The organism is Pedobacter sp. KBW06, assembly GCF_003852525.1.
Taxonomy (GTDB): domain Bacteria; phylum Bacteroidota; class Bacteroidia; order Sphingobacteriales; family Sphingobacteriaceae; genus Pedobacter.
Genome location: NZ_QAJL01000005.1, coordinates 156,524 through 214,194, shown reverse-complemented (window position 1 = coordinate 214,194; position 57,671 = coordinate 156,524). Strand labels below are relative to the sequence as shown.

Genomic DNA, 57,671 nt, shown 5'->3' with positions numbered 1-57,671 from the left:
GACAAAACGCCCCAGCGTTCCCTTTTCTTTGTATTCGCTGATCATTTTACTTTTCGTTATTTAGCCCGGAACCCAGGTATCCACTAATATATCAACTTTTTAATAAGGGATAACAGCTAGAGTGCTTTGTAAATCGTCTGTGCTACCACTTTCAACAACTCAGGATTAAGCCTTTGTTTAAAATCCGGGTTGATGTATTCATACTGAATCTTCCCCGTTTTGTCCAGGATGAATACCGAGGGAACAGGGAGCAACAAATCCTGATCCAGGCCTCCGGTAGTTTTCGATAACATCTCTGAATATCCCTTTGGTGCTTTGAAAGCGAGGCCAATTTTTTTGGAAACATTCAGATCAGCGTCAGATAGTAAAGTATAACCTAAATGTGCTTTGGTCAGAGACTTTGACAACTCATCAGGACTATCCGTACTGACGGCGATCAATTGATAACCCATCGTTTCCAGTTCCGGAAGTAATTCCTGAAGACCCGAGAGCTGTTTGGTACAATAAGGGCACCATCCGCCCCTGTAAAAAATAAGGATAGTTGGCTTGCTGCTGATCGCCTGGCTGAGATCAAAGCTTTTTCCATTCACATCTTTTAATGTGACCATTGGAATGGATTCGCCAATGAGCAAAGGGCTAATGTCTTCGGGATGCTGAGGGATACGATACTGCTGTTCCTCCATGTTTTTTTCCATTGACATTCCTGTGCTTGTTTTCATTTTATTGCCGTTGTTTTTCATTTCCTGGGCGCTTGCAAATCCCGGGATCAGCAATATTGCAATTCCCGCTATTGTCATAGCGTTACAGAAAGCCAGAGGAGAGATTATTTTATTGATTTTCATTGATCTGTTGATTAGTCGGTTGATATGCAGAAGGTTTTTTGTTTCTCAGTGTTTGAATAGAAGAGGAACGATCTCCGTCCCTCTTCTATAGTTGTTGCGGAACTGAATTATTGTAATGTTACTTTGATCATTTTATTGATATCCGGTAAGGTGGTGAATGTATTGGGATTCGGTACCAGCTGGATTGGTTTACTTTCTTCCAGGGGTGTTCCTGCAAGATTGAATTGCGTGATCCCTGCTCCCGGGAATTGATTTAGGGCAGTGCCGTTATCGTACAACGCGATAGAACCCGAAATATCTCCTTTCTGACTGGCATCTACACCGTTTTCCTTAGAGGCGAAAAACCAGTCGTTGGAGAAACCATACATGGTTGCAATGGCCAGGCGGTCGCCCTGAGTAACACTCAATTGTTGTGATACACTGCTTCCTGCCTGAGCACCGATTTTAGGAAGTAAAATTGTGGAATTTGCTGCAGGCAATACGTATACCGCTTTTACACCGCTAAGGTTTTTAAGATAGGCAGCCAGGCCAGTTGCATCACCTTTCTGGGCCAGTTCTTTTAACCCCTTACCACGATCGCTCTCTCCTATTTTATAAATGGGATTATCGATACCATTGTAAACTACAACAAGGATCGGAGATAGTGGTGTAAAGATACCAGTCTGGCCCTTGATGTACTCAGCCAGCGGGGTATTGTTGCCCATTTCTGCGATACTGGTAAGCCCGTTTGCAGATGGTTTGCCAGATTCAAATAAAGGATTTGGATTTAGAAGATTGCCGCCGGCGATGTAAGAAATCGCCCATACGCCCGGACTGAACGGCGTTGGATTGCTTGTTGCACCTGAGGTATTCTCGATGGTCAGCGAGAAGGTAGAATTGCCTTTGTATTGCAGGGTTGCTTTCATCAGAGATGAAGCTGCTGCGTAGCGGTTGCCCTGGAGATCGGTTCCCATAACCTGGCTAATGTTCCCCGGGCTGGTTTCGGCAGCACCCGGATGGCTTACTGCAGCTCCCGGAGCCTGGTTGATACGTGTTCCATTGTCCCAGAGTTTGATTTGTTCGGAAACATCTCCTGAAATGGGTGTTCCATCCGCTTTATATAAGGTAATACCCGGATTTTGAGGTGCAAAAAACAGGTCATTGGACCAGCCATACATCGTGGCAAAAGAAAGGGCCTGCCCTTTTGCTGCTGAGAATTCGAAGGAAATCGCTTCACCTGGCATGATCACGGGCGAAGCTCCGGTATTTTTAAATGTCCCGGATTCTACGAGTGGCCTGGAATCAAGCACGTTTTCAATGGTAATCGTTGAGGGCATGCCGGTCGGTGTGCCTTCACTTTTATCCTTTTTGCAGGCGGAAACCATTAATGGTAAAGCTGCAAGGGAAAGCCAAATTAATTTTCTGTGTATCATAGTCGATGTTTTTGTATTGTGATACGACAAAGGTAGATGGCTGCAATGCGGTTAGAGATACCTGTACTTCCTGATATACTGTCTATACTTCCCGATTGGTGTTTTTATACCGGCCTCATCAGGCCATTGTTATTGGTTAAGTTGAGGTCAACAAAATTGATTAGATTAGCTTCGTTCATGAACTATTTGAAGCATTTTACATTATGGTAGAGAAAGTAACCGGGGAAGAAAAAGAAACAGTTAAAAAACTATTCATCGATAACTGGAATACCGATTTTATGATTTCCAATGGGAAAATTCATAAAATAGACCATTTGGAATCCTACCTCTATAAAAATGAAAAAGGGATACTGGGAATTATTACTTATTGCATAGAAAACAATGAAATTGAAATTGTTTCATTGGATAGTTTTGCAGAGAATAAAGGAATCGGAACCGCTCTTGTCAATACTGTCGTCCAGAAATTTAAAGAGGGAGGCTTTTCCAGATTGTGGCTAATTACGACGAATGACAATCTGCATGCCCTGAAATTTTATCAAAGAAGAAATTTCACAATCAGCAAAATTCACCTAGACGCGGTAAAAAAAGCAAGAAATATAAAGCCTTCTATTCCTCTTTACGCTGAAAACAATATTTCAATAGAACATGAAATTGAGCTATCATATCGGTCTTAGTAGTAAGACCACCAGATATTTGATACCATTTGCCACGTTAATTATACATTCTTCCTTTAGTTTTGTTGCTTTGATTAAAAAAATGGGGTAAATCAAAGGAAGAAATGAAAATTCCTCCCGGATTTACCCCATAAATTTAATTTGTCAACTTTACCGCTTTAGCCGCAAGATATTTTTCGATATAAGATTTCACCTCAGCTTTTTTAAGGGGCTCATCAATAAAAGTATTCAGTGGAACCAGGCGATCCCTAAAAACACCAATAAACCGTGCATTTTCTTCTGTATTAGTCGAACGCCAGTCTGTAATATTCAACATCAGTCTGTTATTTATGGTTTCAGTTTTCAACTTGCTCACATCACCTCCAATAGAGCTATAATAGATCTGTGCCTTAGAATTTGCATTTAAGTTCTCTAAGTTCACATCATCCATGGCGCCGGTCATTAAGCCAAATGTTCTTTTTATCGCGTATCGTAGTCCTTCCATAACAACATACCCCCTGTTTCCGGCGGGGGCCTCAGCCTGATAAATAACATCAAATTTTGAACCCATTTTTATCCCGGCCAGAACGTGTGTCCCATATTTATGAATCAGCGCTTCGGCACTTAGTAAAGTAATGTCGTTCCTGAAACCAGTTGTCAGAAATTTATTTACAGTTTGCTCAGGATAAAACTCATATCTTTTCCATACCATGTAATTGGAATAGTATCCGTAAACATATTTTTTATCCGTGGCGACTGTTCCGGGAAATATCTTTTCGATGGTATTTCCAAAGAGCCTCAAATCTTTGGTTTCTTTATATGTCCAAGAAAATTGTTGTGAAAGGTGTGCTGCATTTTGAGCCTCAATAGTTCTCCATGCAATTTCAGTCCCTCTGGATATGCTCACTAAATCAGAACCACTGGCAGCATAAGCCAAAACGTCAACTACACTTGCCCTTACTGACGCTTCGTCGTCGAACTTATCTGTGACATCGTATCCAAACCCTAAAAAATTGTAGGTTTCAGGTCGTTTATACAGCGGTTTACTTTCTTCTGTTGCCCCTGTAACGACCAGCTTAATATCCGGCGATAATTGCTCTTTCCGATCCGGCGGGGTAATTCCTTCGTCGGATTTTTTCTTGCAGGAAGCAAGCATGGCAAAAACTGCCATGACTAGAATTGTTTTTTTCATGTGGTTTAAATTTGTGTGTATATTCTTCATAGCAATTTTAATACCACTATTACAACATTTTTTTTATCTATTCACAAATACACTTCACATTCTAAGAAACCAGGCATTTGTTTATTTATTATTGAAATAAAAAAAGACGCATTTTAGGTGCGTCTTTTATTTCTAGTGATCAGTGATGCTTCTTATGGTTTTACGGTTTCAATCTTTGTTCCCAGCAAATGTAAATCTTCTCCACGTCCGATTTCGGTAGATGCTTCTCCTAACCATCCGTTTTCCTGATCTACTCCGGTGTAAACCTTTACAAAGTCAATGCCTGGAAGTATTACTTTATTTCCATTTTTATCAATGGCCCATTCAATATCAATTCCGGAATTGTCGTGCACATTAGGATAGTTATCTACATATCCATAGCTAAACCCATACTGTACGTAATAACTGCCTTGTCCACTTTCTTCTATGCCATTCCTCGCCAGACGAATACCTTTGTAAGTGAGCTTATTGTCTTTCACCCATGCAGGGTAATAACTCTGAGCATGAAATGTATTTTTTACTTTATAGCCCTGTTGCCCCTGGTTGTCTGCCCAGCGGATATAGTTAGGGATGCTGATGTTATTTTGAGGTGTACCAACGGCACTTTCGGTTTCCGGACGGTCATAGGTCATTTCATAGCTGCGAAAGGTACGCACATCATTGCTCTTGCCAACAGCGATACTATACCATGGCTCCTTTTCGGCAGAGAAATTACCACTCCCCTTTATTTCATACCACTCATCTTCATCAGGTTTACCATTTTTATTTTTATCATACGCTACCATTACAATCCCTGGCTCGGAACTTCCACCAAAAGGTGCGTTCGGGCGGGGATTTGCTGCAGCGCCAAAGGCATTTCCATGAATCCGAAAATCACGCCTTCCCGCTACATTCACGATGGTATGATCAAAACCTAAAACTACATAACCGCCCCAGCTTCCCAGGGTGATGGTGGTGGCATTTTCGCCCACAAGCTCTTTTCCTGCTTTGCCGACCATCGTTTCATGGGTATCACCGGAAACGTATTTTGGCAGTTCGTTTACAAACTGTCCAGGTGCCGGCAGGTAATCAAATACTTTAGCGATATAAGCTGAAGCAAGGCGTTCAGGTTGCCGCACAGTGACCAGTAAGGTATCGGAGAGCTCACCGGAAGATACCTTTAGCTTATAAATTCCCCTATCCACCGTTGCAAACATCGCTGAGGTTGTATTTGTCGCAGCCAGTCGGTAGAGCTCAGATGACGGTGACAATACTTCCCATTTCAAATCATTCCTGCCTGCAAATTTCTTTGATGCCTCCAGTGAAAGGATCGTATTGGTTGTGGTCTGGAAGTTTAGGTAACGGCCGGTAGTAATTTTTACCACTTTTTGGAAAATATTACCGGAATTGTAAGCCATGACTACCAGGTTATAAGTACCCGGTTCTGCAGGTGCCTGAAAATTGAATTCTATCGCATTCGCGGCTCTTTTGCCGTTAATATACCAAACCAAAGAATCTGCCTTGTTTTCAATTGCAGGTTTAAGCAGTAAGCTCTCTTTGACCACGACGTAATATTCTGCATCAAGTCCGGAGATTCCGGGTGCAGGTGCTACTGTTTCCTTTTCTTTTTTACAACCAGCGATGAATAATATTGTCATGGTGCTCAGGTAGATTAGAAATTTGTAAGATTTATTCATTTTATCAATTTATGATTTGTGCTATCGTTAATTTATAGCTGTATTATAAAAAAGCCGGGCATTATTTAAAGGGTTACAAGGTTACCTTAACGTTGTCTATACATACATAGGCTGGTGTATTCAAGCCGTAACTGCCTGAATCGTTACCTTCAATATTGAACTCGATACGGGTAACGTTACCCAGGTCTGACAGGTCAAAATAAGTCCATGAAGTTAAAGGGCCTGCAACAGGCAAGTGGTTATTGTATCTTGCAAGATCAATTTCAACCGGGTCACCGTTATTTGTAGCACCATTGCTGTCAAATCCATAAGCCAGTAATTTCAAATATCCCGTTCCTCCGGCGATATCTTTTAGTGGTGTTGCCACTCCTGAACCGAATGTATTGCCATTTTGGATTACCCCATAGGTATACGAGGAAAGACATACATACATCCCCTCAACCACTCCGCTACCTGATGTAAAATCAATTTTAGGACGTGTTGCATAAGATGAATTGTAGGAATCCACGTAGCCAAACATAACGGCAAAATTACTGCTGCCACCGTAGCCACCATTTTTAGCGCCATCGGTACCAGAATAAACACTGCACTGATTAAGATAAGAATACCACCAGTCGCCTGTTTTTCCTGGCGTATTTGATTTATTATTCCAGTCGGACACCACAAAACCACCGTTCCAGTAATCAACCGGAGATCCGCTTCCGGCACCTTTGATTGCAAACTTTAAATTGCTTGGAGAATGTACATAAGGTGCAATTTGAGTCCCTGTCCAGGAAGAGTAAGCATTGTCTCCATAAGAGGTATTGTTAGCCATATAGCTGCTGCCGATACCTTCAAAAGTAATGGTATAGCTTGTTGCCAGGCTATTTTGCCGGGCACTCATGCTTTTAGACTGTGGAACTGCTTCAGGTATTAGGTCATTCTGCTTGGTACATGAAGCCAATACACCAATTGAGATGGTTGCTGCTAATAATGTTTTAGTAAAAAGGGATTTTTTCATACGTTTTAATTTTTGATTTGGGTTATGTATTGGTATTGCCCGGCTTTTTAATTTTTGAGGTGTTTGTCCAATATAGACCCTACCTGTAACATGCGCCCTTCTTCCATATTGTAATCTGTCATCACATTACCTGTACTCAGATCCTGTTGAAAAGGATAGACTACTTTCTGCACTTTTACAAAATCGATTCCCGGCAATTGAATGCGCTCTCCTTTTTTGTTCACCGCCAGATCGATATCAATATTCAGTTTCTGGAAGAACGGAGCAGCACCGGTAAGGTTTCTGGTGACACGTTTTCCCTTGCGGGAGAAAGAAGTTTTCCATCCATCCATGATGACTGCCTGTTTTGTAGTGTTATCGGCTACATTTAGTCCCGGAAAGAAACCCCTGCTCGAGAATGCTCCTGCAGCAGTCATGGAACTTGTGAAGGTTTTGTTGGTTACCACCTCTCCTTTGGCGAGGCTGGGTTGGTTATCTTTCCAATTGAAATAGCTATATATCCTTCTGGCATCCGTTTCCGTTTTATTGTAGGTAAAAATCATTTCATATTCAGGGATATCATCCTGCCCGTAATCATCGTTTTTCAGCTCATACCATTCGTCTTCGTCCGGCATTCCGTTTTTATTGCGGTCATAAGCTACGTAAACAGCTGGCTGGTCGCGGATGGAGCAAAAAGCATTCAGCTCCAGATCGGTTTTACCTGCAACATTGGCAACTGTATGGTCAAATTTAAAAGTGGCAGATCCACCCCAGCTACCCAAAAAAAGCGCAGCGTTGGCATTAACTTTCCTGATGCCGGTTGCCTTTGCCAGGAAGTCATTGTAAGCCAGCGGGTATTCGTCTCCATACTTCCAGTTATCTGCAGAACCTATAATTGACCAGTTGTGGTTTTTGCCCGGTGCAGGAGCGTATTCCAGTACCGTGTAAGCATTTTTCACATACTGTTCTGCCTTTACTGCGATCTTGCGTTTATAGGTTACTGTTTGTTTTCCGGCAGTTGCACGAAGGGTAAGCTCATAGGTTCCGGACTCAGGAGAAATAAAGCTCAGGTTTAATTTCTTACCGATAACCGAGTCTCCGATAGACCATTCGTATTCGTAATCTTTACGGTCCGGGCCGGTAACTGCAGGTGTAATCTCCAGTACGTTGCACATGGAAACATTCAGCTGATCGGCCAGTGAGATCACAATCGGCCTTTCTACAATTAATTTGAAAGATTGCTGCTCCGTACCGCCTTTGTTGCTGACTTTGAGCGTAATGTCAAAAGTTCCCGCCTCGGTGGCCTGAAAAGTATAATTTGGCTGACCGGAGGCTGTTTCCTTGCCATTTACCAACCAGACATAGCTGTTGCCCCTGGTGTTGGTGATATTGGGTGCCAGGGTTAATTTGTCGCCGATATTTAGAATGGTCGCATCTTCGCTGACTCCGGAAATGGTTGGTTTAACCTGTAATTCCTTCTTGCAGGAGGAAGCAAAGAGTAAAACGATGACCAGTAGCTTTAGAAAAATGATATCTTTCAAGTTTTTCATGTTTGGGTTTTGGGTTGTCTGAATTTTAATTTAAATCTTTATGATTGGGTCAATAAGGAATCTGGATTTTATCGATAGAAGCACGGCTGAAGGCCGCTGTTGCTGCCCCGTATAACGTGGGAGAATAAATGAGAAAAACGTGATCAGTAACGTTTTTAATGCGTTTGAGATGTACATCAATTTTTGCTTCAAATGGCTTGTCGGATGACAGGAGAAAACAAAAAGGCAGGACCACGAGGGGCCCGCGAAGTAAGATAACTTCGGTCCTGTTTGTATTCAAAACCTCATCCTCGAAGGCTTTAAAAATTATATGTATTTGGCAGGTCTCCTGACTTGTTCCCAATTTGACGGCCTTCCCATTTTCATTCAAAAAAACAGTGGCAACCAGATGTCAAATTGTTGTGATAGAACTTACAGTAGCGGGTCTGTTCAGGATTTTCACCTGATTCCCTATTAATCTTAACATTGTGAAATTTTATGTTAAGAACCAATTACGGCGCAATAGTACAAAAAGTTATTGATATGAAGAAGGCCTTATAGTAATAAGCACAGTTATTGCGAATAGAACTAAAGGCTTTTAAGCGTAAGAAAGCACTCCAGGACCGCAAAAGCCTCACATTTATGTAAGGCTTTTACTGTTTAACTTTGGACGCCTAAGCTGATGTTATTTAAGAAAATATAAATCCACAATTTAGCGATCACCAAACTTTGCGATGGCTTCGGGAGTAACAGGTGTAAAGAGATTCACAAGGTTGCCGTCCGGGTCTCTTAACAATAAAGAATTATTTCCCCATGGCATCAGTGTTGGTTCCTGCACGATCTGATCCTTAAATAAACCTTCTAATTCTTCGAATCGCTGCTGCAGGTCATCAACCAGAAATTCTATGATGACGCTACGGTTTTGGGCTGGCTGAGCTACACTATCGCCGCCAAAAAACTGCAAAGTCCGTGTGCTTCCAATAGCCAGGGTTGCTGTTTTGGTCTTTACCTCTGCAAAATCAGGGGTATACCTGATGGCCGTCCCTCCTATTGCCTGTTCATAAAAATTGACCATTTCCTCTATCCTGGAGGTAATGATCCGAATGGATATTAAATTCATTGCTTATTCATTTAATTGTGCAACGAAGGTATTGGCCCGTTATGACAACTGTTTGTCAGGGCTTATAAATTTTTTTTCTTTCTCTTGCAGGTAATCCTGAAGGTTAAGCTGATGCGCCGGAAACTTGAGATCGGTTGGATAAACCGTTTTGATCCGGTCTAACCGGAACATTCTGAAATCGTTTCTAAGCCTGCAAAAGGCAATCAGGGTCCAATGCTGTTCCATACTGTAATAAAAGGCAAAAGGCTCGATAAACCTTTCTATGCTTTCATTTTTACCTTCTGCCTGATAGGCAATGCGGAGTACGGCAAAACTAGTGAGTGCATTTTGGATGGAGGACAATGAGTTGCTGGTGGATTGTTTAAGGCTTGCAGGACTCACTGCAACACGTTTGGAAAGCAGTTCAATTTTATCCTTTGCAGTGTAGCTGAGCACAGCTTTCACTTTATCCAGGGCTTCTTTATAGAAACTGATCAATGAACTGTCTTTGTTCAGACTAACCAGCTGTCCGGCCATGATCAGGGCGTTGGCCTCTTGCTCGGTAAACATGATTGGGGGAATTTTATAGCCTTCAGCCAATGAATAGCCTTTTCCTTCAAGACTGGCTATCGGAATGCCAATCTGTTCCAATGCCCGTATGTCGCGGTAGATGGTACGGACACTCAGCCCAAATTTTTCTGCCAAATCGGTTGAATTTACGATCCTTTTGGTCTGCAGCTGCAGTAAAATGGCACTGAGGCGGGTAAGCCTTTTCATATCTGTATTATTGCTCATTGCTTAACTCTCCGGTTACAAATATATGCATCAAATGCACACAAAGCGCCTCTTTACGTATGGTAAAGAGGCGCTTTGTGCATTGGCCTGAGTTGGATCCTGTCCGGAAGCTGTATTTATTTCGAGGCCAGCTCAGAGATTCCTTTCAAGATGCCATTTCTCAATTTGGAGTTCTGATGATCCAGCAGTATGATCACACCCCAGTTTTTAGCTCTATTGTAACCGATCATTGAAGATTGTCCCATAGTATCTCCGGATTTGATATAATCTGTATTCTGATCATCTGTCATGATGTTTATCCCTAATCCCAATTCCCTATTTTCAAATTTATAGTAGATTTTCTCTGTAATTAAAGCAGCTTGACCTATTGTGAGGTCTTTGTTTAAGACCGCTTTTAAATACTTAACCATATCTGATGCACTGGATTTCACCAATCCGGCGGGAGCTGTCATGTGCCATTTCATGAATTCCTGAACATTGCCATTTGGAGTATGGCCAGTTGTCCTGTTTTTTACATTAAAATCTTTTGTCAGCGTATTTTTCATACGTAATGGCGTGATTATTTTGCCTCTGATAATTTCATCGTAGCTCTTGCCGTATACGTTTTCCAATATCTGTCCAAGCAAAACAATTCCAATCGTAGAATAACGATATTTTCCATAATCTTTTAGCTCAGTACAATTGTTGACCATCGCAGTCAGTGTTTCCTGATTTACGCTGCTCATAGGTTGTTCCGGATCCACTGCCAGCAACTTTGCAAAATCCAGATCAGGTAAACCAGATTGATGAGATCCCAGATCTGAAATCTTTATCTTGTTTTTAAGGTTTTCATGTAACACATACACTTTTGGAAGGAAGTTGTCGATGTAATCATCTGTTTTTATTTTATGATCAAGAACCGCCTGGGCAATTAAATTTGCTGTCAGAATTTTAGTGATCGATGCAATTTCGAATACGGAATTTTTATCGATAGCAGTTTGACTTTCTGCATTCAACTTACCATATGCGATATAGTGTTCTTCATTATTTTTGATAAACCCAACGCTGATCCCCACGTTAGGATTTTTTTGGTGATGATCCTTTATTATTGAATCAATCTTGTTGGTGATGTCCTGTCCAAAAGAAACGTTGCTGATTAATAATAGTGCTGCGAGAAATTTAAATGAAGTTTTCATGGTATCGAATTTTTATGTTGATAATTATTTCGATACAAATATGCGGAAGACATCAATGCTGTGCGACCGAGTAAAAATACTCGCACCCTTTTGTTTGAAAAAATGAGTACGAGTATTTAAAGCTACTAGTGCGAATAGTTACAATGTACTACTACACAGATCATTGCGATAGGAAGTTGGTGTTTTTCCAGTATGTTTTTTGAAAGCTGCATTGAAAGAAGATTTTGAATTAAAACCTACTTCATATAGGATTTCTAAAATTGTCACCTTACTTTTTGTAAGGTCTTTTAAGAGATCCATGGCATGTTCTATCCGATAGGTATTGATGAAATCATAAAAGTGCTGATCTAACTTGTGATTAATCAAAACAGATAAATCCCGAACGGGAATTTTAACACCATTGGAGATGTCCTGAATTGTTAAGGAAGGATTAAGGAAGGGCTTTTCTTCAATCATATACTTCTTTAATATCAAGAGCTCTTCATTGTATTCTTCCTCAGTTGCCGCTAAATCTTCAGAGATTTTTTCTTCGTAGATGATCTGCTTTACCAGCTTTAATTTAGAATCGACATTCCTAAATAAACCTGGATTATTTAATGCTTTATATAAATACCAGAAGGTGATGACCGGTGAAAATAACAACAGTAGAATTTTCAGCCAGCCGGAGATACCAGGGTATTCTGTAAATTTAAAGATGTTCTTTAGCAGCGCAACAGAAAAAAAGACGGAGAGTGCCATCGTAAACTGAAATAACCAATTCAGGGATTGAATGCTTGCTCCTGCATAATTTTCAAGATATATTTTCTTTGCTTTTCTTAAGATCATAAAAGCGGCAATGAGGTAAAATACAACTTGAATATTTATGAGTACATGATTGATCTGTATTTCCAGTCTGGTACTGCTTTTTTCAAGAAAACTGATTTTAGCGGCCAGGTTGACCATATAAAAGCGAGGCAATAAGATCAGGTTTGCTGTTAAGAAAGTAACCGTATGAACTAAGTGTATTGGTCTCAGCTTAAAATCTGTATAGCAGACGGATAAAACGTACAAATAAAAAGTTGGCAGTTGTAAGAAAAAAATTGAGCTGATAAAAACCCTTACATTCAAAGAGACTTCAGTGAAATGGCCCAGATTTACACTGATATCAATTACAGTTAAAATCAGAAAAAAGGCAAAAAGACGATTACTTAATTTATATTCTGTCTTTACGGTAAGCAAAAAGAATGAAAGGAATAATGAAATGAAAATTGTTACAACCGCAATTGCAGGTATTAAATTGATTTGATCCATTGGCGTGATTGCGGCGAATTTAGCTAATTTTTGCAATTATTACTTATCAGGTCAATTTAAACTGAAGATTTTTGAAAAGGTATTTTCACGTTAAAACATGCTCCTGATCCTGTCTGGTTGTAAATTTCCATAGTGCCGCCTAAACCTTGTACCAGGTGCTTCACCAACTCTAGTCCGAATCCATATCCTTTTTCTCCGGAGGTCCCGTTGGTACTTAAATTACTGCCCTCTTCCAGGTGTTTGAGTGCCTCCTGGCTGATCCCTGCGCCGCTGTCTGAAATCATCAAATCAAGCAGGTGTTGCTGCTCCTGCTCAATTAAACTCAGGTCAACTTTTACCGTCCCACTTTCGGGAGTAAACTTGATTGCATTGGAAATCAAATTGCCGGTGATCTGCAGTAACTTGTTTTTGGGGAAAGGCAATAAGTTATTGCCCTCTTTAAGTTGGATCTTCAGGGCGATGCCTTTATTTTTAGCCTGACCGCCATAAAGATCCTCCAATTTGTATTTAAACAGACTTAGATTTACTTCATTTTCTGCAAGTTTTTTGCTTTGCTGTTCTTCAGTGAGAATTTCATCGGCCAGCTCCAGCAATGATTTACTGCTTTTATGGATCAGCTGGATAAATTCCAGCACTTCACTGAGGTTGTTGCCATTTCCCTGTTGTACGATGATATTGGACAAACCAATGATTCCGGCAAGTGGTCCGCGGATGTCATGTGCCACTTTGCTTTTTGTTTCGTTGGCATTTTTCACCTGGCCTTCCAGTTCCCTTATGGCCTGGTAAGTATGAATGCGGTTGATGACCTGATCTGCTATAATTTTCAGCATTTCAATTTTCTCAGGGCTTAGGTTTTTAGGCGCCGTATCTACAACACACAGGGAGCCAATTTGATGACCTTCCGATCCTGTAATTGGTACGCCCAAATAATACCGGAGCGATAAAGGTGCCCTGGTAAAATCCTTATGTGCAAATCGCTGATCCAATAACAGGTCTGAAACTTCAAATTGTGGCTGGCCCATAATGGTATACTGACACATGGACTCTTCTCTTGGCGTCTGTTTTACTTCCAGTCCATGACCGGAAATGGTCCATGTAGTATAAGAATCAATGAGGTTGATCAGCGAAATATCCGTTCCGGCAACTTTGGCCGCCAGCATGGCCAGGTCTTTAAACTCATCAAACAGTTCAGAATAATCTAAGTCAAGCTCAGATAGGTTCAATAACCTTTGCATCTCATTTTTTGGTACCGGGAAAGCTTCTTTTAACATCATTTCTTTTACTTGCTACAATATTATGTATACTTCGCCATATTAAGCAAGTTTTAGAGCTGGAATTTTAAGAAAAAAAAGTAAAAAGCCAGGTGGTCATTGACCGGTTTCTGTAGACTCCGCATAAGCGTTGCGGCTCAGCATAAGTTTTACATTCCGGGTGAAAAAGACACCACGGAATAAGCCAGCAACCAAATGCGCCAAGCGCCTCTCTACTTTTTGTAAAGAGGCGCTTGGCGCATTCGGCTTGAGTTGGACCGGATTTGGGAGAGATTTATTTCGAGGCCAGCTCTAAGATTTCATTCAAGATGGTATTTCTCATTTTGGAGTTGTTATTGTCTATTAATATGATCAGACCCCAATTTTTAGCTCTATTGTAAGCGATCATCGAACATTGTCCCATAGTATCTCCTGATTTGATATAACTTGTCTTCTGATCATCTGTTATTATGTTGATTCCTAATCCCAATTCTCTATTTTCATATTTATAGTAGATCTTTTCCGTAATCATCGACGCTTTACCAATTGCAACATCTTTGTTTAGGACCGCTTTCAGATACATAACCATGTCGGCAGCACTAGATTTCACCAATCCGGCAGGGGCAGTAATATGCCAGTTCATGAATTCCAGAACATCGCCGTTTCGGCCATGGCTAGTTGTCCTGTTTTTTACATTGAAATCTTTTGTCAGCGTATTTTTCATACGTAATGGCGTTATTATTTTGGCTCTGATAATTTCATCGTAACTCTTGCCGTACACTTTTTCCAGTATCTGTCCAAGCAAAACAAATCCAATCGTAGAATAACGATATTTTCCATAATCCTTAAGCTCAGTGCAATTGTTGACCATCGCAGTCAGTGTTTCCTGAGTTACACTGCTCATAGGTTGTTTAGGATCCGCTGCAAGCAACTTTGCAAAATCCAGATCAGGCAAACCAGACTGATGAGAGGCGAGATCTGAAATCTTTATTTTGTTTTTAAGATTTTCATGTAATACATACGCTTTAGGAAGGAAGTTATCGATGTAATCATCTGTTTTTATTTTATGATCAAGAACAGCCTGGGCAATTAAATTTGAGGTCAGCACTTTGGTGATCGATGCAATTTCGAATACGGAATTTTTATCGATAGCAGTTTGACTTTCTGCATTCAACTTACCATATGCGATATAGTGTTCTTCATTATTTTTGATGAAACCAACGCTGATTCCTACGTTAGGATTTTTTTGACGCTGATCCTTTATTATTGAATCAATCTTGTTACTGATATCTTGTCCAAAAGAAACGTTGCTAATTAATAATAGTGCTGCGAGAAATTTAAATGAAGTTTTCATGATATCGAATTTTTATGTTGATAGTTATTTCGATACAAATATGTGGAAGACATCAATGCTGCGCGACCGAGTAAAAATACTCGAACCCTTTTGTTTAAAAAAATGAGTACGAGTATTTAAAGTCACTGGTACGAGTAGTTACAAAATATTGTAATTCAAACGTTTAAGATGCGACTCCGGTGTTTATCAATACAGGAAAAAGTTCTCTTATTTTTGCAGGCACCAGGTGGTCATTGACCGCAGATTCTGAACATTGGTAGTTTTGATTGGCTCATGCAGGCTCGCCCCCAGCTCGCTGGTCATGCTGAGCAACATTTCCTGATTGACCAGGAAACGTTCAGATCCGTCTGGCAGAAGATACCTTCCGTTTCCAATTGATCTTACCAGGTTCTCAATGCCAATATCCGACGCCAGACGACAGAACAGATAACCTCCAGGACGGATTACCCGCCACATAGAGTTGAGCATCTCCCCGAAATGCCCGGCATTATCGGCAAAATGGAGTACTGCACTACTGATCACGAGATCAAACTTTTCATCGTCAAATGGCAGATTTTCCACCAGAGCAACGCTGAAATTTTCCTGTGGGGAGCTGGAAGAAAAAGATGCTGCCAGCTGTTTGATTGCCGTGATGTTGTCTACAGACGAGTCAACACCATACACCTGGTATCCGGACTGCAAAAAGTAGGCAACATTCCTACCCTGTCCACATCCTGCATCCAATACAGACTGACAGTCATCATATGTTCCTTTTAACAACTGATCAAATAAATAGATATCTATATTGCCAAACTGCTGGCGGAGTGATTCATTCATAACGTATGTATGTTCAACTATGGGTGATGTAATAAGCCTGTAGCCTTCGCAACCCGGCAGGCTTCCATTGCGTTGCTGACATTCAGCTTCAGAAAAATATTCTGTCGGTGTCTGTTTACCGTATGAATACTTAAGGACAGTTTATCGGCGATTTCTTTACTTCTCTGTCCGAGGTTGATGAGCTGAAGGATTTGTCCTTCCCTTGCCGACAGGATCTCTTCGAACCGTCCCTGCTCGCTATCTATAATTTCCCCTGTGCTGGTGTTGATGATAACTCCATCGGGGACATCAAATCCAGGATGATCATATACCATATTGTACAGGCAAAGGGCCAGCCAGACATTTCCCTGTTCGGTACTGCTCAGGTACAGCAAACGATGTCTGACCAACTGGTATTTGTTTTCGTTGTTCCTTATCCTCAGTCTGGTAATCAGGCTGTAATTAAGGCGCTCATTCAACTCCACAGACTTGATCAATTTAAAGAAATTAAATTCGAGACGGTACTTCTTTTGAAGGTCTTCCGGATGCACCCGGCCCAGCAATTCATCTTCCCAGATGGAATTAATCTCCGTCTGACTGGGTGCAAAACCAAGCTGCAGGGCAAGTCCACCAGGATAGATATAGCTTTTTCGGGCCTCCATATCACTAAGTACACTGATGGTATTTTCAAGTTTTGCATAAAGCCTGGCAATCGACTTGCAATCCTCAAGCTGCAGCTCAGATTGGGAAAAATCAGAAAAAGGCTGAGAAAACAGTTTTATATCAAGCAATTCACGTATCTGCGGCGTATTTTGATGGTTATTTATAGCCATTTGGGTTGCATTATCATTCTGTAAATTTGGAAGGGACAAGGTAAGATTTCGAATCCGGAATATGCCAATTTACATTTATGGAATTAATTAAAAATAGCTTAATAAAACAAAAAATCTGCCTGTTCTTCCTGTTGTCTATTGGTGTAAAAAATGTCGATGCACAACGCAGACAAGGCAATTTAGACCAGTTCTTTTCCACCTTATCGCAGAACGGGCAATTTAGCGGGAATGTCCTGGTCGCAGAAAATGGAAATGTGGTTTACGAAAAATCTTTTGGTTACGCCGATGTCTCCAATAAGAAAAACAATACGGTTCAAACCTCCTTACCGATTGCTTCCATTACCAAAACCATTACTTCTACAGCGATCTTACAATTAAAACAACAAGGGAAGCTGCAGCTGGAAGACCGGGTTACAAAATACCTGCCTGAGTTCCCATATCCTGAAATAACCATCAGGCAGTTGTTATCGCATACTTCGGGCCTGCCGAACTATGATATGCTTTTTTTTCCACTGATCCCCAAAAATCCCGATACGGTATTTACCAATAAAGACCTCATTCCCGCATCCGTTTCCCAAAAAATACAGCTGGTATTTAAACCCGGTGAAGATTTTACCTACAACAATGTCAATTACAACATTCTTGCCCTGATCGTAGAAAAGATTTCAGGCGGTTCATTTGGCTCGTATCTCCAGGCAAATATTTTTGGTCCTGCCGGAATGACAAACACTTCCCTGTCCGACTTTTTCAAAAGAGAAGATAAAAACCTTTCCAAAAGATACAGCTTCAAATATGCCTATTCCGATAAAGTACAGCTGGTAGATACTGCATCTGAGTTCCAGATCGCGAACCGGTTTAATTTTCAGGGTCATGGTGATTTGATCAGTACTACCCATGATTTGTTGAAATATGATCAGGCACTATATAATGGCAGTTTACTTAATCCTGCTACACTAAAAGAGGCCTTTACACCTGTCAAGCTCAGTAACGGCACACATAATATCCAGCGTTATGCCTTAGGATGGATTACCAATGAAGATACTTCCCTGGGAGAAATTGTTAAACACGATGGCGGCCTTCCCGGGGGGCGTACCATGCTGCTTAGAAATCTGACCAAACATCAAACCATCATCATTTTTGACAACAATGCCAACAATGTAGTTCCACTCGCAGATATGGCTTTGAAAATCCTAAATGGAGAACAAGTTGAAAAGCCTAAGAAAAGTGGCGCTAAATTCTATGGAATCGCTCTGGCAGCGCATGGAAAGAAAGCCGCTGACCAGGCTGCGAAAAAGGTAAAAACCGACACTTTGAACTACTATCTGAATGAAGACGAAATGAACTCCATGGGCTATGCCTTTCTGATGAACAACAGAGCCGCGGAAGCAGAAATTGCATTTGGAGAAAATACCCGGCTTTTTCCAGGGAGCTGGAATGTGTACGACAGTTATGGAGAGGTACTCCTGAAATTCGGAAAGAAGCAGGATGCCATAAAAATGTATCAAAAATCTATGGCACTTAATCCAAAGAACGCAAATGGGAAAAAAGTGCTGGAAGAGCTATTAAAATAAACCACAAATGTTACCCCCCGCTGTCGCGTTTCCATGCCTGGGTCCATCAGATAATCAGGAAATCTTGATGAACCTGGCATGGAAGTCGTGACAGTTTTTGCAATAATCAACGATTATACGCCGCCAAATCGCTGATTTTGGATCCTGTCGTATTCTTTCACGTAATCAGGGTGTTCCGTCTTCATCAACCGATCCCATACCCGCAAATAGAGACCGTAATTGCCTTTGAATTTCAGGTGGTGAAAATTATGAAAGGTAGAGGTATTGATGATCTCGAACAGGAACGAGTTCCGGAATCTTTTCGGCATAATTTCGTATCCCAAATGCCCGTATACATTGATCACAAAAGAGGAGAGCGCAAACAATCCCAGCGTTAAAGGATGTAATGGCATGACAAGAACCAGCAGCACCATTACTCCTCCTTCTGCTATCGCTTCCAGAAAATGAAAGGAATAGGAAGTCCAGGGAGAAGGATTGGTACTCTGGTGATGCACGAGATGCGTGATCTTAAACAACTTTTTATGGTGCAGGATCCGGTGCATCCAGTAGAAATAAGCGTCATGCACGATTAAGGTTAACAACAGGCTCAGCGGAACCCAGAGTAGTGAATACTCATGAAGATCGGTATAAATTAGGGTGTAGGGCCTCAAGCCATCAGACAAGGCAAAGACTGCCATGATAGCCAACATGATACTTGAGATAGAGGAGTGCAGCATTTCCCGCAGAAAATCGGCCTTGCCGGCCAGCCTGCTTTGAATTTTATTTCGCAGCAGGCTTTTGGGAAAGAGCAGGTAAAAAACTAAAAAAAAGATACCTGCAATGATAAAATAACGGGCTATGGTGAGCAAAAATGCGGAGCTAAAGACTTCGAAGAATGGTTTCATATTTATTTACGTTTTCTACGGATTAAAATCATCAGACCTGCGAGGAACATGATTCCCGGAATAATGCCATAGTACAATACCTGGATCACTTTTACACTCGACTTGCTGAGCGTGGTACTGTTGTCTTTGGAAAAAGGGCGGATCGCCTCGACGGGAAATTCGCCATAGCTGAACCAGCTTAAGATCCTCATGGCGAAGTAGTGATTCAACGTACCCATGTTTGATCTCGCCAGCTCTGCATTACTAAAAAAATCTGCGTCACCCGAAACTATGATTCGCTGTTCTTTACTTTTTATTTGTCGGGTTAGCATTAATGCTGCAGGAAAAGAACCTGGCTGGTCCCCTGCTTTTTCATTAATTTTCAAAGCAGCAGAATCTACTGCAAATTTTCCCTGTTTGATCCAGCTGGTTTGCGGATCGCTTGTCAGTAAAGGATGAATGTCAAAAGCCCCTCCTTCCTCATAGCTTAAAGCGGCAACACCTGGCATAGATAAAATCAGTCTCTGCTGAAAAAAGGGCTGTAACCTATGGTCCATGGCAACAGATCCAGCGGCAAGTACAGGCGTCACGAGGTCATAAGCAAAATCCCTGCTGTGCTGAACAATCGTCCCATCCAACATTTTAACGCCAAGTGATTCCAGCAGGGGATTGACTACACTTTGCTTGCCCGGTTCTCCGGCAATCATCAGGTTCCCTCCTGCTTCAATATATTTTTGAAGTCTGGCTTTTGCGGCTGCACTATAGGCTACTTTCGGATCACCAATCACCAGAACTGCAATGTTCGCCGGAATTTCTGCATGTTCCAAAGCAATCGTATCTATATCAAAGCCCTGGTTGATCATCGAAGCCCTGGACAGTTTATCATTGACCAGTGTTTTATAATCCCTGTCGCCCAACTTATCGATACTTCGCTGATAGCCATCTGTAGCAAAAATGATTTTGGGTATGGGCTGAATCAGCCTTTTTAATGCTGCACCAGTTTCTTCTTCCTTAGGCCAGAATCCCTGGTCCGGTGGTGGAAATGTACGCAGAAAAGTGGTCTTGCCTTTATACTTTAACTGCATCACGGCACGTCCGTTTTCCCCGTTCAGGTCTATCTGTTTTCTGATTTGTTCCGGCCTCAGAAAATCACGGAGATTGAGTTTTTGCATTTTTGCCAGCTGGACATAAGCCTCGTTAAAGGTCTTATGATTCTCGGCAAGTGCAGCAGTCATCCCGGGAATGCTGTCATAATAGTAGACCCATTTCAGGTTAATATTGGGTTTAAAACGTAAATATGACTCCCAGCGGGAAATGTTTGAAATGCGCAGCGCAGGTGTCATGCTCCAGTAAGATCCTTCCATTGCATTGATGTAAGCGGTAATTTCAACCGGTTCATCTCCCATCTTTTTCAGGATCTCCTGACTGGTAGCGGTAATGGTGTTCTCTTTGGTATCAGTCGCATCGTAGTAGGCGATCATCGGCTGACGGGAACTGACATAAGTAACCGTCAGGCCAAGCACAAGGATCAGTGCGTATCTGGATACTTGCTGCAAAACAGATTTGGATACCCTTTCCAGCTCCAGCTTTGTGATGGTAAAAGCAAGGAAAATTCCTGAAATTGCCAGGTAATAGACCACATCCCGGGTATTCAGTAAACCCGCCATCATGCGTGCCGCACGACTCGGCATAGAAAGGCTATAAGTTAAATCCCGGATCACATCCAGGTCCTGTCCTACCTTTCCAATATAGTTCATAAAGGCCAGCAGCACGAAGGTACTGATCGCGGCAACAGCCTGGTAAGTGGTTAAACCGGATACAAAAATCCCGATAGCCGAATAGGCATTTAACAGCAAAAATATCGCAAACAAAGCGACCAGGATATGCGGGTAATCAAAGTGCGGTACAAACACTGCAGCGGCCAGCACAAACAAAGTCAGAATTCCTATAATGAACAGGTTATAAGCCAGCATTGCTACAAACTTTCCATAGACAACCTGACTAAGTCTTACAGGTGAAGAATAAAGGAGTTTAATACTGCCGCTACTGATTTCTCTGCTGATGATTCCCATGGTGATCAATGGGATGTACAGGTATAAACTATCCAGTATCTTGATCAGCAGACCCAGTGCATTCGGATTGGTAAACAAATCTCTTGTTAAAAAAGAGAAGTTGCCCCCTTTTGCCAATTCTGGTATTGCTTCGGTAAAACCGATACTCATCTGTACAAAGAGTGTCAACATCAGCAGCCAGGCAATCGGGGAATAAAATAGCAGGCTGAGCTCCAGCCTGGCTATTTGTAGGATTTTCTTCATATCTAAAATGATTATTTTTTTTCCGGCATCAGGACCATCCTGATGTAATTCTTATCCTGAATAAAAGCAGCTGCAGCTTGCTGAACAGATTTCAGGGTAATTTTATTCAATGCCGCATCGTAGTCAAAAAACTGAGTCAGGGCCGCTTTATTCATTTCCTGACCAATGAGGTAGTTCAACCAGAAATCATTGTTTGTTGATCCGGTTTGCAACCCAACCTTACGGGCTGCTTTAAATTTCTGCAGGTTTTCGGCAGAAGGGCCGTTCGCTCTCATTTTATTGACTTCATCCTGTGCCGAAGCAATGAGCTTTTCTACATTCTGCGGGGCGCAATCAAAAGAGATCGTCAAGCTAAACCTGCTTTTCAGGTACTTGGTTAAGCTCATCTGTACATTAGGTGTATAAGTGCCGCCTTCCTCATTGCGAAGCCGCTGGTTCATGCTGATGTTCAGGGCATCAGTAAAGGCATTCATGTTGATGGTATTTTCGAAATTGTAATTGAAATCACCTGAATAGACCAGCATTACACTTGCCTTTTTCGTAGCACCACTATAGACTGTTTTGGCCATACGACCCGGAGGAATATTAATACCCAAATCCCGGGCCTGTTCCTTCCTTCCCTTAGCCGGTAGAGCACCAAGGTATTTTTCCAGCAAAGGTTTGATGGTTTTTTCGTCTATATTTCCGACAAAAACAAAGGTAAAGCCTGAAGCATCCGCAAACCGTTCCTGGTAAATCTTCAAGGCTTTATCCAGGTTGATCGATGCAATTTTAGCGCTGCTTTGCGGTGTTCTTCTGATATGGTGATTTGACAACAGCAGTCCCACTGAATCTGCAAATACCTGAGCGGGGTCATTCGTTTTATTCGCGAAGGCTTCCCTCGTTCGGTCAATCAGCGTCTGATAAGCTTCATCGCTCTTACGTGGTTCCGTAAAATAGGCATAAACAAGTTCCAGTGCAGCAGGCAAGTCTTCACTGGTGGTACTGCCAGTAAAGCCCTGATAATTATCTATGATGAAGGGCGTGACTTCTGCCTGTTTACCGGCAAGCAATTTACCCAGCTGCAGCGCATCGTAATTTCCGGCACCGCCGGCAGCAACGATACTTGCCGCATTCACCGCACTCTGGTAATCTGCGTCGGAAGATAAAGATGCTCCGCCTTCCGCAAATGCTTTAAAAAGAACCTGGTTGTTTTGAAAATCTGTTTTCTTCAGGATTACCTTTACACCGTTACTGAGCGTCATTTTTTGTAAACCTCCAGGATTTATCGCCTCCACAGCGGTAATCTTTCCGGCTTTTGGTTCGTTTTTGAGCAAAGGCAGCGTCAGGACATCATCCACATAAGGAGGAAGCGTTTGGGCATAGACATTTTCAATCCAGCTCATTATCGTTGCTTCCGCAGGCAAAAAGGCTTTATTAGCTGCTGAGGATTTCACGACGATATCCCTGTCCGTTTTTTTCAGATAGGTTTTCATCTGTTCATTCATCTCCTTTAAACTGATATCCGGAAGCAGCTCATTGGTCAATTCATAGTCTTTGACGATACCCGGTACAGCCTGTCCGGTCAGGAAATGTTCTAAGTAAGGTTTGATCAGGATTTCTGAAGCGGTTTTATCCTTTTCCTTCAGGGATTCAGACAGCCTGAGTAAATGACTTTTCTTTACCCGCTCCAGCTCTGCTTCTGTAAAACCCTGTTCTTCTATTTTACGGAGTTCAAGCCATACACTTTTCAAAGCAGGCTCGGTTTCAGCTGGTTTTGTTGTGATGTTCACATAAAAGGAATTTAACCCACCTGTTATTGGCGCAATGCCCACAATGGGCAATTGCCTGAACCTGGCAGCCAACATTTGCCGGAAGAGATTTTTCAACAAACCTGCACGATAATCTGCCGCTGTAACCACTGTATCTGCTTTTTGCTTCATACTGATTTCTAAGGAAATGCCACCCAATTCAGGATCTATAAATTGCATGTACTGATTTTTGCCGGTTAATTCTGCGCGATAAACCGTACGTTCTTTTTCCTTCTCCGGGTTTTTCAGGTCAGAGAATCTGGTCTTGATGTCTTTCTCCATCTGGTCCACATCAACGTCGCCGACGACCAGAATGGCTTGCAGGTTTGGACGGTACCATTCCTTATAGAAGCTACGGATCTCTTCCGGCGTTACTTTCAGCAGTACTTCTTCTGTGCCGATCGGTAAACGGGAACCATAGCGCGACTGATTGGTATAAAGCGGAATACTTCGCTCCTGAAAACGTTGTGAGAGCCCCTGGCGAACACGTTTTTCTTCCAGGATCACCCTGCGCTCCCGCTCCACATCTTCCGCTTCAATATTGGCATCCTGCGCCCAGTCGCGCATCATCTGCAAACCATTGTTCAACAACTCCGGACGATCTGATGGCAAAGGCAGCTGGTATATGGTTTCATCAGGTAGTGTAGTGGCATTGATGTCTGCACCGAAACGTACACCGGATTTCTCCAGGTAATCAGACAGGGCCTTTTTTGGAAAGTGTTTTGTTCCGTTAAAGCTCATGTGCTCTATAAAATGAGCGATCCCTCTCTGCTGATCGGTTTCCAGAATCGAGCCTGCTTTGATGGCGAGGTACATCATTACCCGTTTTTCCGGCGTCTTATTTTTTCGGATGTAATAGGTAAAACCGTTCGGTAGTTTCCCCGTACGTACCTGCGGATCCAGGAGCAGTGGTTGTGTATCCAGCTGGGTTTTACAAGCTAGTGGAATGCTTAGTGCTGCAAGGAAAAGCAATCTTAAAGATTTATATTTAAGTACCATGTTAATTGTGAATGAGTTGAGGTGTTAATGGATCATTTGCTTTGATGATGTCGACGATCTTTTCATTTTCAATGATGATCATTCCCTGTCTGTCGCTGGTAATTCCACTTGTAAGGGTATATGGGTAAGTTGGCAGGCCATCTTTCATTATGGTAGGCAGGAAAGAGAACTGCAGGTTCCGGCATGCTTTACCTAAGGCTTCCCCTACTTCGATGATGTGGGTAGAAATGACAAAGAAACTGTTCCTGTTTTCGGCAAAGGCTTTTGTCACTGCGAGCGTCGCGTCGTAAGCATCTTTGACATTGGTTCCTTTAAACAGCTCATCAAACAATACGTATAGGTTAAGTGACTCGTTAACCGCCTGTGCTACCGTTTTAGTACGCAATACTTCTGCATAAAAATGGCTGTAGCCCATATCCAGGTTATCCGAAACGTTGATGGATGAAAATAAGCCATCCTTCACCGAAAACTCCATTCTTTTTGCGGCGATCGGAAAACCCATATGTGCCAGGTAAACGGCAATGCCCATGGATTTCATAAAGGTGGATTTACCAGCCATATTGGCTCCCGTTAAAAACAACACGTTACGGTCCCTGGTTAAATGCAGGTTATTGCTCACCCCTCTTTTTAAACCCGGGTGACGGAATCCTTCCATATCCAGTATCATCTGTTCTGCAGGTAACGCTTTAGCATATACAAAGCCCTCTCCGGCCGCTACTGCTGCTACGCCAACAAATACATCCAGTTCGTAGATCAGTTTCAACAGCGTTTCCATTTCACTGATCATCGCATGGCGAATCACATAGTCGTTGCGGATCAGCTGCATCAGGGAAAGCTGTTCTTCCGGAGCATTCAAAATCTGCTCAAGTCGGCTGTCCTGAATGATCTTTGTAGCAGTATCCAGTTGCTTTTGATAAACGGATAACTGCTCTTTCCCTGACAATTCCTTAAAGAAGTCGCGAAAAGCCTGCAATACCTCAATTGTGACCGATTGTCCGGCCTGCAATTGCAGCAATTCCGCATTATGAAACAGGGCTTGTTTGAACTTCTTCGCAAAGATGCCCCAGGCTACTGCGGGCAAAGCCGCTCCTGCACCGCCCGCCAGGTAATCTTCCATGGATTCAACCTGTGAGCGGATGACTGGAAAGGTTACCCTGTGTTGCTGAAAAAAGGCGAATATTGAACTTCTTTGATTGATCTGTTCCGGTGTATTCAATGGCCGTGTAAACATCCCTTCCAGTTCTTTTTCCCCACCCCGGGTTTGCAGGTGGTTAAACAAGCTGTATATCGATTGCTGTTTGAATTTACCCTGAAGGTTTAAATCTTCCACCGTTTGTTTATCCGCAGTGAAGGTATTCTGGATTTTCTTAGCCTGTTTTTCATGACTGATCAGCTCGAGGACGCCTTCGTTATTGATGATGATCATCCCATGGCGGTCGTCGGTAATGCCTTCGGTAAGCGTATAAGTATATACTGGCTTGCCATTTTCCATACGTGTAGGCAGGTAGCGGAAAATCATATTGCGGCATCTTTGCTGTAATACTTCACCCGCCTCCATGATATGGGTGGAGATCACAAACAGCGAATGTGGTTTACCCGCAAAGGCCTCCATGATAGAAATTGTGCCTTCATAAGCATCCTTCACATTGGTACCCCGGAACAGTTCATCAAATACGACAAACAGGTTTTTGCCTGCGCCAAGCTCTACGGCTACCTTTTTTACCCTCAGTACTTCCGCATAGAAATGGCTGGCACCCATGGCCAGGTTATCCGGTAAATTGATGGTCGTATACATGCCATCGCATACGGAGAACTCCAGATGTCTGGCCGCTATCGGGAAACCCAGGTGCGCCAGGTACATGGCAATACTCAGGGACTTCATGAAGGTTGATTTACCACCCATATTGGCTCCGGTCAGGAACACAATATTGCTGTCCGGTGTCATCTCTAAGGAATTGGCTACCGGCTTATGCAACAAGGGATGGTATACCCCTTCCAGTTGCAAACGGTTGGCATCACGTTTCAATGCCCTTGCAAATTGGTATCCACGTTCTTCGGCCACCTTCGCGATGGAACAATAAACATCCAGTTGATAAATGTGCTGTAATATTTTTTCGAGCAGGGCCCGCTGCTGGAACCTCAGGATATTGTCGTACTCTACAATTTTACCCGAAGAGATTTTACCTTTCCCATGATCGGCAAAAATGAGTTCCAGTTCCCTGGAATTTAGTAAAGCCAATACTTTTGTTACCTCTGCGGCGTAAGGATTGTCTGCTACTTTGGCCTGAAGGTCCTGCATAAAGACTTTTAGTCCCTGCAAAATCTCCATCAGCGCCATGACGCTTTGTGTGGCCGCTTTGAAATCAGCCATACTAAATCCCTGATTGGATAGGCGGCTGCGGGGATCGGTATTAGCAAGGTACCTTTCTGCCTCCTCAAAGCGGTTTCCCTGTAAAGGAAACTCCATTTTACTTTCCCTGAAATACTTCAATATTGCCACGCGTTCATTGATAGCTTCTTCGTCCGAAAGCGGATTCCGGAACAGCTCGTCCAGCAAAGCAGCAGCACCCTGCGTATACGTTTTATTAAAAATATGATAGATTGAATCGCTTCCTGATTTGGCGAAGATATTCAGATCATCGATCGTTTGTTTGTCGGTTATAAAGCTCATAATTATTTACGTTTTCTTCGGGCCAGCAAGACCCAGCCCATTAGCAGAATTGCACCGGGAATGACCCCATAATACCCTATCTTTAAAGTTCTCAGGCCAGCATCGCTCAGTTCCAGTTTATTGTCAATGGACTCAATTTTGGTCATATCTATGGGGAATTGTTCGTTGGCAAACCACTTAAAAAGACTGAGTGCAAAAACATTATTTGCCGTTGCCATATTGCCTCTGACCAGTTCTTTATTACTCATAAAGTCTGCATCTCCGGAAACTATAATCCGTTGTTCTTTTTGGTTCAGTTTCCGGGTCAGCATCAGCGTTGCCGGGAAAGCACCTTGCTGATCGCCATTCTTCGCATCAAACACAAGCGCAGCCGAATCCAGCACAAAGGTTCCGCTCTTGATCCAGCTCTTTTTAGCGTCGGTTACCAATACCGGCCGGACCTCAAAAATGCCTTTGTTTGCTGCATTCAATGCAGCAGCTCCGGGCATGGATACGATAGATTTGTCCTCATAAGGTACTTTTAGTAAAGGGCTCATGTCTACTGCTGCTTGCGTGAATCCTGGTGTCACAATTCCATAAGAGTAATCTCTGCTACGCTGAACAAGCGTTCCGTTTAACATGTTTATTCCCAGTAAGTTTAACAGTGGGTTCATTACTATCTGTTTACCTGGTTCTCCGGCAATTAACAGGTTTCCACCCGCTTCAATATATTTTTGAAGCCTTGCCAGTGCAGTTGAACTGAAGGCTACTTTCGGATCTCCTATGACCAGTGTGGCAATCCCATTTGGGATCTCTTCATTTTCTATGGAAACACTGTCGATATCAAATCCCAGATTGATCAGGGACTCCCTTGAAGGTTTGACATTGAAAAACTGCTTATAATCTTTATCGCCCACCTTATCGACGTTTCGCTGATAACCATCTGTAGCAAAAACAATTTTAGGCGGGGTGACCAGGAGCCTTTTTAATGCCGCTGCAGTTTCTGCTTCTTTGGCCCAGAATCCACCGTCGAAAAAAGTGCGTAAAAAAGTCTTCTTCCCTTTGTATTTTAACTGGATCACCAGACGCTCATCTTCTCCGCTCAGGTCTGCCTGCTTGCGGATTTCTTCCGGTGTCAAAAAGTCTGCGGTATCCACTTCCAGTGCTTTTGCCCTTTCTGCAAAAGCTTTAGCGTCGAAGCTGCTGTTGTAATAAACCCAGTTCAATTTGATATTGGATTTAAAGCGCAGGTAAGGCTCCCATCGCGCAATGGCAGGAATACGGTTTACAGGAGCGCCATGTTCATATGACTGGTCCATGATATTAATGTATTCCGTCATTTCGACAGGCTCATCCCCCATTTGTTTCAGTATGTCCTGAGTTGCTTTGACAATGGTATTCGCTTTATTTGCCGTTGCATCGTAATAAGCAATCATGGGCTGCCGGGAGCTGACATAAGCTATTGCAAGGCCAGAGGTTAACACAAGACCATACCTTAACGCCTGTTGTGCGATAGACTGTGATGCCCTGGCCAGTTCAAGCCTGACAATGGTAAAACCAAGGAAGATACCAGAGATCACCAGGTAATAAATGACATCTCTGCTCGTCAGTAAGCCTTCAACCATACGTTCTGCGCGACTTGGCATGGAAAGACTAAAGGTCAGGTCGCGGACGAAATCCAGACCTTGTCCAAACTTCCCGATATAATTCATGAATGCCAGTACGGCAAAAGTGCCAATCGCTGCGATCACCTGGTAAGTGGTTAAACTTGACATGAAGATTCCGATCGCCGAGTAAGCACTCATTAAGAGAAAGGAAGCCAACAGCGCGACCAGTACATAGGGGTAATCAAAATGCTGTACAAATAAGGCACCAACAAGGATAAAAAGCCCCATTAAAGCCACAATCACGAGGTTATAGCAAATCATTGCCAAAAACTTCCCATACACCATCTGGCTTAGTTTTACCGGTGAAGAATAAAGCAGCCTGATGGTTCCGGTATTCATTTCCCTGCTGATGATCCCCATTGTGATTAATGGTGTATATAGGTATAAACTGCCCAACATCGTCCGAAATATGCCAACCGGAATGGTATCGCTACCAATCCTGGTGGTGAACAATCTTTCCGTGATGCCTGTAATCGGGATAAACTCCTGCAGGTACTGTATTTCTGCGATGGAGGACATAAAGGCCAATGCCATCTGCATAAATAAAACCAGGATCAGCAACCATGCAATCGGGGAATAAAATAGCAGACTGAGTTCCAGCCTGGCTATCTGTCTAATTTTTTTCATGGGCTGTTTAGTTAGCGATTTTGGACAATTGGGCAAATGTTTCATCCAGGGAGTTTTTCTCCATGCTCAGTTCGCGCAGGCGCCAGCCCTGCTTTGCACTTTCCATCACTACAGTTTCAGAAATACTGCGGTCACCGTTAAAATAGATCCGTAATTGTTTTTCCGTGAGGGATTCTATCCTGACCACACCTTCTATCGCCATAAGGTCTTCAGCCGCAGGAGCATTTTCCAGGATCACCAGCATGCTGTGTGGAGCGATGTAATTGTCGAATGCTTCCATGGTATCCGCAAATACGATCCTGCCGCTTTCGATCATGACGATATCTTTGCAGAGGTATTGTACTTCGGTCAGGATATGCGTAGAGAGAATCACCGCCCGTTCTGTGGCAATGTCTTTGATCAGCGCGCGTACTTCAAGGATCTGGTTGGGATCCAGGCCATTTGTAGGCTCATCAAAAACCACCAATTTCGGATGATGAACAATGGCCTGGGCGATGCCGACCCTTTGTTTATAACCGCCGGATAAATTCTTGATCAGCCTTTTACTGATGTGGGTAAGGCCACAACGTTCCTTTACTTCATCCAGTGCGGATTTCAATTGTGTCTTTTCTATTGAACGTAAAATCGCCGCATGCCTCAGGTATTCATCTACCGTCAGGTCCATGTATAAAGGTGGCGTTTGTGGCAAAAAGCCGATTTCCTGTTTGGCCAGTTCCGGCGCTTTACTCAGGTCAATGCCGTTGATGATGACCTTTCCCGCTGTGGGTGTCAGCACGCCGCAAAGGATATTCATCGTAGTAGATTTGCCCGCCCCATTCGAGCCTAAGAGGCCTACAATCCCACTTTTTGGAATTTCGATATTGATGTCACGGATAGCCCAGCTGGTACTATAACGGTGTGAAAGCCCGCTGATACGAACGATTGGTTCCATAGTATTTATTGAATTTGATAAGTTGTTGTAAGTTGGTTTAACCGTCATCTCCAGGCAAAGGGATTCCTGTTCCCGCAATTTCTGCAGGTGTTCATCGCCGGATTTCGCCGGGGGTGACGGTTGTGTTTTCTAAAAATTAATAGCCCGGATTTTGAATCAGATTTTGGTTCGCAATAATTTCTGTTCTCGGAATTGGGTAAAGTAGCTGATAGTCGCCATTCCATGGCTGCTTGATTGGAACTGCAGAGAGGACATCATGTGCCCTTCCCGTTCTTTTCAGGTCAAAAAACCGGTGGCCCCATTCTGCAAAAAGTTCTATTTCCTTTTCATGTTCGATAGCGAGAATGACCTCCGGTTTGGAAAGTGTTGCCGGCAGGTCGTCCAGTCCGGCACGATGGCGGATCACATTCAGGTCGGCTATGGCCAGATTCAAAGATTGATTGGCCAATGCCTGCGCTTCTGCACGGATCAGGTATTGCTCGGCCAGCCTCATCACCATATAGTACTCAGTCATTACCCCTTCCCGGGCATTATAGGTACCTACTTTGTACTTGTAGGGATAATAAACTTCTTTACCGGCAGCTGTTTCGTTCCAGGTCCAGGCTGTTTTGCGCTGGTCATTCGTTTCAAAATCATTTTTCAATTCGTCTGACATATGGAAAAAGGGACGATTGTTTGGAATCGTTGCTTTGTTCCCCACCAGCGTATACCCCTCAGGTGTAGCTTTTCCATTGGCGGGAAGGTCACCTTGTTGTAATTGCCAGATCGCCTCCTGGCTATTTTTCAAAAAGACCTCATTTAAGTTTGCAGGCAATTGGAATAATGCAGCCTGAGCGATCACTTCGCTTGCCTGAACAGCAGCATTAGCATAATCCCCCGTGTACAGATAAACCCTGGCCAGCAAAGCTGTGGCTGCCCATTTGGTCGGTAAAATTCTTTCGCCGGCCGCAGCTGAAAAATTATCCGGCAGCAGGTTTTTTGCCTCCTGAAGGTCTTTGATCATTTGCGCATAAACCTCCGCCTTAGGCGTCTTTTTCATGTTCACCGTCTTATTGAAATCGATGGTAAGGGCCATCGGAACCTCTCCAAAAAAATTGACCAGGTAGAAATAAGAAAATGCGCGGATAAATTTTGCTTCGCCCGTCAGTCTTTTCCTGACCTCGTCGTGTAGCTTTTCAGAAACTGAAGCTTCAATACCTTCTATCACTGCATTGGCACCATAAACCGCATCATAAGCGGTGACCCAGATCTTTGTTGACGAGCCATTATCTGCCAGTAGCCGGTTGGTATTGAACAGGTAATCAGTGCTTCCGGTAGAAAAACTAATCAGCTCATTGGCAGACATCCCTCCAAAAATGGTAGACATCCCCGTTGCAAAACCCTGCGTTCCGGTATTCCCATCAAAGGAGTTGTTGATCATGCGGGTATAAATACCAGCCATAGCAGAATTTGCCTGCGCATCGGTAGCAAATACTTTTTTTGTAGTGACCGAGCCTATCGGCTCCGGAATGCTGACCAGGTCTTTACAGGAACCCAGCATTACTGTAATCAGCATTACACCATATAATTTTAGATTTCTCTTCATGTCATTGTCAAATTAAAACTGTGCCTGAACACCAAATACTACAGCCTTTGCCGGCGGAATTGCACCAAAATTTTGTATCGTCGGATCCAGCCCTTTTCCTTTGCTCAGCACAAAAATGTTTTGTGCATTGGCATATACAGTCAAAGATTTTGCGCCCATTTTTTTAGATAATTGTTCATTGAGCTGATAGCCAAATGAGATGTTATTCATCCTTAGAAAAGAAGCATCCCGGTATTGGCCGTCAGAAGCAAAGAAGTTGTTCGTGCTTGGATCTCCTGCTATTGTGGTTGGCCTGGGATACAAAGAATGATCGCCGGGTTTCTTCCAATAGTTACCAAATATGTCAGCAGACTGGTTGTTCATACTGCCCAACAAGCTTCCAGCGCTGTAATCCGGATTGATACCGATTTGTTGTCTGTATTCAAAAAGGGCACTAATGCTGAAATTGTTATAAGTAAAAGAAGTCCCAAAACCACCGGCAAATTTAGGCGTGGTATCAATGTTTATATAACGATCGTCTGTTCCGGTACCGGGCATCCCGGTATTGTCGAAGAAAACACCACCGTCTTTATTGTAGTCGTCAAAGGTGTATTTTCCTGTTTGTGGATCTATTCCTGTATAATGTAAAACATATACTGAATTGAGCGATTTGCCTACTGTAAAAAGACTGGCATATGGGGTAAGTTCTATTCCCGGATAACTGGCCAGTATATTGGTATTCCGGCCGCCGTTAAAGCTCAGGTTCCATTTTATCTTATCCGTTTTAATGGCTTCGATGTCCAGCGCAAATTCCCAACCTTTATTTTCCAGCAAAGCCGGCCAGTTGGCCACAACGCTTTTGAAGCCGCTATAAAGTGGTGTTGGGTACTCCGTAAGCTGATTGCCTATCCGTTCGCGATATCGGGAGATCTGCAGGTTAACCCGGTCCTCCCAAAAACCCAGATTTACGGCAACTTCCAGTTTCTTTGCCACCTGCCATCTGTAATCCGGATTTACGGCCAATAAGCTAACCAACGGCGTAACCCCGTTATAATTGGGTAGCGGTAAGGAACCTGCCTGATTATTTGCCCATTGGGTGAGGTATTTATAATCACCAACTGCATCGCTGCCGGTTAGGCCATAGCTTCCTCTTAGTTTAAGAAAACTGATCATAGAAGGAAGATGGTCTTTAATCCAGGTCTCTTTAGACAAGACCCATGCTGCCCCGAGAGAACCAAAATTACCAAACTGTTTTCCAGGGCCAAAGCGCGATGATCCATCTCTTCTTCCATTGATATTGATGATGTATTTATCCTTCAGGTTATAACTCAGACGGCCAAACACCGCTGCATATTTATAATGGCCAATGTTTTCATAATTCAGTTTAAAAGGTGCAAGTGCGATGGACTCCAGAAAGTCGTCGGTCGGATAGTTAAGTCCATAAACTCCTGACGTCCTGGTGCCGTCCTTTTGTAAACTACTGCCCAATAATGCACTGAATTCACCTCCAAATAAATTAACGTTGTAATTTAGCTGGGGTTCGATAATCCAGTTGGAATTATTGGTACTTCCCGAGAAGGCGTTTGCAGTGGGATTACTGAGCGGATCCATTCCGGAAATCGGATTGTAGAAGCGATTGGTATTAAAAGTAAACGTATAGCCCAGGTTGGTAGATAAGCTCAGGTTGTTTGCCAGCTGATAACTCAGGTTCATCCCGGTTTTAACCAGATGGGTGTTGGAAAAATAGCTGGATTCCAAACCACCGAAAGGGAAATAGGCAATTCCATCCGGACTTCTGCCCCAGGCATTGTAATTCAGGCTACCGTCCGTAGCGTAAATATCCGGCGCATTGGGTGCTACAGTCACTGCGTTGGGTGTGCTCAGGGTCTTTACCGCAGAATAAGTGTACAGTACATTTGCATTTATTTTGAATTTTTGTTCCAGGGCACTGTGATTCAAACTAAGTGATACCGCCGCATTTTGGTTGTTTCCGCCATTGGAAAGAACTTCCTCTGACCTGCCATAGTTGCCCGAGATCAGGAACTGTGTTTGCTGATCTCCACCGGATAAGCTCATGGACGCATCGGTCTTTTTGCCCACATGGCCCCAAAGTTTATCTTGCCAGTCTGTATAACGTGTCTGATCGTACAACATTAAATCCGGCGCATTGGTTATTGTTGGCGTGAGGTTGTCATTTGCAAAGGCATCTCTTCTGAGCTGCAGGTACTGCTCTGTGTTGAGCATGCTGTAACGTTGTTTCACAAAACTCAATCCTTGCGAAGCATTCACTGAAAAAGTACTCGCACCGGGCTTTCCCTTTTTTGTAGTGATGAGAATTACCCCGTTCGCTCCTCTTGATCCATAGATCGCTGTTGCATCACCATCTTTCAGTACTTCGATACTTTCTATGTTACTTGTTCTCAGATTAAACAGCGGGCTCTGGCCACCTGTTGCAGAAAATCCATTCTGGACTACACCTGCTGAGCCATTGTTGTAATTGGAGCCTATACTCAATTCCATATTGCTGAGCGGAACGCCATCTATGATGTATAGCGGATCAGATACAAAATTGGGGCTGATGGCTTTTCTGCCCCTGATTTCTACCTTAACAGGACTGGCTGCATAACCATTGGTCTGTGTGACGATCATCCCCGGCACCTTTCCTGAAAGTGCCAGCAAGGGATTGTTTACCGGTTGTTGTTCCAACTCTTTGGCCGTGATGGTCACGATATTTCCTGTAGACAAACGTCGGTTGGTCTTTCCATAAGCCATGACCTGTACCTCATCCAGTTTGGAAGTACTCAGTTCCAGTTTTATGCCCAGGAGGTTGTCGGCTATCTTAACTTCCTTAGTCACATATCCCATGAAAGAGATCTGTAAAATGGCATCATCCTGAACATCTTTTAATTTGAATTGCCCCATCGCATTGGTCGTGGTACTGCGGTTGTTTCCCTTAATCGTGACCGTTGCTCCTGCCAACAGGTTGTTTTCATTGTCCAGCACAATTCCAAATACCTCTCTGCCAGAAAACACCGCAACCACCTTTTCCAGGATAGAAAGCTGCTTTTGTTTAATCACGATGATCTTATTTTCAATGGAAAAGTCCAGTTGTTGTCCTTCCAGACAAAGTTTCAGCACATCGTCTATCGCTGCATTCCTTACATTAATGTTTATTGGTTTTGCGCTTTTCAGGGTCTTCACCCCTACAAAAACATCGTATCCACTCTGTCTTCCTATTTCTTCAAGGACAGTTTCAATACTCGCGTTTGTTTTGTTGATGGTTATTTTCTGTGCAAAAGTAGCCGCACTTACCTGAGCAAGACTCAGGATCAATAATGCTGTAATTAATTTCATCACAAGAATTATATTTATTCCCCACAGCCTGTGGCCAGTCGCCATACAGCACGGAGACATACAAAAATATTTTGTAAAATTTTTATACATTTGAAATATTGGTCTGTACCGGAAATGCCCTGCTTTCAGAGGCAACAGGCAATCCGGTAATCATAAAATAATGTTAATTCGTTTTTTATGCCAATCAGGATTTAAACAGGAACGGTGCGAACGTTCCTGTTTTCTGATTTATCTGAAAGCATTTGGCTAAGGGTCTGTGTGGTTTCTTTTTCTCATGTGTTTAGGTTTTGGTTGTTGGTTGATATATAAAATAGGATTGGTTCTAATTGGGCACAACGGTTATGGTCCTTCCGTTAATTTTGAATTTCACTTTCTCTGCCCGCTCGATCATCTTTAAAACTTCAGAAACGTTTTTCTCTTTTGAGACAATCCCCCAGAAAGTCAGAGCGGAAAGTTCATTGCGGTTCCCTTCGTATACGACTTCTACATCGTACCATCTGGAAACCTGGCGCATGATACTTTCCAGGGTTTCATTATTGAACCTGAAATAGCCCGATTTCCAGGCTACTGCATCTTTAAGGTTGGCTGGCCGAACCTGCAGTTGTTGCTGGATGTTCAGTACCTCTTCGCCCGGTTTAATTACCTTTGAAAGCATGCCGTTCACCAGGCTTACTTTTACGGCACCTTCCAGAAGAGTGGTTTTCGTACTGTTTTCGTCGGTATAACTGTTGATGTTAAAGTGCGTTCCCAGTACTTCAACCTCCTGCTCCGCGGTTTTCACCACAAAGGGATGAAGCTGGTCTTTAGCGACTTCAAAATAGGCCTCGCCATTTAATTCTACACTCCGTTTTTTCAGGTTACTGAAAGTTGCCGGGTATTTTAAAGCCGATGCAGTGTTTAACCAGACCTTAGTTCCATCAGGAAGACGTACCATATAAGTTTCGCCTTTGGCGGTCGACAGTGTATTCCACTTATTTGCTGTAGCATTGGCTTCATCTCTTACTTCATAGATGAGCTGTCCGTCTTTAGTTTTTGAAATCTGAATACCTGCCTGATCTGCGAGTTTACCGATTCTGGCTTCAGACAATTCAATCTTTTCGCCATTTGCAAGGGTCAGTGTAGCGGTATTTTTTCCTTTCGAAGGGATGTCATTGGCATATACAGGAACAGTGGGATTGTTTTTATCCATGTAGAAATAGAGACCTGCTCCAAATACGATTAAAATCGCAGCAGCGGTAGCCAGCAATTTTGGCCAGAGGCGAACCTGTGGCTTTGGATAGTCAAGGTTAAGCGCAGCCCTTAGCTCATTCAGATCAGCTTGCCTGTCGGCCAGAGACAAATCTTCATGTAGAGTGCCTTCCTGATAAACCAGGTACCAGCTTTCTATAAAAGCGATCTCTTCTTCCGTACAAAGCCCGGCTTTGTATTGATCTAATAATTTTTCATAGTCTGCTGCGCGCATCATGATCCCAGATTGTTTTTTCCCTAATTATATACCAAGACGGTTAAGTCGGGCCGAACATGCAGACGAAATCAATATTTTTTTATTTTTTTTTAATACCTGATCAGGAAGGCCAGGTAAGCAAGGAGTCCAAGTCTGGACCTCAGTATCTTTAAAGCATTAGAAATCTGTCTGTTGACCGTTTTTTCGGAGATCCCCAGTTGTGCGGCAATCTCGCTGTGACTGAGGTAAGTTTTTCTGCTCAGCTCAAAAACAATTCTCATTTTTTCAGGCAGCATACTGATTTCTGCTTCTATTGCTGCAGATAATTGCTTTTCCCTGATGCGGTAATCGGGAAGAATCACTCCCTGAACGGCAAAATCCTTCATCGAGTCGACATATTTGTCGCGCACTTTCTGTTTTGAAAAATGATCAAGAATGCTGTGTTTTAAAGAAGTGTACAGGTAACCTGAAAGGTTGGTGTGGATGTTCATGCCTTCCCTTCTTGTCCAAAGCATGGTGAATACTTCCTGCACAATATCTTTTACTTCCTCCCTGTTTGGCAGCTTTTTTATCGCATGATGATGCAGAATGAATTTATACCTTTCAAAGATTTCGGTATAAGCGAAACGGTCACCACGCTGGAGCATATGCAACAATTCTAAGTCGGAGCGCTTAGCGTAGTTTTCCATTGATAATTGAATCCGGGAATGTTAAGGGTTAAAATTTCGTTCCAATAATATGTAAATAATTTGGGATAGGCAGATTTTATCTTCAAATCAACGGGCCATGCAACCAATTGATCAGATCAAACGTCTATCTCTTATAAACCAACATTTAATGACCAAATTTCTTTTAGCCCTGGTATTTTCGCTAGCACCTGTTTATCTTAAAGCACAAATTATCGTCGAAGGCAGCGTCAAGGATCAATCAAACAACCCTATCCCTTATGCTTCTATTGGCATCAAAAACTCCAGGTCAGGAAGTCTGGCCACTGAAAACGGACAATACAAACTTGTTGTACCTGATCATCTAAAAGACAGCGCCGTCATTTTTAGTGCCCTGGGCTACCTCGCGAAAGTGGTAGGCCTAAACGAATTAAAGAATAACGGCAACGTGGTACTCACAGAAAAAGTGGCCATGCTGAATGAGATCAGTATCAACGGCAGCAAACTAAATGAAAAAACCATAGGACAACAATCACGTCCCTTTCTCACCTTTTCAAGAATGTTTGACCAAAATGTTCCCACCATCGAGCAGGGAAATATCTTTGAGCTTTTCCCTGAAACCAGGCTAAATTCCTATAACTTTTACATCATGCCGAGCTCAAGATTTAAGCAGATCTCCCTGAAGCTTAATATTTATAAATTAAAGAATGATCTGCCTCAGGAGTCCGTCCTGCAGGAGAATCTGCTATACAAAACAACGACAACCGGTTGGCAGCACATTGACCTTTCTTCTTATGCCTTAAGCTTCAAAGATCTGGACAAAATTGCGGTCACCCTTCAGCTCGTAGCTCATCAGCCCCTTACTGACACCGCATTCGTATTTGGGCTTTCTGCAAAGAAATCCGTTTCCAGGAATCTCCTGTTCAGGTACCAAAGTCAGGGCAACTGGGAGGCCAGTCAGGGTAGTTTCATCTCCAACCTGCAGGTCAGCTATAACCCAAAGGGAAAAAAATCAGTCGATGAGATTCAGGTGCAAACAGATACTTCCAGCGACCTCAACACCAAAATGCTGACAACAGTTTATCTGAACAGGGCCAGGGCTCAAAAAAGCAGGTACGGAAAAAATAAAAGCGGAAAATATATTGATGTAACGGAGGGAAAAATCTATTATGAAACCTATGGAAAGGGAGAACCTCTGGTTCTGCTCCATGGTAATGCGGGTAGTATCGCAGATTTCTATCAACAGATCCCCCAGCTCAGCAAATATTTCCAGGTGATCGCGATCGACACCAGGTCCCAGGGCCGAAGTACAGACTTGTCTGCCAAGCCATTCAGCTATCAGCAATTTGCATCAGATCTTTTCAAGGTTATAGAAACCCTGCAGTTAAAAAAAGTAAATATCCTTGGATGGAGCGATGGAGGCAATACCGGCCTGGCCTTTACCCTCGCAAAGCCAGAACTGGTTAACAAACTCATTATGATTGGTGCAAACCTCAGCCCTTCTGGTGTTAAGGACGAAGTACTGACCATGTTCCAAAAACGGCTTTCAGAAAATGTGGCAGGAACCGATATGAGGCTTTTAAAGCTGATGCTGGAACAGCCGGAATTTAGTAAGGCGCAACTGGGTCAGATCAATAACCAGGCAATGGTTATCGCAGGAGCAGAGGACGTAATCAAAGAGGAACATACCAGGTCAATTGCCAGATGGATCAAAAATTCCCAACTGAAGCTCATTCCAAATGCAACGCATTATCTCCCTTTTGAGCGTCCGGAGGAACTGAACAGTTTGGTTTTGGAGTTCCTGAAAAATGAGAGATCCAATCCATAACTCGGTTGGACAATATGCCATGGTGCGGGCGCCTTTATCTCCGTTGACTTAAATTTAAGGCTCTTTTGATCCTTGGACGGTTATACCTTTGAAGGAAAATTGGATAGAGGTTGAATAAGACATTTAATATCAGCAGGGACAAAGATTTGATCAGCCCGAATTTGAATGCTACAAAGATATTAAAGCCCAGGACGATCACCAGGATAATCAGGTGATCCAGTTCAGATTTTTTAGTCCGATAATATAAATTCATCAAAGCATTGGTATTTTTTTCTATCGGATTCGTTTTTCTAATGACTTTTTCCCAACCAATCCAGACCAATAATTTTCTGAAAAGGTTTATTCCAAGATGCTCGTAAATCTTTCCTCTCTGCTCCCATCCCTTTTCATTATAATAAGGAGAAGCAAGAGGACTTTTTAGTGCATCGGTAAAAAAAACTACAAATAGCATCAACAGGAAGTTCAGAATCCAGGCAAACGAAAAGCCATCCATTTTAATGTAAACAACCAGGGCATAAATTGAACCGATTGTAATTATTGCAATTAAAATTAATGTGAGTGTTTTTTTCATTTGGTTGCGTTAGTTTAAGAGGTTCAGCTATCGTACAAGGGTCAAATATATATAATAGACCTGGTTACTAAAAACCAAAATAGTACATTAAACCAAGTTAAAGATGTGTTTATTTTAATTACCGGGATGTTTTAAATAACCATTTGGGGATTTCATCTGAGAGCAGATATGGAATCACGATGTTATTATGCTCCAGGTTGTTAAAAGTTGTAAAAACCAGGTTCTTGTTTTTTCCCAATCTGGTGTATAGTTCTGTACTTCCGATGTATGGATTTTCAATGTCTTTTTCCCCATGAATGAGCCAGATGTTTTTATTCTTAAGTTTTTCGAGATTTGAAAAGTCAGGAACACCCGCAATTGACACCAGTGCGGCAAATTTATCAGGATTTATATTGAGTAGGTTTTGTGCTGTAGAAGCGCCCATGGAGTAACCGACCAGGTAGATCTTATTTTTGTCTATCGGGTAGGTACTTTCAATTTCCTCAATCAGTTTTAATATCCCGCGGGCATCATCTGATGGTACAGAAGTTAAAACGCCCGCATTTTCCTGCTGATAGCTGGATGATCGTTCTTTAAACTGCGGTGCAACAACAAAGCAGTTAAAATTGCTATAGATGTTTTCCCTCAACCAGATCCTGGCCAAAGGCTCTAATTGATGCTCATTGTCATTCCCAATTCTCGTAGAGTTATGAAAAGTGATGACCAAAGGGTATTTTTTTGCAGTACTATTTTTTGGTGTTAAAATCCTGTAAGGTATCGTAGTGCTGCCATTCCGGAAGGTTTTCTTTTGAAATTTATCAACCGACAAATCATTTAATATTTTCCTCGTTCCTGAAAATTCCGTACTGTCTATTGTTTTATCGTTAGCGGTGTGTATTTGGGCGTATGAATTGATTGAAATTAAGCCGGTAAGGAGTATGCTGAATTGTACTATAAATTTTCTGTTCATTCTAAGTGCGTCTGCGTATATGCGATGCGCAAATTTACAGTCTTTCCTTTAATTTTTAACAGCGGGTGCTGCAATATTTTCCTAATCTGTCGAAATGTTCTCCAATGGCAACATGGTGACTAAATATTGATTTATGAAATTTTCTGGTTCGAGTACGATTGGGAATTCCCCCTGGTACATCGAACCAAAAATAAATTATGGATAAATGAATAGGCTGATTTATCTCAATGCATAGTTGATATAACCGCCATCGGCTAATATCTCTGTTCCTGTAATGAAACTTGCGCCGTCGGAAGCAAGGAACAACACCGTGTTCGCAATTTCATCAGGATTACCCAATCTTTGCAATGCCGTAGCAGCAGCTAAATGTTCTTTTGCTTCCGCAGGAACGACACTGTCTAATCCAGGTGTTGCGATTGGTCCGGGACTAATGATGTTTACGCGAATTTTTCTTTCCGCCAATTCGTTTGCCGCAATTTGAGCAATCTTATTTAACGCACCTTTGGTTGCAGAATAGATGCTCGTTCCAAGATTTGAGGCAGTTGCGACCGTTGAAGAGGTGAACAATACTGATGATCCTTCTGCCAAATGAGGAATTAATTTTTGCAGGGTGAAGAAATGCCCCTTTACATTGGTATTGAATTGTGCATCAAAATCTGCTTCAGTTACTTGTTCGATTGGGGCAAATACCCCTATCCCGGCGTTTAGAAAAAGAACATCCACTTTGTTTCCGCTTTCCGCCACTGCTTTTTCCAAGACCGTTATTTCGTCCAGTTTAGAAGTGTCTGAAATTACGGTCGTCAATCTTGGACTGTTGATTTCTGCGGCTGCTTTTTGCAGATTTCCGGCATTTCTACCTGTAATCAAGACATTTGCTCCTGCGCTGATAAATGCTTTTGCAGTTGCTAATCCAATTCCTGTGGTTCCGCCGGTGATCACGACGTTTTTATTTGTAAAGTTCATCTTTAAATTTTTTAATTGTTTACGATGCAAATTTATGACAGCTACATTTATTTTAGTTACTTTGTAACGAAAAGTAACAGTAACATTCGGGTAACCAAGTAACTTATGGCTGACAACGTGTGTCAAAAAGAACACAAAAAAGAGATCATGGCCGTGCACGATGCAATGGACGTGCTGAGCGGGAAATGGAAAATTTCTATCATTTCGTCTATCTGCTATTACAACAAAAGAAGATTTTCTGATATTTTAAATGATGTAAACGGAATCTCAAACAAAATGCTGAGCAAAGAATTAAAGGATCTGGAGATCAATCAACTCATAAAACGAACTGTTTTGGACACCCAACCGATAACCGTTCAATATCAGCTTACAGAATATGGGATGACATTAAAAACAATCATCAACGACCTTACCGACTGGGGAATAAGACACCGAAAGGTAATTATAGGAGATAAAAAAATCTAGAAACAACGCTATATCCCAACTGTCCGCTCCCGCACATCATATGTTCGATAATGGACATAGTAAACCCGGGAAAGCTATTATTTAACTAACTATCAATAGCTTAATTGTCATTTTAGCTTTTGGCATAAGCTTGGTTGTCAGGTAAACTTAACCGTACACCCGAATAATGGATCAGGAAATTTAACCTCTCCAGCCTCAACCTAAAAAGATGTTCAGATTAAACTTAAAAATAGCGCTCCGAAACCTTTGGAAAAACAAAGGCTTCTCTTTGATCAACATCGGCGGATTAGCCATTGGTCTTGCCAGCTGCATGCTTTTGCTTCTATACGTAGCCTATGAGTTTAGCTATGACAAACAATTTAAAAATTACAATACGACCTATGTTGCTTACAATAGTCTGGATGCAAATGGTAAAATAGTCAGTTGGGCACTGACGCCAGGTGTTCTGGCACCAGAGCTAAAACAGAAGTATCCGGATGTCGTGGATGTCTCCAGGTCTACTTATCCAAATGAGCAGCTGATCAGTTATGGAGCTAAGAAAATTAAAAGTAAAGCTGTCTTTGCAGATCCATCCTTTCTCAGGATTTTAGATTATGAATTTTTGAGTGGGAACAGTACTAATCCCCTGGCGAACATTAACAGTGTGGTATTAACGCATACATTGGCAAAAAAACTGTTCGGAGCTGAAAATCCGATCGGTAAAACTGTAAAACTCGACAACAACGACGGCCTGAAAGTGGAAGCCGTAATGGCTGATTTGCCGGAGAACAGCAGTATCAGGTTTGACTATATGATGCCCTGGAAATTGTATGAGCAGCATGAGCCATGGACCATAGAAGAAGGTTGGGCCAGCAATTTTTGCTTAACACTGGTACAGCTCAAAAACAATAGTCATTTAGATCAATTCAATAGTTCCATAAAAGACATGTATCAACGTCATGGAAAAAATCTAAAACCCATATTATTTTTACATCCCCTTGCCAAATGGCACTTATATGATCAGTTTGAAAATGGCAAACTCGTTGGCGGAAAAATAGATCAGTTAAAGATATTTTTCCTGTTGGCTATATGTATCCTGCTCATTGCCTGTGTCAATTTCATGAACCTTTCTACTGCCCGTTCCGAGAAAAGAGCTAAAGAAGTTGGGGTTAGAAAAGCGATAGGATCAAGCAGGAAATCGTTGATTTCTCAATTTATATTAGAGAGTATATTGTTGTCTCTTATTGGGACAGTAATCGCTTTTATACTTTTAGAGGTCAGCCTGCCTTATTTCAATGAACTATTGAATATTAAGCTGGTTATCCAGTATCAGGACTGGAAATATTGGCTTGTATTGGCTGGCTTAATTATATTTACAGGCTTACTTGCAGGCAGCTATCCTGCATTTTACCTTTCTTCTTTTGAGCCAATTAAGGTACTCAAAGGCTTTGGCTCAACAACGGGCTCTGCTATTTCTGTAAGGAAGATTTTGGTGGTGAGTCAGTTTGTTTTTGCAGCCTGTTTAATTGTCTGCACTGCAGTTATCTATCAGCAATTAAACTACATCAAAAACAAACCAATCGGTTATGAGCAGGGAAACCTGATTCAGATTGCCCTGCAGGGTAATCTAAAAGATAATGGAAAGCTCGATCTGCTTAATGAACGATTGTTGAAATCCGGTGCGATAAAAAGAGTTTCTCTGCTCAGCATGGGTATTGATGAGGAAGGAAACAACAACTCGAATACCTCATGGCCGGGGAAAAATCCGAATGAAATGGTGTTGTTTAATGAAAGAGGTATAGGCTATGACTTTGTAGAAACCATTGGTACAGAGATGATTTCCGGTAGAACTTTTGGACGGGAATTTCCCGGTGATTCAAATAAAGTGATATTTAATCAGGCAGCCATCAAAACAATGGGGCTCAAAAATCCTGTAGGATCTGTGATCAGTTTTAGAGGCAGCAGATGTACAATTATTGGAGTAATGAAAGATTTCGTATTAGAATCTCCCTACAAAAAAGTGGGACCGATGATATTCTATCAATCCAATAAAAACGAGGGCGGCGTTGTTTTGGTTCGTTTAAACGAGGGCCAGAATATCAGTGCTTCTCTAAGTCAGATAGATGCCATTGTAAAGGGAATTAATCCGGATTATCCCGTAGATAGAAAATTCGTAAATGAATCTTTTGAAGTTAAATTCAAAAATGAAAAACTGCTAGGCACACTTTCAAACTGGTTTGGCGGCTTTGCCATCTTCATTTCTTGTCTGGGTTTGCTCGGACTTGCGCTATTCATGGCAGAGCAGCGGAAAAAGGAAATCAGTATTCGCAAAGTTCTGGGTGCCAGCACAAGCAACATTTTAACCTTGTTAAATAAAGATTTTATTAAACTCGTGGCCATCGCAAACGTAATTGCTTTCCCACTGGCTTATATTATCATTAATAAGTGGCTGTCAACTTTTGAATATCGAATTTCTATCAGCTTTTTGCCATTTGTCCTGGCGATCGTGATCTCCATTTTAATTGCAGCAATCACTGTAAGTATACAATCGGTAAAAGTGGTAAAAGCAAATCCTGTTGATGCACTTAAATATGAATAATCATCTTTGTCTCTTATTTTTTATTTTCAGACAGTTACGTTAAAATTTCTAGCGACAACCTTTATTTCAGTTCCTGTTGACGAAGTCTTTATTACAAAGCAAGTCAGCACTAAATCAGGTAACTTATCCTTCCAGATCTGTTTAAAGTTGATCAGATCCACATCATTACCATTTGCAATAAAAGCACAGTCAATAAATTCAGCAGTAACAACTCCAAAATTCAGGTTTACCCGTGCCCAATAAACATCTTCAAAAACTAAGATTCCGTTAAAATCGATGTATAGATGGTTTCTTCTACGTTTTTAGCGAAAAAGGTAGAATTTTTTATCCCTATAGATCAACCGATTAGAAAGGAAATTGATTTTATTTTCAATATAGGACAATCAGGACGTAGAATATTTGAGTAAAAATTATACTTTTGCAACCCCGAACAAGGGAAATAAATGATTCCGTAGCTCAGCTGGTAGAGCATTACACTTTTAATGTAGTGGTCCTGGGTTCGAATCCCAGCGGGATCACAGAGAATAGTATCAGAATCGAATAAAAGCTTGCAAATCAAAAGATTGCAAGCTTTTATTGTTTTACGGAAAAATCCATAATATTAAGGAAAACACCTCTAAAAATGTGAGTGATTCGATGAGTCGAATTTAAAAATTGTATCCAATTATATTTAAATGCTCATTTCTGTACCAGGTTTGAATCCCACCATGATCGATTTAAAATCCAACCGCCTACCCCCTACAAAATGATTATTTTCGGGGCCACGTTTTTTCGCTGCAACCTTAATATGCATTGTCGGTCTTTTGGAGCATCTGGCAACGGTTTAAAATAAAAAACCGGTGCTGCACCTGCAAACACCGGTTTTTTATTGACTACTGCTTAACCTGAAATTTTACTCAGAAAAGTTTACAAATTAGTTTTTCCAGTCATCTATTTTTGGTCTCATATCTTTGAGAACTGATGTTATTTACGGTTAAGTTCCATGCCGGGATTAAACATGAGTACCCTAGTCGGTATTTCGAAAGTATAATTTGGGCTGTGCGGAGGTAATGATGCTTCTACTTCATGGCTATCTTTGTTGATCCTTTTTACTTCGGGCATACGTCCTTCCTGATCTAATCGTTTCATGTCAAACCAGCGTGTACTACTATAAGCTAGTTCTCTTCTGCGCTCTGCCAATACTTTAACAAGGGCTTCTTCACTTGTAGCAGCAGTCTGATCTACGTAATCTACTGTTCTGATACGGTTTTTTCTCAGCATATTTACAATATCAATTGCGTCCTGAAACCGGCCTTCTCTGGCAAGCATCTCCGCTTTGGTCAGATACATTTCAGGAAAGGTTATCCCAAAATTATATTTATTACCCAGAAAACCAGCTCTTCCCAAACCATCATTATTGGTTACTGTTAAAAACTGATAGCGAATATCGGAACTGTCAAAATAGGTCTTCAGATCACTTGAATAGAGCATAAATGTAGGGTCGCCACTAACTGACGCGCGCTGCCATAACACTTCTGGATTAAGATCATAAATAGGTACTTGATTGCTGCTTGCATAATTATTATAATTTAACAGGGTATTTGGTGCTTGCAGAGCCATTTCGGCATACTTCTTTGCATTGGGGTAATCTGCCATATATAAATAAATACGACTTAGTAAACCATAAGCTGCGTATTTAGAAACTCTATATCTGTTAACATTGCTCAAAGGAAGTGCATTGACGGCATTACTCACATCATTAATGAGTGTATTCAAGGTGAGTTTAACTGATGATCTTTTTGGTATCTTATCAGTCACATTGGTACTGATTACCAGTGGTAATCCTGGATCGGAGTCTGCTGTTGAAGGATTATATGCTTTTGCAAATACGGTAAGCAGGTCCAGAAGGGAATTGGCCCTGATGACAAGTGCCTCGGCCAATATACTTTGCTTTTGTGCGTCTGTGCCGTTAGTAGCTGTTAGAATTCCGCTAATGATGACATTTGCATCATAAATTGCACGATATGATGATCCCCAAATCTCCGGATTTGACTTTTCATTAAGGGTAATAACAGGCCTCCAGTAATATTCGTTTGCTCTAGCTGATTGGTCAGTGTTGTCAAAATTATTAAAATTATCATCGGTAAGAACAAGAATATCTATTGGAAAAGTATTGTTCATGGTTGGCGAATTAAGTATGCCTTCGTAGTCTGATACCTTTTTTGGAATAATGATTCCTTTCGGTTCAATATCCAAAAATTTACCACAGGAAGAACAGTTAACGGCCAGGATGAATAGTAAGATTATATGGCTATTTTTCATGGTTTTTATTTAAAAATTAGTTGAAAAAGTCAGACTGTAAAATGGCTGCACCGTCAGTGACCTGGTGCCTGAATTGCGGTTTATCGCATCCGGATCTATATCATTACCGCTAAAGGTATAACGAAAAGCATTCTGTGCCTGAAAACGGAGTTGCGTGTTTTTCAAACCTATTTTTTCAAAGGCAGGAATTTTGGCGTTATACGTAACAACAATATCCCTCAACCTGATATAATCTGCCCTACGCACAAACTGCGTAGCATATTGATAACCATATAAGGCAGAAGATTGAAAATATCCAGGCATTGAGCTGCTGGAAAGGAGGAATCCAGGGATCATAGTGTTATTCTCATCACCAGGTTTTCTCCAGAAATTGTTTGATCCGGCAAGTGGATTATTAAAAAGAGCACCGATATTATTAGGATTAGGTTGTTCTACTCTCATAACATGACCTCCATAATACATAAATAGAAAAGACACATCAAAAGCGCCGAGGGTGATTTGGTTATTTAATCCCAGTACATATTTAGGCGTAGTTGTTCCATTATAAATCAGGTCATCTTTAGTCACATCTGCCCGATTTGATCCCGAAAAAGCCAGTACTTTATGATTGCCTTTCTTATCTATTACATAAGGTTGCCCTGCTTCATTCAATCCGCCATAATTATAGCTGAATAATGCACCTATAGGAAGCCCGAGTACAGGAGTGATACCACTCGTAATCAATTGTGAGTTTGCATATTCCGTTGCTTTTATTGCCAATACTTTATTACTGTTGAAAGAAGCAGTCACTTGTGTTGTCCATTTAAAGTTATTTAACTTAATGTTCACACTGTTTACCAGAAATTCGAGTCCTTTATTTTGAATAGATGCAGTATTGGCATTATATTGGTTAAAACCAGAGGTAGGGTCTGCGTCAAATTGCCCGAATACATCTCTGGTTTTCTTCATGTACCAGTCCACTGAACCTGAGATCCGGTTTTTTAATAAGGTATAATCCAACCCAAGGTTATAATTCCTGGTGGTTTCCCAACGGATAGATTGGTTTTGCGGAGTGAGTACATCATAATAGGTCAAAGGTACGTTAAGCGATGTATTCAATCCTGAGTATAAAATCAAAAATGCCCCGTTGTAACTGTTTGGCACATTACCATTAAAGCCGGTAGCGGTTCTTACCTGCATATTGTCAATCCACGGGATTTGCTTGATGAAGTCCTCTTCTCCAATGCGCCAGTTTAAGCCTGTAGACCATAGAGGTTTATTTTTATATTTCGGATCTGCACCAAACAAGTTAGATTGATCAATTCTAAAGCTTCCTGTAGCGATATACTTATTTTTAAAGATATAAGTACCCTCCCCGTAGAATGACCTGAACCTCCGCTCTCCTTCCAACTGGTTGAAATAGTCGGTATTTATAAAGTTGCTACTATATCCTACACTGGTAAATGCAGGTATAGTTGTAGCATTTAAAATACCCATATTAATAGGTTTATTGATCAATGTTTGCGGCTCGTATCCAAAATAGGATGTTGTATAGGCTTTGAGTTGTGTAATCTTTTGCTCAATTCCAAGAATGCCTGAAAAATCATGATTGTTCTCTCCAAATTTATGAGCAAAGTTTAGCTGCCCTCTCATGGTATAATTTATCATGCTTGTATTGCTCCTTTTCAAAATATTTCCTTTTGGCATATTGGAAAACATGGCATTACCAGTAACAGGATCTTTTACAGCCATAGTATTGACCAGTGCTCTTACAGCATAAGAGTCTTCCAACTGTAAACGATCAGCTCTTACATTCTGATTTTCATAATTTCCGCCGAGATCCATATTCAGCCAGTCTGTGAGTTTGGTGTTTAGCCTGCCCAGAAATCTAATGGATGAACCTTGACTAGTGTTGGTATTGCTGGCTAGCTCTCTATATGGATAGTAAAGCATATCGTATAGACCCAAGGCCATCAAAGCATTATTATTTGCCCTGGACAGTGGCCTGCTATAGTAATTCCGGTTGGGATCTAAAGATACCGGAAGTGCGTTGCCTTGATCGTCTGTAAGATGTTCGTAGGGATAAAAGTCAGAATAGTTCGGTGTATTTCCGCTAACATTCTTATAATTGGTATAAGTAGTTTTAAAGTCCAGATTAAATCTGGTGGAGAATTTAAAGGTATTAGCCATACTTAGATTGTACTGTTTATTTTCTGATCTTATCCTGATTGGAATTTCATCGATATAGTTTAATCCAAGTATATAAGTGCTTTTGTCATTACCACCACTCACATCAAAGTTTATATTCTTTGTCTGTCTTTTTTGAAAAAATAGGCGTTGATATTCTTTTAGGTTATCATATGAGCCCAGTGCGAGCAATTTCTGATCGATCTGATCCGCTGTGAGCAGTGGATTTGAAAGGTCAAGGCGAGTACCGCTAAAAAGAATCTGTTGTGCAGGGTTTAATTTGCTGTAACCGAGCTGAAATAAAATATAGGAAGGCTTGGCTATATTAAAACTTTCTTTCTGAAGCTGAACAAATTCGTTTGCAGGAGCATAGTTCAGATAACTAAAATCAGGTTTGTCCTGTATAGCATAGGTACTACGCAAGGTAAATACGGATTTACCAGATTTCCCCCTCCTCGTTTCTACAACAATTACACCATTAGATGCCCGTACACCATAAATAGAAGCCGCTGCTGCATCGCGTAACACACTAACCGAAATAATATCATTTGGATTGATCGTGCGCAGATCTATTTCTGTTGGAAATCCGTCTACAACGATCAATGGTTGCTTTACGGCGTCAAAAGAAGCTACTCCCCTAATACTAAGTTCATCTGTCTGACTATTATAGACCAGTCCAGGAATTTTACCTTCCAGACTTTCCAGGAAATTTCCAGTAACGGCCTCACGCTGTTGATATTCTTTTTCTGTCATAACAGAAGCCGCTCCGGTTAGCTGATCTTTTTTGATTTTCTGATACCCGGTGCTGATTACCCCAATTTCACCCAGTTGATTTAAACTCTCTGCCAGTACTACCGTTAAGTTTTCCTGATTGTTTTTCAGTTTTATTTCCTGAGTATCATAGCCAACGTAGCTGATGATAAGCGTTGCGTTATCGTTAACTTCTATGGAAAAGGTGCCATTTACTTGTGAAGCGGTACGGTTCTGGGTACCTTTTTCTGCTATTACTGCACCAGGTATTTCTTTTCCTTTCGAATCAGTTATCAGTCCTTTAATTTTTAGTTTCTTTAGTATAGTCGCTGGTTCTCTAACGGGCACAACTGTTTTCCTTTGTACGACAATAGTTTTATACTTAATGATATACTTCAGGTTCTGCTCTTTAAAAAGATAGTTAAGAACTTCTTCCAGGTTTGCATCTTTAAAGCTGACTGCGACCCTTGAATTCCCACTAAACATTTCATTAGTATAAAAAAAGTCATAACCCGTCTGTTTGCTTATTTTTTCCAGCAGCTGGGGCATCGGAATATCTTTTTCCGTCAGATTTATCTTTTGTGCAATAGCAGCTATGCTGATCTGCATAAAGGTTGAAATTAATAGAAAAATGACCAGGTTTATTTTCATTATCAGTTTCCTTGCATTGTTTTTTTTGATCCGGCAAATGACAAGAGCTGTTATCCGCAGAAATTTAATTATGCAGCTGAAAAGCATGCGCATAATTTTGGCATAAAAATTCATAAATTTGGTGGTTTGGATAAGTTGAAATTTTGATAACACATGATATTCAATTAGCAAATCCAAATAATTTGCCGGGGGTATTAGTAGTACTCCCGGTTTTTTAAAATGGATCGCCGTTTAGGTATAGGTTATGGCATAACGATGATCCTCCTTCCTTCTACATTAAAATGAACAAGTCCCGTTAATTCAATCAAATCAAGTATTTCTGACAGATTTTTAAGTCTGGAGATTTTACCTCCAAAATTCTCTTTGGAAATATTACCTTTAAATATGACTTCAACATTATACCATCTGGAGATCTGACGCATAATGGCTTGTATGTTGTCTCCTTCAAACATAAACGTGTTATTTTTCCAGGCAATAAATTGTTCTGTATTAACATTTGACACTGCTATACCATAATTGTTCAGTCCTGACTGCTCCCCTTCTTTAAGCTTGACTGTTTCCTTATTTTTAAGCCCGGTAATCCGGACGCTGCCTTCCAGTAAAGTGGTTTTAGTAACGGGTTCATCATTATAGGCATTGATATTGAAATGTGTTCCTAATACTCTCACCTCCTGTTTGCCTGTAACAACAATAAATGGTATACTGCTTCCACTTTCATTTGCTGCTGAAGAATGTGTTTTAGTCTTAAGTCTTGCGACTTCAAAGTAGGCTTCACCAGTCAGTTCTATTTTTCTTACATTCCGTGAATTAAAAGCAGCAGAAAATTTAATAGAGGAAGCTGCATTCAACCATACTTTACTGCCATCAGGTAGATTCACCCGATATTGCCCGCCTCTTGGAGTACTGATTGTATTGTATGTGTTCAGACTTGAAGTATCATCTTTTCCTGAAACCTGCGTAACCTGATAAGTTAATTGACCGTTCTTCGTTTTAGTGATTTTAAAACCAGCCTGCCTGGCCAGCTCGCCTTCGGTAGCATCGGTCAGGATTATTTGACGTCCATCCGCTAAAGTCAGCGTTGCCTGATTACGGCCCGGGGCAATGTCCTTTTTATTAAGGTGAGTTGCCGTATCAGATTTCAATTTTTCTATAGAACGGTATAGATAATAATAAATACTGCATGAAAGTATAATAAAAATTACGGCTGCTGCAGCAATTTTTATTAGGTTCGATCCTAATTTTATCATTTTATTAGGTTTAAGAGCCAATTTTTCCTGTAGATACTGATCAACGCGGCCGATCATCGTATTGATTACAATAGGATCTTCAAACTCTTCTTCTTCATTGTTCAGTTCTGCAATAATAAGCTGACGCAACAACTGCTCACTCTCAGGCAGGCCAAAGTATTGAAATAAGTAATCTATTTCTTGTTCAGAACACTGACCGTCAAGATATCTTCGATGTAATTCCTTTATGTGTTGTTCTGTTTCCAAAGTTTTTTAGCTAATACGTTTAACTAAAAGAAACTACCTGCTCAATAGCTGTTTTTTTTGAAAATTAAATAAATACTGGTATTTAAATGTCTGCAGGACTTATATGCCCACAACAATGGCACCTGCCAGCATGGAAACTACGACAGGTAAGGTTGGATTAAGGTATTGTTTTAAAAAACGGTTCGCTTTTAAAAGATGATCATTAATGGTAGAAGGGGAAATCCCTAGCAACTCGCTTACTTCTTTATAAGATTTACCTTCCAGTTTACAAAGTATAAAAACATGTTTCCGCTGAGGTGGTAACAAATTGATTGCTCCATGCAGCAAAAGTATACGTTCTTTACTGAAAATGGTTTCTTCAATATGAGAGTAATATTCAGATCCAGAACTCATCATCTTGTCAAACGCTTTTCTATCCCTGGCAATCTTACGATAATAATCAACAACCATATTTTCGGCAATACGAAAAAGATAAGCACGGAATGATTTTTCAGGATCCAGCGAACTCCTGTTGTCCCAAATCCTCATAAAAAGATCCTGAAGCATTTCTTCTGCTAATTCTTCCGATTTTAACAATTTTAACAGGTTTCCAGCTATTCTGTATTTATAGCGATTGTATAAATCTTCAAACGCACGCTTATTACCCTCCTTGAGTTGAGTGATACGTTCACTTTCATTCAAATCCTCTAATAATTCCCCAGCCATAAAAATTGATAATTCCCCATTTAGACTACTGGCTGCTTTCTTTAATAATTAAAATCTTTAGTCCGGCAGGGCTAAATTTAAAATAAGTCACACATGCTATAGGTAGTCTAATGAGCTTATATTTTAATTAATTTGTACTGTCAGTAATCCTATGATACAAATGTATTACAAAATAATCTTAATATCAGTTAATTAGGAAATATGAGCTACGAATAAAAAAAAACACAAAAAGGTATGATGGAATAATATTAAAAATTTGTCAAATTTTGCCTTCAAACTGTTTATAACATCGGTAGTAATAGGAGTAAAGAAATGTACTCACTACTATAAGTTTTTAGGAATTGTTGCTACATTAACGAGCATCAGGGAATTATCCATAAAATATCGCTAATAAAATCGGCAAAAATTATTTGCATTCAGGTACTGCTGTCAATACATCTAACGAAGCATCCATAGCCTTTTTTACCAGTTTTTTTAAGGATTCCAGATCATCCGCTTTTGCCGCCTGATTTCCAAACGTAACAGCATTTAGTGCATAGTTCTTTGCGTTAGCACAATCACAATCCGGGATTATTGCATAGGCAGATGACTGAGCGGCTTTTTTCACACCTGTTTTAATGCTTTTTTTCGCTTCATCCATTGAAAGAGATTTATATGCTTTTTTAAAATCCTTATAAGCCATTTCAGCATATGTTACAGCCATTCCACATTTGCCTTGACTTGGATTATTGCTGATAAAAAATGTTTGCAAAAACAGCGCAGTGCTTGTCATAAAGAGGATGGATAGATATTTCATATCGGTATATTTTTTTAAATTTGAATTTAGTCATTGTTTTTGATACAAAAAAAGCTAATGATGAGATCCACCCTACTCAGCAAATCCAGCCATTGAACATTATGACCGTTTTTTAGTTAAAACATGATCATATCTAAAAAGAAAATTACGGAGTATCATAACGATGTTTTATCAATAGGTTTTGATCAGGAAAAACATATATTTACGTTTGAAAAAACAAGAACATGAACAGAAAGAGTTGCCTTCCTCCTCCAACAGCTTAAAACACCTTCCGGCATAATCAATGGCGTAGCATCGATGAAATTCATCGATATCTTTTGTACGCCCAATAATTCAGAGTTTTTACAGTTCGTTACATTTAGGTGATTCTTATGAAAAAATCATATTTGCTATTACACATAGCAGTCTTACTCGCTGGTTTTACAGGAGTTTTCGGTAAACTTATTTCCCTCAATGAAGGTCTCTTGGTATGGTACAGGGTCTTTTTTTCTGCCATTATATTATTCTTTGTATTGAAATTTCTCAAAAAGTCTTTCAACGGTGGGTTTCGTGAAAAGTTAAATATTGGGAAAATTGGCCTGCTGATTACCATCCATTGGGTTTTCTTTTACGCAAGCATCAAATATTCAAATATCTCGGTTGGAGTCGTTTGTTATTGCTTGACCAGTCTTTTTACGGCAATATTTGAGCCTATGATTAATAAAAAGCGTTTCTCTGTTTTACAGCTTTTGCTGAGTGCTTTGACTTTGTTCGGTATCAGCTTGATTTTTCATTTTGATTCCTCCTATCAGCTCGGCATTGTTCTCGGTATCATTTCTTCCGCATTTGCTGCACTATATACGGTATTCAATGAAAGGCTGGTTAAAAGATATGATTGTATCGTAATCAATTATTATCAAATGATTGGCGGAACTCTGGGATTAGCTGCAGTACTACCCGTGTATCTATACTACTTTCCAACAGCAAACCTGGTTCCGGGAATGAGTGATCTCGTTTACCTGTTGTTGTTAGCTGCTTTTTGCACGGTTATATTATATGTACTCTTTGCAGAGTCTCTAAAGTCTATTCCAGCGTTTACGGTCAACTTGAGTTTCAATCTGGAACCGATCTATGCCGTAATAATGGCCTTTATTTTTTTCAATGAAGGAAAGGAAGTCAACTATGCCTTTTATATTGGCTGTAGCTTTGTTGTCGCTTCTGTTCTTTTGCAGACTTTCTTTTCGAAAAAAAATCCTGATTTAGAGCGGCTGACTTAATGGCTGGGTAATAAATCACTGTAAAATATGATTTAACAAAAACATCCAAAGAGAGCCGGGAAGAATAAAATTCTGCATCAAGTTACCTAAATTTGAACCTGAGATACCATCATATGAAGCCGCTACTTATCTACCTGTTTCTAATCACCATTTTTTCAAACTGTCGTTCGGAAAATTCGGAAAATAAAGGGCGCAGGAAACTGAACAGTTTGTACAGGCAAAGAATAGTAAACTCAAATTATGTGTTATATGACTTTGCCTATTCGGGTTCTTTTGTGACAAACGGTGAATTTACGGGTTTAACCATTCTGAAAGCAAATGAGCCTTTCACAGAAAGTAAAATTGAAAGGTTACCCGGCTCTTACTTTATTACCAAACCGGAAATTGGTAATTTAAAGCTAGTGGATATACAAAACAGCACAAATCCAACCACCCAAAAAGACACCTTGTTAACACCGGCATCGCAGTATACCAAGACATTTAATGGTGTTAAGTTTAACATTACAACATATCATCAAACTTATGGCAGTGCAACAATGAACACAGGCCTGATGAGATATGAATTTGATGGTCTTAAAGAAACAAATGATAGTTTGATATTTTACAAGGTGAAAACGAAATTTGGAGGTAAAACATTTCCTTCAACTACATCCTTCCTAAAAGGCAATATTAAATTAATAGACTCCAGCGACCACAAAATTTTATATGTTCAAATTAATCAGGCGATAATTGAAAGGGGAAGTGTTTATAAACCAACAGACCCACTAAAAATAGTATCCAACCAACCTATTGTTGGCAATGCGATCTATGAATTTTACCCAAAAAACACCATTAAATCCACAAGCTTAACGGACATCGGGATATGGAAAAATGTAAAATTATCTCTGATCTATCCATTCCCCGATTAATTTTCGATAGGTCTCCCCGATCGACAGGTACTCCCCATTGATCATTTGAATTTGATTTCCTTCGATAACCCGGATCTTATTCAATGGGATAATATAGGAACGATGAATGCGGACAAATCGTTTTTCCGGTAGCTTTACCAAAATGTCTTTCATATTTTCCAGCACAATGATCTTTTCCGTATTGGTATGAATGCGAATGTAATCTTTCAACCCTTCAATATACAAGATCGAATCTATCGCAACTTTATAATGCTTTCGGTCTGCTTTCACGAACAGGTAATCATCTGTATCAGCGCTTTGAAAAGTTTCCTGCCAGCGGTTATATTTTTCTACACTTTGATAAAAACGGTTAAATATAATTGGCTTTAAAAGGAAGTCGATCACATGAAACTGGTATACATCCAACGCATATTCAGCATAGGCAGAAGTAATAACAAAGTTGTGCTTTTGGTTAAACAACTGCATCAGCTCAATACCTGTTAAATCTGGCATTTGAATATCTAAAAAGATCAAATCAACCATTTCAGTGTTTAGGATTTCTATGGCCTTGAATACATCACTGCCCGCATACAGCACATTTAATTGTGGGACCTTCGATGCATAATCGGCAATAAGTTTTACTGCAAAAGGTTCGTCGTCAAGTATGATACAGTTTATTCTCTTTTTCATGAATTATATTTGTTTCTATTAAATTTTTCATCCCCGGGAATTCGCATTCCTTCCGGGTTGCTTTCAATCAGTAATCTGCCTGATCGGTTATTATTTCAGATCAATCTGAAGCAGGGCTGTGAATTGATTGTTTTCATTGGTTAAACTGAGCTGATGAGCATTCGGGTAATAGAGCTCTAATCGCTTTTTAAGGTTATCTAAGCCTATTCCTCCCAGCTTATCTTTTTTCTGCCTGCCGATTTCATTTCTCACAAAAAAAGATATTTTTTTTGAATCTGTACTGATCTCTACAAAGATTGGATGTTCATTAGATGCAAGCCCATGCTTTAAAGCATTCTCTATCAGGGGAGATAATATATAAGGCGGAATTTCTATGTTTTCATCATCCGTTTTAATATTAAGGTTTACAAAATCACTTTCGGTGTGCCTGAATTGTTCCAGTTCTATATACGCCTTAATGTAATTGATCTCTTCAGTAAGATTGATCCTTTCTCTTTGGGAATAATACGTGGTAAACCTCATGACCTCACTCAGTTTCGCGATTGCAGGAAGTGATTTCTCAGATTGAAAATAGACCATCGAATAAATATTATTTAAGGTATTGAAAACAAAATGAGGATTGATCTGAGCTTTGAGAAATTTGATTTCCGTATTTTTCTTTTCCTCCAGGAGGTGGATAAAATAGATGACATACCAAAGAAAAGAACTGAATATGATGGGCTTACTGCTATAAAGTAGGTTATCAACCAGATAACTTATAAAAGAAGGGTTGATATAATTGACTTTATCAAATAAAATTCCGGTAACAAACTGTTCTTCAAACCACCTTAAAGCGGTAAACACCAGGTAGGAAATGACCATTCCTAATAACAATCTTTTCCATTGAAATGCTTTAAAAACCCATTTCATCACCACCAGGTAATGAAAGTAAAAAGTCGCGACAAAAGCGATCAGATAGGTAAGATAAAATAAATTAGGGATGAAAAACCGGAACTCAAACGGATTCATGACAAACGCAAAATACGCCGTAAAAACCCAGAATAAAAGGTGAATAAGTCGTTCTGAACGCTTTGATAATGTGCTATTGTGCATCTGTAATTGTTTTATACAAAAGTATCCATTCGAATAAAGGTAAAAAAGTGGGTTTGTAGATAAACCAAATGGGTTTGTCGAAAAAAGTAGCTAAAACAGCCTGTTCCCTTGAGTTTTGTATAAAAATTAATAGAAAAAGTATGAAGCAGATTATTCCTTTACTCGTTGCCGTTTTATTTCATGTCA

The 57,671-nt window shown here is 41.0% G+C and carries 43 protein-coding genes, 1 tRNA gene and 1 riboswitch (2 of these 45 running past the window's edge); of the genes, 9 read left to right on the top strand and 35 right to left on the bottom strand.

Annotation, left to right across the window (positions count from 1 at the left end; translation table 11 throughout):
• The 3 genes from DBR43_RS27135 to DBR43_RS27125 all read right to left on the bottom strand — a co-directional run.
• Nucleotides 1–45 carry the start of an AraC family transcriptional regulator gene (locus DBR43_RS27135; RefSeq protein ID WP_124586476.1) on the bottom strand. The gene continues 801 nt to the left of window position 1, outside the view, so the window shows 45 of its 846 coding nt (coding positions 1–45); its start codon is at nucleotides 43–45; its stop codon lies beyond the left edge, outside the window.
• A gap of 71 nt (nucleotides 46–116) precedes the next feature.
• Nucleotides 117–842 carry a peroxiredoxin-like family protein gene (locus DBR43_RS27130; protein ID WP_233603235.1) on the bottom strand — a complete coding sequence of 242 codons (726 nt, stop codon included), beginning with the start codon at nucleotides 840–842 and terminating at the stop codon, nucleotides 117–119.
• 107 nt (nucleotides 843–949) lie between these two features.
• Nucleotides 950–2,254, bottom strand: coding sequence for a spondin domain-containing protein (locus DBR43_RS27125; protein WP_124586475.1), 1,305 nt, complete (start codon nucleotides 2,252–2,254; stop codon nucleotides 950–952).
• 203 nt (nucleotides 2,255–2,457) lie between these two features.
• On the opposite strand from DBR43_RS27125, the gene DBR43_RS27120 reads away from it, so the two are divergent.
• Nucleotides 2,458–2,928, top strand: coding sequence for a GNAT family N-acetyltransferase (locus DBR43_RS27120; protein ID WP_124586474.1), 471 nt, complete (start codon nucleotides 2,458–2,460; stop codon nucleotides 2,926–2,928).
• A gap of 136 nt (nucleotides 2,929–3,064) precedes the next feature.
• Here the strand turns inward: DBR43_RS27120 and DBR43_RS27115 are convergent, their stop codons facing one another.
• The 12 genes from DBR43_RS27115 to DBR43_RS27060 form a co-directional block, all read right to left on the bottom strand.
• Nucleotides 3,065–4,099 (bottom strand): MAC/perforin domain-containing protein, encoded by a 1,035-nt coding sequence (locus tag DBR43_RS27115; RefSeq protein ID WP_158622608.1) that lies wholly within the window; start codon nucleotides 4,097–4,099, stop codon nucleotides 3,065–3,067.
• Nucleotides 4,100–4,281: 182 nt separating this feature from the next.
• On the bottom strand, nucleotides 4,282–5,805 hold the full coding sequence (locus DBR43_RS27110) for a hypothetical protein (RefSeq protein ID WP_124586472.1): 1,524 nt from the start codon (nucleotides 5,803–5,805) through the stop codon (nucleotides 4,282–4,284).
• Nucleotides 5,806–5,878: 73 nt separating this feature from the next.
• On the bottom strand, nucleotides 5,879–6,805 hold the full coding sequence (locus DBR43_RS27105) for a DUF4465 domain-containing protein (protein WP_124586471.1): 927 nt from the start codon (nucleotides 6,803–6,805) through the stop codon (nucleotides 5,879–5,881).
• Nucleotides 6,806–6,852: 47 nt separating this feature from the next.
• Nucleotides 6,853–8,334 carry a PKD-like domain-containing protein gene (locus tag DBR43_RS27100; RefSeq protein ID WP_124586470.1) on the bottom strand — a complete coding sequence of 494 codons (1,482 nt, stop codon included), beginning with the start codon at nucleotides 8,332–8,334 and terminating at the stop codon, nucleotides 6,853–6,855.
• A 300-nt stretch (nucleotides 8,335–8,634) separates the two neighbouring features.
• A riboswitch (cobalamin riboswitch) is annotated at nucleotides 8,635–8,841 on the bottom strand.
• Between the two features lie 184 nt (nucleotides 8,842–9,025).
• On the bottom strand, nucleotides 9,026–9,433 hold the full coding sequence (locus DBR43_RS27095) for a VOC family protein (RefSeq protein WP_124586469.1): 408 nt from the start codon (nucleotides 9,431–9,433) through the stop codon (nucleotides 9,026–9,028).
• A gap of 39 nt (nucleotides 9,434–9,472) precedes the next feature.
• Complete coding sequence (locus DBR43_RS27090) at nucleotides 9,473–10,207, bottom strand: helix-turn-helix transcriptional regulator (protein WP_124586468.1); 735 nt, start codon at nucleotides 10,205–10,207, stop codon at nucleotides 9,473–9,475.
• 116 nt (nucleotides 10,208–10,323) lie between these two features.
• Entirely contained in the window at nucleotides 10,324–11,382 is a 1,059-nt protein-coding gene (locus DBR43_RS27085; protein WP_124586467.1) for a serine hydrolase domain-containing protein, read from the bottom strand.
• A gap of 138 nt (nucleotides 11,383–11,520) precedes the next feature.
• On the bottom strand, nucleotides 11,521–12,339 hold the full coding sequence (locus DBR43_RS27080) for a helix-turn-helix domain-containing protein (RefSeq protein WP_233603234.1): 819 nt from the start codon (nucleotides 12,337–12,339) through the stop codon (nucleotides 11,521–11,523).
• 389 nt (nucleotides 12,340–12,728) lie between these two features.
• Nucleotides 12,729–13,946: a GAF domain-containing sensor histidine kinase gene (locus DBR43_RS27075; protein WP_124586466.1), complete on the bottom strand. Its 1,218-nt coding sequence runs from the start codon at nucleotides 13,944–13,946 to the stop codon at nucleotides 12,729–12,731.
• A gap of 271 nt (nucleotides 13,947–14,217) precedes the next feature.
• The gene (locus tag DBR43_RS27070; protein WP_124586465.1) at nucleotides 14,218–15,276 is read right to left on the bottom strand and encodes a serine hydrolase domain-containing protein; all 1,059 of its coding nucleotides are present in this window, start codon (nucleotides 15,274–15,276) and stop codon (nucleotides 14,218–14,220) included.
• Between the two features lie 207 nt (nucleotides 15,277–15,483).
• A complete protein-coding gene (locus tag DBR43_RS27065; protein ID WP_124586464.1) occupies nucleotides 15,484–16,092 on the bottom strand; it encodes a class I SAM-dependent methyltransferase in 609 nt (202 codons plus the stop codon).
• A 17-nt stretch (nucleotides 16,093–16,109) separates the two neighbouring features.
• Nucleotides 16,110–16,904 carry a response regulator transcription factor gene (locus DBR43_RS27060; protein WP_124586463.1) on the bottom strand — a complete coding sequence of 265 codons (795 nt, stop codon included), beginning with the start codon at nucleotides 16,902–16,904 and terminating at the stop codon, nucleotides 16,110–16,112.
• Nucleotides 16,905–16,981: 77 nt separating this feature from the next.
• Here DBR43_RS27060 and DBR43_RS27055 point away from each other — a divergent pair, with 77 nt between their 5' ends.
• On the top strand, nucleotides 16,982–18,475 hold the full coding sequence (locus DBR43_RS27055; protein ID WP_124586462.1) for a serine hydrolase domain-containing protein: 1,494 nt from the start codon (nucleotides 16,982–16,984) through the stop codon (nucleotides 18,473–18,475).
• A gap of 113 nt (nucleotides 18,476–18,588) precedes the next feature.
• Here DBR43_RS27055 and DBR43_RS27050 read toward each other — a convergent pair whose 3' ends face one another.
• From DBR43_RS27050 to DBR43_RS27005, 10 genes are all read right to left on the bottom strand, one after another.
• Nucleotides 18,589–19,359: a sterol desaturase family protein gene (locus DBR43_RS27050; RefSeq protein WP_233603233.1), complete on the bottom strand. Its 771-nt coding sequence runs from the start codon at nucleotides 19,357–19,359 to the stop codon at nucleotides 18,589–18,591.
• A gap of 2 nt (nucleotides 19,360–19,361) precedes the next feature.
• Nucleotides 19,362–21,653, bottom strand: a complete 2,292-nt coding sequence (locus tag DBR43_RS27045) for a Gldg family protein (protein WP_124586461.1) — start codon at nucleotides 21,651–21,653, stop codon at nucleotides 19,362–19,364.
• Between the two features lie 11 nt (nucleotides 21,654–21,664).
• Nucleotides 21,665–24,442: a M16 family metallopeptidase gene (locus DBR43_RS27040; RefSeq protein ID WP_124586460.1), complete on the bottom strand. Its 2,778-nt coding sequence runs from the start codon at nucleotides 24,440–24,442 to the stop codon at nucleotides 21,665–21,667.
• A gap of 1 nt (nucleotide 24,443) precedes the next feature.
• A complete protein-coding gene (locus DBR43_RS33350) occupies nucleotides 24,444–27,113 on the bottom strand; it encodes a MutS-related protein (RefSeq protein ID WP_233603232.1) in 2,670 nt (889 codons plus the stop codon).
• Nucleotides 27,114–27,115: 2 nt separating this feature from the next.
• Complete coding sequence (locus DBR43_RS27030) at nucleotides 27,116–29,386, bottom strand: Gldg family protein (RefSeq protein ID WP_124586459.1); 2,271 nt, start codon at nucleotides 29,384–29,386, stop codon at nucleotides 27,116–27,118.
• Between the two features lie 7 nt (nucleotides 29,387–29,393).
• Nucleotides 29,394–30,317: an ABC transporter ATP-binding protein gene (locus tag DBR43_RS27025; RefSeq protein WP_124586458.1), complete on the bottom strand. Its 924-nt coding sequence runs from the start codon at nucleotides 30,315–30,317 to the stop codon at nucleotides 29,394–29,396.
• A gap of 136 nt (nucleotides 30,318–30,453) precedes the next feature.
• A complete protein-coding gene (locus tag DBR43_RS27020; protein ID WP_124586457.1) occupies nucleotides 30,454–31,902 on the bottom strand; it encodes a RagB/SusD family nutrient uptake outer membrane protein in 1,449 nt (482 codons plus the stop codon).
• 12 nt (nucleotides 31,903–31,914) lie between these two features.
• On the bottom strand, nucleotides 31,915–35,235 hold the full coding sequence (locus tag DBR43_RS27015; protein ID WP_158622607.1) for a SusC/RagA family TonB-linked outer membrane protein: 3,321 nt from the start codon (nucleotides 35,233–35,235) through the stop codon (nucleotides 31,915–31,917).
• A gap of 322 nt (nucleotides 35,236–35,557) precedes the next feature.
• Complete coding sequence (locus DBR43_RS27010) at nucleotides 35,558–36,700, bottom strand: FecR family protein (protein ID WP_233603231.1); 1,143 nt, start codon at nucleotides 36,698–36,700, stop codon at nucleotides 35,558–35,560.
• An 89-nt stretch (nucleotides 36,701–36,789) separates the two neighbouring features.
• Nucleotides 36,790–37,368 carry an RNA polymerase sigma factor gene (locus DBR43_RS27005; RefSeq protein WP_124586455.1) on the bottom strand — a complete coding sequence of 193 codons (579 nt, stop codon included), beginning with the start codon at nucleotides 37,366–37,368 and terminating at the stop codon, nucleotides 36,790–36,792.
• Nucleotides 37,369–37,516: 148 nt separating this feature from the next.
• On the opposite strand from DBR43_RS27005, the gene DBR43_RS27000 reads away from it, so the two are divergent.
• Nucleotides 37,517–39,172 (top strand): alpha/beta fold hydrolase, encoded by a 1,656-nt coding sequence (locus tag DBR43_RS27000; RefSeq protein ID WP_124586454.1) that lies wholly within the window; start codon nucleotides 37,517–37,519, stop codon nucleotides 39,170–39,172.
• Nucleotides 39,173–39,206: 34 nt separating this feature from the next.
• Here the strand turns inward: DBR43_RS27000 and DBR43_RS26995 are convergent, their stop codons facing one another.
• The 3 genes from DBR43_RS26995 to DBR43_RS26985 form a co-directional block, all read right to left on the bottom strand.
• Nucleotides 39,207–39,743, bottom strand: coding sequence for a hypothetical protein (locus DBR43_RS26995; protein WP_124586453.1), 537 nt, complete (start codon nucleotides 39,741–39,743; stop codon nucleotides 39,207–39,209).
• Nucleotides 39,744–39,861: 118 nt separating this feature from the next.
• On the bottom strand, nucleotides 39,862–40,692 hold the full coding sequence (locus tag DBR43_RS26990; protein WP_124586452.1) for a phospholipase: 831 nt from the start codon (nucleotides 40,690–40,692) through the stop codon (nucleotides 39,862–39,864).
• Nucleotides 40,693–40,911: 219 nt separating this feature from the next.
• Nucleotides 40,912–41,655, bottom strand: coding sequence for an SDR family NAD(P)-dependent oxidoreductase (locus DBR43_RS26985; RefSeq protein ID WP_124586451.1), 744 nt, complete (start codon nucleotides 41,653–41,655; stop codon nucleotides 40,912–40,914).
• Nucleotides 41,656–41,760: 105 nt separating this feature from the next.
• Between DBR43_RS26985 and DBR43_RS26980 the strand changes: the two genes are divergently transcribed.
• From DBR43_RS26980 to DBR43_RS26970, 3 genes are all read left to right on the top strand, one after another.
• On the top strand, nucleotides 41,761–42,120 hold the full coding sequence (locus tag DBR43_RS26980) for a winged helix-turn-helix transcriptional regulator (RefSeq protein WP_124586450.1): 360 nt from the start codon (nucleotides 41,761–41,763) through the stop codon (nucleotides 42,118–42,120).
• Between the two features lie 208 nt (nucleotides 42,121–42,328).
• Nucleotides 42,329–44,698: an ABC transporter permease gene (locus DBR43_RS26975; RefSeq protein WP_124586449.1), complete on the top strand. Its 2,370-nt coding sequence runs from the start codon at nucleotides 42,329–42,331 to the stop codon at nucleotides 44,696–44,698.
• Nucleotides 44,699–45,143: 445 nt separating this feature from the next.
• Nucleotides 45,144–45,216, top strand: a tRNA-Lys gene (locus DBR43_RS26970).
• Between the two features lie 445 nt (nucleotides 45,217–45,661).
• Here DBR43_RS26970 and DBR43_RS26965 read toward each other — a convergent pair.
• The 5 genes from DBR43_RS26965 to DBR43_RS26945 all read right to left on the bottom strand — a co-directional run bounded on the left by DBR43_RS26965 (nucleotide 45,662) and on the right by DBR43_RS26945 (nucleotide 53,560).
• Nucleotides 45,662–46,999, bottom strand: coding sequence for a RagB/SusD family nutrient uptake outer membrane protein (locus tag DBR43_RS26965; protein ID WP_124586448.1), 1,338 nt, complete (start codon nucleotides 46,997–46,999; stop codon nucleotides 45,662–45,664).
• A gap of 9 nt (nucleotides 47,000–47,008) precedes the next feature.
• Nucleotides 47,009–50,524, bottom strand: a complete 3,516-nt coding sequence (locus tag DBR43_RS26960) for a SusC/RagA family TonB-linked outer membrane protein (RefSeq protein WP_158622606.1) — start codon at nucleotides 50,522–50,524, stop codon at nucleotides 47,009–47,011.
• A 284-nt stretch (nucleotides 50,525–50,808) separates the two neighbouring features.
• Entirely contained in the window at nucleotides 50,809–52,059 is a 1,251-nt protein-coding gene (locus tag DBR43_RS26955; RefSeq protein WP_124586446.1) for a FecR family protein, read from the bottom strand.
• 99 nt (nucleotides 52,060–52,158) lie between these two features.
• On the bottom strand, nucleotides 52,159–52,764 hold the full coding sequence (locus DBR43_RS26950) for an RNA polymerase sigma factor (RefSeq protein ID WP_124586445.1): 606 nt from the start codon (nucleotides 52,762–52,764) through the stop codon (nucleotides 52,159–52,161).
• Between the two features lie 406 nt (nucleotides 52,765–53,170).
• Nucleotides 53,171–53,560, bottom strand: coding sequence for a hypothetical protein (locus DBR43_RS26945; RefSeq protein WP_124586444.1), 390 nt, complete (start codon nucleotides 53,558–53,560; stop codon nucleotides 53,171–53,173).
• Between the two features lie 371 nt (nucleotides 53,561–53,931).
• Here DBR43_RS26945 and DBR43_RS26940 point away from each other — a divergent pair, with 371 nt between their 5' ends.
• Nucleotides 53,932–54,816, top strand: coding sequence for a DMT family transporter (locus tag DBR43_RS26940; protein ID WP_124586996.1), 885 nt, complete (start codon nucleotides 53,932–53,934; stop codon nucleotides 54,814–54,816).
• 242 nt (nucleotides 54,817–55,058) lie between these two features.
• Entirely contained in the window at nucleotides 55,059–55,724 is a 666-nt protein-coding gene (locus DBR43_RS26935; RefSeq protein ID WP_124586443.1) for a hypothetical protein, read from the top strand.
• Here the strand turns inward: DBR43_RS26935 and DBR43_RS26930 are convergent.
• Both DBR43_RS26930 and DBR43_RS26925 read right to left on the bottom strand, forming a co-directional pair.
• The gene (locus DBR43_RS26930; protein WP_124586442.1) at nucleotides 55,695–56,393 is read right to left on the bottom strand and encodes a LytR/AlgR family response regulator transcription factor; all 699 of its coding nucleotides are present in this window, start codon (nucleotides 56,391–56,393) and stop codon (nucleotides 55,695–55,697) included. The two genes, DBR43_RS26935 and DBR43_RS26930, sit on opposite strands and share 30 nt — an antisense overlap.
• A 90-nt stretch (nucleotides 56,394–56,483) precedes the next feature.
• Nucleotides 56,484–57,485: a sensor histidine kinase gene (locus tag DBR43_RS26925; RefSeq protein WP_124586441.1), complete on the bottom strand. Its 1,002-nt coding sequence runs from the start codon at nucleotides 57,483–57,485 to the stop codon at nucleotides 56,484–56,486.
• Nucleotides 57,486–57,625: 140 nt separating this feature from the next.
• Here DBR43_RS26925 and DBR43_RS26920 point away from each other — a divergent pair, with 140 nt between their 5' ends.
• Nucleotides 57,626–57,671, top strand: the 5' end (the start) of a protein-coding gene (locus tag DBR43_RS26920) for an outer membrane beta-barrel family protein (protein ID WP_124586440.1). Its footprint extends 2,348 nt past the window's final position; only the first 46 of its 2,394 coding nucleotides appear in the window; its start codon is at nucleotides 57,626–57,628; the stop codon falls past the right edge of the window.

Bases quoted from the DNA above. Each gene is read 5' to 3' on its own strand.
- DBR43_RS27070 (WP_124586465.1), bottom strand. From the start codon at position 15,276: ATGAAAACTTCATTTAAATTTCTCGCAGCACTATTATTAATTAGCAAC.
- DBR43_RS26975 (WP_124586449.1), top strand. From the start codon at position 42,329: ATGTTCAGATTAAACTTAAAAATAGCGCTCCGAAACCTTTGGAAAAAC.
- DBR43_RS27095 (WP_124586469.1), bottom strand. From the start codon at position 9,433: ATGAATTTAATATCCATTCGGATCATTACCTCCAGGATAGAGGAAATG.
- DBR43_RS27030 (WP_124586459.1), bottom strand. From the start codon at position 29,386: ATGAAAAAAATTAGACAGATAGCCAGGCTGGAACTCAGTCTGCTATTT.
- DBR43_RS27060 (WP_124586463.1), bottom strand. From the start codon at position 16,904: ATGGCTATAAATAACCATCAAAATACGCCGCAGATACGTGAATTGCTT.
- DBR43_RS27085 (WP_124586467.1), bottom strand. From the start codon at position 11,382: ATGAAAACTTCATTTAAATTTCTCGCAGCACTATTATTAATCAGCAAC.
- DBR43_RS26965 (WP_124586448.1), bottom strand. From the start codon at position 46,999: ATGAAAAATAGCCATATAATCTTACTATTCATCCTGGCCGTTAACTGT.
- DBR43_RS27000 (WP_124586454.1), top strand. From the start codon at position 37,517: ATGACCAAATTTCTTTTAGCCCTGGTATTTTCGCTAGCACCTGTTTAT.
- DBR43_RS27010 (WP_233603231.1), bottom strand. From the start codon at position 36,700: ATGATGCGCGCAGCAGACTATGAAAAATTATTAGATCAATACAAAGCC.
- DBR43_RS27025 (WP_124586458.1), bottom strand. From the start codon at position 30,317: ATGGAACCAATCGTTCGTATCAGCGGGCTTTCACACCGTTATAGTACC.
- DBR43_RS26930 (WP_124586442.1), bottom strand. From the start codon at position 56,393: ATGAAAAAGAGAATAAACTGTATCATACTTGACGACGAACCTTTTGCA.
- DBR43_RS26985 (WP_124586451.1), bottom strand. From the start codon at position 41,655: ATGAACTTTACAAATAAAAACGTCGTGATCACCGGCGGAACCACAGGA.
- DBR43_RS27045 (WP_124586461.1), bottom strand. From the start codon at position 21,653: ATGAAGAAAATCCTACAAATAGCCAGGCTGGAGCTCAGCCTGCTATTT.
- DBR43_RS27065 (WP_124586464.1), bottom strand. From the start codon at position 16,092: ATGAATGAATCACTCCGCCAGCAGTTTGGCAATATAGATATCTATTTA.
- DBR43_RS26990 (WP_124586452.1), bottom strand. From the start codon at position 40,692: ATGAACAGAAAATTTATAGTACAATTCAGCATACTCCTTACCGGCTTA.
- DBR43_RS27130 (WP_233603235.1), bottom strand. From the start codon at position 842: ATGAAAATCAATAAAATAATCTCTCCTCTGGCTTTCTGTAACGCTATG.
- DBR43_RS27055 (WP_124586462.1), top strand. From the start codon at position 16,982: ATGGAATTAATTAAAAATAGCTTAATAAAACAAAAAATCTGCCTGTTC.
- DBR43_RS27075 (WP_124586466.1), bottom strand. From the start codon at position 13,946: ATGATGTTAAAAGAAGCTTTCCCGGTACCAAAAAATGAGATGCAAAGG.
- DBR43_RS26960 (WP_158622606.1), bottom strand. From the start codon at position 50,524: ATGCAGATCAGCATAGCTGCTATTGCACAAAAGATAAATCTGACGGAA.
- DBR43_RS26950 (WP_124586445.1), bottom strand. From the start codon at position 52,764: ATGGCTGGGGAATTATTAGAGGATTTGAATGAAAGTGAACGTATCACT.
- DBR43_RS26940 (WP_124586996.1), top strand. From the start codon at position 53,932: ATGAAAAAATCATATTTGCTATTACACATAGCAGTCTTACTCGCTGGT.
- DBR43_RS27015 (WP_158622607.1), bottom strand. From the start codon at position 35,235: ATGAAATTAATTACAGCATTATTGATCCTGAGTCTTGCTCAGGTAAGT.
- DBR43_RS26995 (WP_124586453.1), bottom strand. From the start codon at position 39,743: ATGAAAAAAACACTCACATTAATTTTAATTGCAATAATTACAATCGGT.
- DBR43_RS26980 (WP_124586450.1), top strand. From the start codon at position 41,761: ATGGCTGACAACGTGTGTCAAAAAGAACACAAAAAAGAGATCATGGCC.
- DBR43_RS27040 (WP_124586460.1), bottom strand. From the start codon at position 24,442: ATGGTACTTAAATATAAATCTTTAAGATTGCTTTTCCTTGCAGCACTA.
- DBR43_RS27105 (WP_124586471.1), bottom strand. From the start codon at position 6,805: ATGAAAAAATCCCTTTTTACTAAAACATTATTAGCAGCAACCATCTCA.
- DBR43_RS26945 (WP_124586444.1), bottom strand. From the start codon at position 53,560: ATGAAATATCTATCCATCCTCTTTATGACAAGCACTGCGCTGTTTTTG.
- DBR43_RS27115 (WP_158622608.1), bottom strand. From the start codon at position 4,099: ATGAAAAAAACAATTCTAGTCATGGCAGTTTTTGCCATGCTTGCTTCC.
- DBR43_RS26925 (WP_124586441.1), bottom strand. From the start codon at position 57,485: ATGCACAATAGCACATTATCAAAGCGTTCAGAACGACTTATTCACCTT.
- DBR43_RS27050 (WP_233603233.1), bottom strand. From the start codon at position 19,359: ATGAAACCATTCTTCGAAGTCTTTAGCTCCGCATTTTTGCTCACCATA.
- DBR43_RS27090 (WP_124586468.1), bottom strand. From the start codon at position 10,207: ATGAGCAATAATACAGATATGAAAAGGCTTACCCGCCTCAGTGCCATT.
- DBR43_RS27020 (WP_124586457.1), bottom strand. From the start codon at position 31,902: ATGAAGAGAAATCTAAAATTATATGGTGTAATGCTGATTACAGTAATG.
- DBR43_RS27120 (WP_124586474.1), top strand. From the start codon at position 2,458: ATGGTAGAGAAAGTAACCGGGGAAGAAAAAGAAACAGTTAAAAAACTA.
- DBR43_RS27125 (WP_124586475.1), bottom strand. From the start codon at position 2,254: ATGATACACAGAAAATTAATTTGGCTTTCCCTTGCAGCTTTACCATTA.
- DBR43_RS27100 (WP_124586470.1), bottom strand. From the start codon at position 8,334: ATGAAAAACTTGAAAGATATCATTTTTCTAAAGCTACTGGTCATCGTT.
- DBR43_RS27005 (WP_124586455.1), bottom strand. From the start codon at position 37,368: ATGGAAAACTACGCTAAGCGCTCCGACTTAGAATTGTTGCATATGCTC.
- DBR43_RS27110 (WP_124586472.1), bottom strand. From the start codon at position 5,805: ATGAATAAATCTTACAAATTTCTAATCTACCTGAGCACCATGACAATA.
- DBR43_RS33350 (WP_233603232.1), bottom strand. From the start codon at position 27,113: ATGAGCTTTATAACCGACAAACAAACGATCGATGATCTGAATATCTTC.